Origin of the sequence: Pseudomonas sp. D8002, assembly GCF_013385695.1 — a bacterium.
Taxonomy (GTDB): Bacteria; Pseudomonadota; Gammaproteobacteria; order Pseudomonadales; family Pseudomonadaceae; genus Aquipseudomonas.
Genome location: NZ_JACAPM010000063.1, coordinates 1 through 57671, shown reverse-complemented (window position 1 = coordinate 57671; position 57671 = coordinate 1). Strand labels below are relative to the sequence as shown.

The window sequence follows — 57671 nt, the reverse complement described above, 5'->3', positions numbered from 1 at the left end:
TCTGCGCGTATTGCTGATCGACAAGGCCAACGTCAAGCGCAGCGGCGCCATCAGCATGGGCATGGACGGCCTCAACAACGCGATCATTCCCGGCCACTCCACGCCGGAGCAGTACACCAAGGAAATCACGATTGCCAACGACGGCATCGTCAATCAGGCGGCGGTGTACGCCTACGCGACCCACAGTTTTGAAACCATCGAGCAGTTGGACCGCTGGGGCGTGAAGTTCGAGAAGGACGAAACCGGCGATTACGCGGTGAAAAAAGTCCATCACATGGGCGCCTACGTGTTGCCGATGCCTGAAGGGCACGACATCAAGAAGGTGCTGTATCGCCAGCTCAAGCGCGCCAGGGTCAGCATCACCAACCGCCTGGTGTGCACCCGCTTGCTGACCGACAGCGAAGGCGCGGTGAATGGCGTGATGGGTTTTGACTGCCGCACTGCGGACTTCCAGGTGATCAAGGCCAAGGCGGTGATCCTCTGCTGCGGCGCGGCCGGCCGCCTGGGCTTGCCGTCCTCGGGTTACCTGATGGGCACCTATGAAAACCCGACCAATGCCGGCGACGGCTACGCCATGGCCTACCACGCCGGAGCCGAACTGGCGAACCTGGAGTGCTTCCAGATCAACCCGCTGATCAAGGATTACAACGGCCCGGCGTGCGCCTATGTCACCGGCCCCTTGGGCGGCTACACCGCCAACAACAAGGGTGAACGCTTCATCGAGTGCGACTACTGGAGCGGGCAGATGATGTGGGAGTTCCACCAGGAACTGGAAAGCGGCAACGGCCCGGTGTTCCTCAAACTCGATCACCTGGCGGAGGAAACCATCCAGAACATCGAGCAGATCCTGCACAGCAACGAGCGCCCCAGCCGTGGGCAGTTCCACGCCAACCGGGGCACCGACTACCGCAGCCAGATGGTCGAGATGCATATCTCCGAGATCGGCTTTTGCAGCGGGCATTCGGCGTCGGGCGTGTGGGTCAACGAGCGCGCGGAAACCTCGGTCAAGGGCCTGTATTCAGCGGGCGACATGGCGGCGGTGCCACATAACTACATGCTCGGCGCGTTCACCTATGGCTGGTTTGCGGGCACCAACGCGGCAAGCTTTGTGGCCGGGCGCGAATTCAGCGCGGTGGATGCCCGGCAAGTGGCCGCCGAGCAGGCTCGGGTCTATGCGCCACTGGACCGCGAAACCGGTCTGCCGCCGGCCCAGGTCGAGTACAAGCTGCGGCGCTTCGTCAACGATTACCTGCAGCCGCCCAAGGTCACCCGCAAGATGGAAATCGGCTTGCAACGCTTCGCCGATATCGAGCGCGACCTGGACCAGATGAAGGCGCACAACCCCCATGAATTGATGCGCGCCATGGAAACCAGCGTGATCCGCGACTGCGCCGAAATGGCTGCCCGCGCCTCGCTGTACCGCGCCGAAAGCCGCTGGGGCCTGTACCACTACCGGGTCGATCACCCGCAACGCAACGACGCCGACTGGTTCTGCCATTGCCACCTGAAAAAGGGCGACGACGGGCAGATGGTCAGCTTCAAGAAACCCGTCGAGCCCTATGTGATCCCGCTGGATGCCGAAGAGATGCAGGCTTACGACCGCCTGCGCGTAGGGGCTGACGCCGCCTGAATGTGCCCCCCAAGCTCGCTCACCACAGGACACCGTGAAATGGCCTATCAGCCCCAGGAAATATTCTTTCGCTCCAACGCCCCGGTAACGGTGGACGAGGACAAGTGCATCGCCGAAAAAGGCTGCACGGTCTGCGTCGACGTGTGCCCGATGGACCTGTTGGCGATCAACCCGGCAACGCAGAAGGCGTACATGGCGTTCGATGAATGCTGGTACTGCATGCCCTGTGAAAAAGATTGCCCCACCGGCGCAGTCAAGGTCGAGATTCCGTACCTGTTGCGCTGAGACCTGCCGCAAACGCCATCCGCCAACCCCGGACGCAGCCCTAGCCACACCCCCTCGTTTCCCACCGCGCCAGACCGTGGCGGAGACGATTCCTTCAACCATGATTCGAGGGGAACTACCCAATGTTATTGCGCGCAACCCTGGCCGGCCTGGTGCTGGCTTGCTTGAGCCTGTCGGCCCAGGCACAAACGATCCGGGTGGCCATCGGCACCCAGGACACCACCATCAACTGTGCCGCGGGCGGCTTGCTGATCCGCGAGCTGGGGCTGCTGGACAAATACCTGCCGCACGACGGCAAGTACAAGGACGCGACCTACGACGTGCAGTGGAAAAACTTCACCAGTGGCGCGCCGCTGACCAATGAAATGGTCGCCGGCAAACTGGACTTTGGCGCAATGGCCGACTTCCCCGGTGCCTTCAACGGCGTAGCGTTCGAGGCGGCGGGCAAGCACAGCCTGTTCATCAGCGTGTTGTCGGGCAACATCAAGGGCAGCGGCAACGGCATTGTGGTGCCGGTCGCTTCCAGCGCCCAGTCCCTGGCGGACCTCAAAGGCAAGACGATTTCCGTGCCGTTCGCCTCCACGGCCCATGGCATGTTGCTGCGTGCTGTCGCGGCCCAGGGCTGGGACCCGCTCAAGGACGTCAACATTATTGCCCAGGCGCCCGAAGTGGCAGGCTCGGCGTTGCAGGCCAACAAGATCGACGCCCATGCCGACTTTGTGCCGTTCGGCGAACTGTTCCCCAACCGTGGTTTCGCCCGCAAGATCTACGACGGCTCGCAATCCAACACCCCGACGTTCCACGGCGCGCTGGTGGACGAAAGTTATGCCAAACAGTACCCGGAAGTGGTCGTCGCCTACCTGCGCGCGAGTATCGAGGCCAATCAGTTGCTGGCCGCAGAGCCGGAGAAGTACAGCGAGCTGATCGAAAAAGTCACCGGCGTCGAAGCCGAGGTCAACTACCTGTTCCATGGCCCGCTGGGCGTGCAGACCCGTGACTTGAGCTGGAAGCCCGAATACCGCCAGGCCGTGGGCACCGCGATCGACACCCTCAAGCTGCTGAAAAAGGCCGACCGTGGCCTAGACCTCAATACCTTTATCGATGACCAGTACATCCGTGCCGCGTTCAAGGCCTCGGGCCTGGACTATGCGGCGCAATTGGGCAACTACGCCCAGGCGCCGTTGAAGGCCAACGACGCCCTGAGCGGCGCGCCGATCACTGACTGGAAGCACGTCGCGCAAATCTGGGTCAAGGGTGAGCCCAAGGTGCGGGATTACGCGTCGGCCGAGGCGGCGTTCACCGCGCTGGACAGCCTGAACAAACAAGGCAAGGCGGTGCGCGCCGTGTATGCCCAGGCCGAAGACAGCGGCATCAAGCTGCTGGCGAGCCAGGCCTGGTTTGCGACCAACCAGCACGGCCAACTCAGTGCGTTCCTGCTCAAGGGCCAGGCGCAGCAATTTGCCCAGGCCCAGGGCGGCAAGGTGTTCAATTTCACCGACGCCGGCGCGCAGGCCGTTGCCGGTCGCTGAGGGAGCGTGTTCATGACAAGCACCCCATGGCGCTGGCTGCCCAAGGCCGCTTCCTTGCTGTTGTGCCTGCTGTTCTGGCAGTTGGCGGCCAGCCAGCACTGGAACCTGTGGCTGGTGACGTTTGCCAATGTGCCCACGCCGGGCTCCGTGGTGCAGGCTGCCCTGGGGCTGGCGGACTCGGGCAAGCTTGTGCGGCACTTGAGTGCAAGCCTGACCCGGGTGTTCGAGGGCTACCTGGCGGCCGCGCTGGTGGGGATCGGCTTGGGCATCGCGATTGGCCGCTGGAAGTGGGCGGAAGACCTGCTGTTGCCGCCGCTGGAGGTGATCCGGCCGATCCCGGCGGTGGCCTGGATCCCGCTGGCGATCCTGATGTTCCCGTCGTCGGAGCTGTCGATGATCTTCATCACCTTCACCGGCGCGCTGTTTCCGGTGCTGCTCAATACGGTGCATGGCGTGGAAGGCGTCGATCCTCGGCTGATCGCCTCGGCGCGCAGCCTGGGGGCAGGGCGCCGGGCGATCCTGCTGGAGGTGATTTTGCCGGGCGCCGCGCCGAGCATCATCACCGGCCTGGCGATTGGCATGGGCACTTCGTGGTTCTGCCTGGTGACGGCGGAAATGATCTCCGGCCAGTACGGTATCGGCTATTACACCTGGGAGTCCTACACCATCCAGAACTATGCCGACATTGTCGTTGGCATGCTGTTGATCGGCGTGCTGGGCATGGGCAGCAGCCTGTTGGTCAAGCGTCTCGGCGCACTGTTCACTCCCTGGCATCGACCACGAGGTAAAGCCTGATGAGTCATCTTGAGGGCCGTGTCGACATACGCGGCTTATCCATTGTATTGGGCGAACAGCAGCAGGCATTCGAGGCGGTGAAAGCCCTGGATTGCAGGATCGAGCCGGGGCAGTTCGTGTGCATCCTCGGCCCGTCCGGGTGTGGCAAATCGACCTTGCTCGGCGCGCTGGCCGGGCATCTCACGCCAAGCCAGGGCACGCTGGAAATGGATGGCCGGCCGGTTGCCGGCCCGTCCCAGCAACGGGGCATGGTGTTTCAGCAGCACACGCTGTTCCCCTGGCGTTCGGTGCGCGAAAACGTTGCCTTCGGCCTGAAGATGCGCGGCGTAGGCAAGGCCGAGCGCCTGGCCGCCGCCGATGAGATCCTTCACCTGGTGGGCCTGGAAGGTTTTGCCGAGCGCTGGCCCAACCAGCTGTCGGGTGGCATGCAGCAGCGGGTGGAAATTGCCCGGGTGTTGATCAATCGTCCCGGCCTGCTGTTGATGGATGAGCCGTTCGGCGCGCTGGATGCCCTGACCCGCATGAAGATGCAGGCCTTGCTGCTGGACATCTGGACGCGCATCCGCACCACCGTGGTGTTTGTCACCCATGACATCGACGAAGCGCTGTTCCTGGCCGACCGCATCCTGGTGATGAGCCCGCGCCCCGGGCGCATCATCGAGGATTTCCAGCTGACTTTCCCAAGGCCGCGCAGCACCGAACTGATGACCTCGCCGGAATTTACCCACCTCAAGCGCCATTGCCTGGAGCTGCTGCACCACGAAGATGGTCGCCAGTTACCACGGCTGAACCCGCTCGGGCTACCCAACGATCACCCAAGACCGCGATTTGCCATATGACCTATGAAACCGAAAACCCCGACATCCAAGCCCTGCGCCCGCGGCTGCAAGCGCCGGATGCCGGCATGCGCCGGATCGCCCTGATTGACCTGGCTGACCTGGAAGACCCCGACGGCCTGGTGTGGCTGGTGGACAGCCTGCGCCACGACCCGGCCACCGACGTGCGCGCCCAGGCTGCCAGCCTGCTGGAGGCGTGGGAAGAAGACGCAGTGGTCGAGGCGCTGTGCCAGGCGCTGACCGACACTGAAGCGTCGGTACGTGATGCCGCCGCCCAGAGCTTGAGCGTACTCAAGTCGACGCAGGCGGGCCGGCTGTTATTGCCATGGGCCACCCACGCCGACGTCAGCGTGCGCACGGCAATCTTCCGTGCCCTGCGCGAGTTGCGCCTTGAAGCGGCGGCGCCGTCGGCAATGCTGGCGCTGAGCGATACCGATGCGGGGGTGCGCCGCGAAGCGGTCGGTGTGCTCGGCTGGCTCAAGCACCTGCCGGCATTGGACGCCCTGGCGAGGTTGGCCAGCAGCGATCCGGACACCGAAGTCCGGCGTGCCGCCACCGGCGCCCTCGGTTTGGCCAGTGATGAGCGGGTACTGCCGGCGCTGTATGAAGCGTTGCAGGACGCCACCTGGCAAGTACGGGAAGAGGCCGCGACCACCTTGGGCAAAGTCGGTAGCACCCGCGCGGGCGAAGCCTTGATCACGGCGCTGGCCGATGACTACTGGCAAGTCCGCCTGCGCGCCACCCGCAGCCTTGGGCGCCTGCGGTATGCACCGGCGTTGCCGGCGCTGCTCCTGACGTTGGGCCACAGCATCAGCAACCTGCGCAAGGAAGCCGCCCTGGCGCTGGGCGAGTTGGGCGACCGACAGGCCCTTGGCCCGCTGCGTGATGCGGCCGACGATGGCGACCCGGAAGTACGCAAGGCGGTGCGCATTGCCCTGGCACAACTGCAATGAACAGTGCACCGAACGGCATTGGCCGAGATGATGATGGGCGCTTGAGGCTGGAATGGCGCGACGGCGTGCAATGGATCGACCACGCTCGCCTGCGCCGTGAATGCCCGTGCTCGCAGTGCCGGGCCTTTCGGTTGAGAGGCACGCCGCCGCTGGTGTCGGACCGTGTCCGGGTGCTGGAGGTCCATCCCCAGGGGTATGGCGTGCAGTTGATTTTCAGCGATGGGCACCAGCGGGGGATTTACCCGTGGGCTTATTTGGCGGCAATGGGGCTCCAGACCGGGGCGCCAATCTCCGCTGGTCAGCTGCGCGACTGAGGTTGCAGGTGTGCCGGCAGGCGGCGCAGCGTCCACCACACCGTCAGCATCGCTGCCACGGCGCTGAGGGCGATGCCGATCAACATCGGCGCCGGTGTGTGGTCTGCGAACAGGCCGGCCAGGGACATGGCTACGGCGGCGGTGATCATCTGGATCGCGCCCAACAGCGCCGAGGCCGAACCGGCCACGGCACCGTGATCTTCCAGGGACAACACGCCGGCCGCCGGCAACAGCAAGCCGAGAAAGCCAAAGCCAATAAACAGCAGTGCCATCATTAACGGCAGGCTGTTGCCCCACAGTGTGGTAAGTGCCAGCAAGGCCATGACCGTTGCCACGCCCGCCACCGACCAGCGAATCAACGGTGCGAGGCCGAAGCGTGCACTCAAGCGCGCGGTCAACTGGCTCAGGGCAAAAAACGACGCCGCGTTGAGGGCAAAGCACAGGCTGAATTGCGTTGGCGTGAGCCCGTAGTACTCGATGTAAACGAATGGCGCGCTGCCGATGAACACGAAGAACGTCGCAAGGCCAAAACCGCCCACTACCGACAACCCGGTAAACACCGGATCACGCAGCAACGCGCCGTAGCTGCCGAACGCATTGCCCAGGGTCTTGCCCAGGCGGCGTTCGGCGGGGTGGGTTTCCGGCAATTGCACGGCGGTCATGATCAGGCACAGCACTGCGGCCACACCCAGCACCAGAAACACTTCGCGCCAGCTCCACACCGCGATGATCAGGCTGCCCGCCAGTGGCGCGAGGATCGGTGAAATACTCACCACCAGCATCAGCAACGCCATCAGGCGCGCGGCTTCATGGCCGGTGTACAAGTCACGCACAATCGCCCGCGGAATCACCATCCCGGCGCAGGCGCCAAAGGCCTGCAACGCCCGGAAGCCGATCAGCACCTCGATGGAGGGGGCGAGGGCGCAACCAATGCTGGCCACGATGAAAATCGCCAGGCCGGCATAGATCGGCGGCTTGCGCCCGAACACATCGCTGATCGGGCCGTAGAACAGCTGGCACACACCGATGATCATGAAGAACACTGTCAGGCTCATCTGCACCGCGGCAGGCGAGGCATGCAGGCTGGCGCCGAGTGTCGGCAACGCCGGCAGGTAGCTGTCGATGGCAAACGGGCCGACGGCGGTGATCAACCCCAGCAGCAGGGCGAGGTGGGCGATACTTCGAGACATGGTGGTTCCGGGCGGCGGTAAAAAAGAGGGGCCAGCTTAGTGATCGCCCTCGGCGCATACAAGCCGGTGTTTACAGACTCGCTACAGAGTCACCAGCGGCAGGGTGTCGTGAATAGGCAATGGATACGGGAGATAGACGTAACGTACTGATTTAACTCAACTAAATATCCATTTAGTCGAGTTGGATATTTTGCGAATTTAAGGCTGGGCGAGGGCGGTCGTTCGGCGCTCACTGATGCGTTCAACCGCCAGCATATGGTCGGTGCCCCATTGGCAAAGCGGCCCCAATGCCTGGGCCAGCGAGCGTCCGAAGGGAGTCAGGGAGTATTCGACCTTTGGCGGTATCTCCTTGTAGTCGATGCGCGCGATGATCTCATCGCGTTCCAGCTCCTTCAATTGCTGGATCAGCACCTTGTCCGTCACGCCGCCAACGGCGCGCCGCAGTTCGCCATAACGGTGAACTTCATGGGCCAGGTGATACAGGACCAACGGTTTCCATTTCCCGCCAATCACCGCCAGGGCGGCGTCGAGCCCGCAGCTAAAGGTGCTGTTTGACATGTTTTTGCCCTCAGGCTGGGTACTTACCAAAAGGTGCATACTATTCAAAACAATAGCGCATATCTACGCTTGGGCCTCAACATTTGAGGGAAACACTCATGAGCAGGCTCAACGGGAAAATCGCCATCGTCACCGGTGGCAACAGCGGGATCGGCTTGGCCAGCGCCATACGCTTTGCGGCCGAAGGTGCACAGGTCGTTATCGTGGGACGCCGCCAGGATGAACTGGACAAAGCCTTGGTCCTTATCGGGCATGACGCGATCGCGATCCAGGGCGACATTTCAAACCTGCGTGATCTTGAGCGGGTATTCGCGCAGATCAAGGCTGACAAAGGTCGTGTTGATGTGTTGTTCGCCAATGCAGGCCTTGGGGATCTGGAGCCCATTGGGGCGATCACGGAGGAATCGTTTGATCGCACCTTTGGCGTGAACGTGAAAGGCACGTTGTTCACCGTACAGAACGCGTTGCCATTGATGAGCGCCGGTGGCTCGATTGTGCTGACAGGTTCGACGACGGCCTCGATGGGCACCGCAGCGTTCAGCGTCTACAGCGCGTCGAAAGGCGCACTGCGAAACTTCGCGAGAAGCTGGGCGCTGGATCTGCAAGGCACAGGTATTCGCGTGAACGTGCTTTCACCTGGGCCGACAACGACACCGGGTTTGGACAGAGCGCTATCAGGTACCGGCCAGAAGGATGCGATTGTCGATTCGATGGTTACGCGTGTACCGCTGGGTCGTATGGGGCAGCCAGATGAAGTGGCGAATGCGGCATTGTTCCTGGCATCGGATGAGAGCAGCTTCATGACGGGCAGCGAGATGTTCGTGGATGGCGGTTTCGCTCAGGTGTGATCCAGGCTCATCGACCAAATCGAGACAGGCTGGGTTTGGTCGATGAGGAGCGTGGTGCATTGGTTGAAATCTGGCTGGCACTGACCCTGATAACGGACCATATGATTACGCATAATGTATATTATGTTAAATGACGTATAGCGCCCGGGATTTGCTTGAGCAGGAAATGCGCTCGAGTGGCTAACGCACCTTGCCCTTTCAGATCAAACCGACCGGCCATGTACTTGGGGACAGTCAGTGCCAGCGCGACGACAGCCAACACCAGCGGTAAAAGCGAAACCCACAGCACTGTATTCCAGCCATAAGCCGACAGCAGCCCACCCGACGAAAAAGACCCGACCGCCATTACGCCGAACACTCGGAGCTGGCCTACTACGTCATTTATCGGCCTGAGTGCGCCAGCCTGCCCAAACTGACGACGTTCCGGGACTGGTTGTTGGCAGAAGCACAGCAGACGGTAAAGCGTGAGATCAGCGCCCACTAGGCTGTACTACTCGCGATTCCTCAACGACGACGCTACCAGCAAATCCCGCGTATAGGCATGCTCCGGTGCGTCGAACAATTGCTCGGTACTCCCCGCCTCCACGACCACGCCATCCTTCACCACGATCAAGTCGTGAGCCAACGCCCTTACCACCGCCAGGTCGTGGCTGATAAACAAGTAGGTCAGCCCATGTTCCTCCTGCAACCTGCGCAGCAAGCTCACCACCTGCTTTTGCACGGTGCGGTCGAGGGCTGAGGTGGGCTCGTCGAGCAATATCAAATCCGGCTTGATCACCAGTGCGCGGGCGATTGCGATGCGTTGGCGCTGGCCGCCGGAGAATTCGTGGGGGAAGCGATGGCGCGTATCGGGGTCGAGTCCGACGTCGCGCAACACGGCAATCACTTGAGCTTCGCGCGCGCAAGCATTGAGGTCCGTGTGTACGCGCAGGCCTTCTTCGATGATTTGCTGCACGCTCATGCGCGGACTGAGGCTGCCGAACGGGTCTTGAAACACCACCTGTAGTTTGCGCCGCCACGGACGCAGGGCCTTGCCTTTGAGTGCGTCGAGGGCCTGGCCCTCGAAGCGAATGCTGCCTTGGGCGTCGATCAACCGCAGGATCGCCTGGCCAAGGGTGGATTTGCCCGAGCCGGATTCGCCAACAATGCCCAAGGTTTTGCCACGTTGCAGGCGTAGGTCGATGCCGTCCACCGCCTTGATCGGCGGTTTGCGCCGCAGCAGGCCGCCTTGCGGGAACCAGACCTTGAGGTTGTCCACTTCCAGCAGGTTGTCCGCCGTCTCACGCACCACCGCCCTGCCCTCGGGCTCGGCCTCGAGCAACTGCCGGCTGTAGGCGTGCTGCGGCGCGGCAAACAGTGCCTGGCAGTCGGCCTGTTCGACGATCTGGCCGGCGCGCATCACCGCCACGCGCTGGGCGATGCTGCGCACCACGTTGAGGTCGTGGCTGATCAACAGCAGCGCCATGTCCAGGCGTTGCTGCAGGTCTTTGAGCAGCGCAAGAATGCGTCGCTGCACGGTCACGTCCAGGGCCGTGGTGGGCTCGTCGGCGATCAACAGCAGCGGTTCGCAAGCCAGGGCCATGGCGATCATCACCCGCTGGCGCTGCCCGCCGGAGAGCTGATGCGGGTACGCCGCAAGGCGCTGGCGCGGGTGCTGGATGCCCACCAGTTCGAGCAACTCCAACACGCGCTCACGCGCCGCCGCACCGCCCAGGCCTTTGTGCAGCAGCAGGGTTTCGGACAGCTGCCGTTCCACGCTGTACAGCGGGTTGAGCGAGGTCATCGGCTCCTGAAAGATCATCGCGATGCGATCGCCGCGAATCTGCCTTAAACGCTCCGGCCGCGCGCCGAGCAGCTCTTCGCCCTGGTAGCGAATACTGCCCTGGGTACGCGTGGTGTGGGGCGGCAGCAATTGCAGGATCGAGTGGGCGGTCACCGATTTGCCGGAGCCCGACTCGCCCACCAGCGCCAGGCACTCGCCCGGGTGAATATCCAGGTCGATGCCACGCACCGCTTTGTGCCCGTCGAACGCCACTTTCAGGTTACGAATTTCAATCAACGCGTCAGTCACGGCACAGCTCGCTTATCAGGATCGGGGGTCGAAGGCGTCGCGGCAGGCTTCGCCGATAAACACCAACAGGGACAGGATCAACGCCAACGCAAAAAACGCGGTCAGCGCCAGCCACGGGGCTTGCAGGTTGTTTTTCCCCTGGCCGATCAATTCACCCAGGGACGCACTGCCCGTGGGCATGCCGAAGCCAAGAAAATCCAGGGCGGTGAGGGTCGAAATGGCCCCGGTCAAAATGAACGGCAAGTAGGTCAAGGTGGCAGTCAGCGCGTTGGGCAGAATGTGCCGCAACATCACCTGAACATCGCCCACACCCAGGGCTCGCGCGGCCTTCACGTACTCCAGGTTGCGCCCGCGCAGGAACTCGGCGCGCACCACATCCACCAGGGTCAGCCAGGAAAACAGCGCCATGATCCCCAGCAGCCACCAGAAACCCGGTTCGACAAACCCGGACAAGATGATCAGCAAGTACAGGACCGGTAGCCCCGACCAGATCTCGATCAGGCGCTGCCCCAACAGGTCGACCCAACCGGCGTAATAGCCTTGCAGCGCGCCGGCGGCGACCCCGATCAAAGTGCTCACCACGGTCAGCGCCAAGGCAAATAACAGCGATACCCGGGTGCCGAAAATCACCCGCGCCAATACATCCCGGGCTTGATCATCGGTGCCCAGCCAGTTGCTCGCGCTGGGCGGCGCCGGCGAAGGGGTCGTGAGGTCGTAGTTGACCGTGTCGTAGCTGAACGGAATAGGCGCAAACAGCATCCAGCCGCCCTGCCCTTCAATCAGTTCATGCACGTAAGGGTCACGGTAATCCGGCTGAAACGGCAACGTGCCGCCGAAATCCTGCTCGGTGTAGCGCTCGAAGGCCGGGAAATACAGTGAGCCCTGGTACGCCATCACCAGTGGCTTGTCGTTGGCCAGCAGTTCGGCACCCAGACATACGGCGAACAGCGCCAGGAACATCCACAGCGACCACCAGCCGCGGCGATTGCGCTTGAAGTGCAGCCAGCGGCGACGAGTAATCGGAGTAAAAACCGGCATCAATGCGACCTCGCGGAAAAATCCAGCCGGGGGTCCAGCAGGCGGTAGCACAGGTCGCCCAGCAACTTGATGACCAACCCGACCAGGGTAAAGATAAACAGCGTGCCGAAGACCACGGGATAGTCCCGTGCCACTGCCGCTTCGTAGCTCAGGCGACCGAGGCCGTCGAGGGAGAAAATCACTTCAATCAGCAACGAGCCGCCGAACAACATCGCGGTGAGCGCCTGGGGCAGGCCAACCACGATCAGCAGCATGGCGTTGCGAAACACGTGTTTGTACAGCACCTGTTTTTCGCTGAAGCCCTTGGCCCGCGCGGTCACTACGTACTGGCGGCTGATCTCGTCGAGGAAGCTGTTTTTGGTGAGAATGGTCAGTGTGGCAAAGCCGCCAATCACCAGCGCCGATACCGGCAAGACAAGGTGCCAGAAGTAGTCCACGACCTTGCCCGCCCATGACAGGCTGGCAAAGTTCTCCGAGACCAGGCCGCGCACCGGAAACCAGTTCAACAGGCTACCGCCGCCGAATACCACGATCAGCAGCAAGGCGAACAGGAACGCCGGCATGGCGTGGCCGATAATGACCGCCGCACTGCTCCACACATCGAAGCGGCTGCCATGGCGCACGGCCTTGCGGATGCCCAGCGGGATCGACACCAGGTAACTGATCAGCGTGGCCCAGAAGCCCAGGGACAAAGTCACCGGCAGTTTTTGCAGGATCAGGTCGGTGACCTTGGCGCCGCGAAAGAAGCTATCGCCAAAATCCAGCCGCGCGTAGCTGCTGAGCATCAACCACAGCCGCGCGCCAAGGGGCTTGTCGAAGCCGTATTGGCGCTCGATATCGGCCACCAGCGCGGGGTCCAGGCCACGAGTTGTGCGCGATTCATTGCTGCCGGTTTCCACCCGTGTGCCGGCCACCGACGCTTGGCTGCCGATGCCTTGCAAGCGCGCGATGGCTTGCTCAACCGGGCCACCCGGGGCGGCTTGCACGATAAAAAAGTTGACCAGCAGGATGCACACCAGCGTCGGCACGATCAGCAATAAACGGCGCGCGCTATAGGCCAGCATGTTGGGAAGCCTCAGTCAGTTGACGCATCTGTGCGGTGGTCAGCGGTGTCGGGCTCACTTCCCACCAGGTGTCGATGCCCACGTCATTGAGCGGCGCTGTGCGGGGCCGACCAAAACGGTTCCACCACAGCGAGGACGAGCCCGGCGGGTAATAGTTGGGAATCCAGTAGAAGCCCCACTGCAACACGCGGTCGAGGGCATGGGCGTAGCGCACCATGGTCGGGCGGTCGTTGGCGCGGACAAGGCCATCGATCAAGGCGTCCACCGCCGGGTTGCGCAGTGCCATGTAATTGTTGGAGCCAGGGTCATCGGCACTCTCGGAACCGAAGTAGTTGGTCAGCTCGCGGCCCGGCGATGGGCTGACCGGGTAGCCGTTGACGATCATGTCGTAGTCCCGTGCGCGCACGCGGTTGGCGTATTGGGCCGAGTCGATCATGCGGATCGTGAAGCCGATGCCGATCTGCGCCAGGTTGCGTTTGTAGGGCAGCAGCAAACGCTCGAAGCCTTTCTGGGCATTCAGGAAGGTGAACTGCAACGGCGTGCCCTCGGCGTTAACCAACTGGTCGCCGCGCGGCGTCCAGCCCGCCTCGGCCAGTAACTTCAGCGCTTGCGCCTGCTGCGGCCGAATGCGCCCGCTGCCATCGGTGCGCGGCGGCTGGTAGACCTGGGTGAACACCTCCTCCGGCACTTGCCCGCGCCAGGGTTCCAGAATGGCCAGCTCCTGGGCATCCGGCAGCTGGGTGGCCGCCAATGCGCTGCGGGAAAAGAAGCTGCGCTGGCGCAGGTACAGGCTGTGCATCATCTGCCGGTTGCTCCAGTCGAAATCCCACAACAGGCTCAGCGCCTCGCGCACGCGGCGGTCCTGGAACTGCGGTTTTTGCAGGTTGAACACAAAACCCTGGGTGCCCTGCACGGCATTCGGTGCCAGTTGTTCACGTTGCAGACGACCGTCGCGCAAAGCCTCGCCGTCGTAGCCCACCGAATAACTGGTGGCGGAAAATTCGCGATTGAAGTCGTAACCCTGGGCTTGCAGGATCTGGCGCGACACGTCGCCGTCGGCAAAAAACTCAAGCCGCAGGGTGTCGAAGTTGTACTGCCCCTGCGTCACCGGCAGGTCTCGCCCCCACCAGTCCTTGACCCGTTCGAAGGTGACACTGCGGCCGTTGTCCACGCTGCTGATACGGTACGGGCCGCTGCCCACCGGCGGTTCAAAGCCGCCGCCGTTGGCGAAATTGCGCCCCTGCCACCAATGTTCCGGCAGCACCGGCAGTGAAGCGAGGTCCAGAGGCAAGGTGCGATTGTCGGCGCTTTTGAAGGTGAACCGCACTTGGGTCGGCGATTCCACCAGCACCTGGTCCACATCGGCAAAGCTTTGGCGATACGCCAGGCTGCCTTCGGTGGTGAACAGCTTGAAGGTGTAGGCCACGTCCTGCGCGGTGATGGGCGTGCCATCGGCAAACCGCGCCTTGGGATTAAGGTAGAAACGCAACCATGAATGGTCATCTGCCAGCTCCATGCCTTGCGCGACCAACCCGTACACGGTGTACGGCTCATCCTGCGAACGGTACGCCAACGGGCTGTAGAGCCAACCCTGGATCTGGGTGATGCCGGTGCCTTTGTCGACATACGGGATCAGGTGATCAAACGCCCCGCCTTCCATGGACGAACGACGAAAACTGCCGCCCTTGGGCGCGTTCGGGTTGACGTAATCCAGGTGTTTGAAGTTGGCCGGGTACTTGGGCGCTTCGCCGTATACCGTCAAAGCGTGCGTCGGTTGAGCGAGCAGTGACGGCGCCCAAAGCCCCGTCAGCAGTGCCCACACCATGAAGCGAAACAGGCTCACAAACTCAACTCCTTTTCCAAAAACACTGAAGACTCACTTATGCAGGGTTGTGCGTCGACGCCAGGGTTTTTATAGAGCACCGGTTAGACCGTTAGCGCATGTGCTTATGCGCTACTTACCGAAGTGGTAACTCACGTCCAGCCAGACCTGGCGGCCATAGGGGTCGTAGTTGCCGCTGGGGTAATACGGCCAGCCGGCGGAGTCATCGTGCTTGACCTGATTGAGCAGGTTGTTGACGGTCAGGCCGACACTCGCCTGCTCGTTCACCTGGTAACGGGCGCTGGCGTTGAAGGTGGTCCACGGCGACAGGCGCCCATCTCCGGCGCCATTGGTCACGCTGCCGTAGCGAATGCCGGTCAGCGTGGTGGTGAGGTGCTGGTAGTCCCAGGTCAGGCTCGCGTTGACCTTGCTGCGCCAGTCGTGGTTGTCGGTGCTGGAGCGCAGGTTCTGGGTTTGCGCATCGTCCGATTCCTTGAGGTAGTGGGACAGCACCAGGCTGTAGCCAATCGCCGAACTGAACGCGCCGTACTGGCCTGCGCCCCAGCGAATATTACTCTTGAGGTCCAGGCCGCTGACCCGCTCGCTGGCGGCGTTGATCGCATTGACCTGCACCCGTTGCAGCACGTTCGGGTCCACTGCCGCCGTGCTGGCATTGCGCTGGATGCGTGCCAGGACGTCGGCGCAAGTGGTCGCATCAAGCTGGCCGTTGCGGCACTGGTTTTCCTGTTGCAGCAAGCGGTTGATGTCGACGGTGGTCAACAGGTCCTTGATTTCGACGCGCCAGAAGTCGGCGGAGAAATCAAACTGATGCGAAGGCGACCAGACAAAGCCGTACGTCCAGGACTTGCCACGCTCGGAGGCGAGGTCCGAATTACCGGTCTGGGTGTAATCCACGCGGCCTCGGTCACACGCTCCTTCTACGCCCTTGCTGCAACCGTAATAGTCGATCTGGTCAGGCGTGTAGCCATTGGTCGCGGCCTGGTAGAGGTAGTTGAGGTCGGGTGCGCGAAAGCTGGTGCCGTAGCTGCCACGAAACAGCAGGCTGGTCACCGGGCGCCATTCCAGGCCCAGGTTGTAGGTTTTTTGTTGCTCGGTGCGGCCACTGAATTTGTATTGGTCCCAGCGCCCGGCCGCCGAGGCGAGCAAGGTGTCGGTCACGGGAATGCTCAGCTCGCCACCCGCGGCGTAGCGGTCACGCGAACCGCCTGAATTGGAGGCCGGCGTGGTGTTGTAAAACGTGCCGTCATTGAGTTGGTCGTCGACATCGACGCTGTAGGATTGCCGCCCCACTTCGGTCACACCGGCAAAGCCCACCGGCCCGGCGGGCAGCTCGAACAGGTCGCCGTTAATGTTGGCGCTGAAGGTTTGGGAAACCGATTTACTCTTCTGCACCAGGTTGCCGCGAAACTGATCCCACTGCTCCGGAGTCAGCGGCTGGTCCAGCCGCGAAGGGTCTGGCGCGAAGACCGGGTGCCCGTCCTGCGTGCCCAGTTGCGGCCCGAGGTAGTAATCGCGGATGCCGCTCAAAGGCGTGTAGCGGGTGGTGCGGTCGCTGGTGTACTCGGAGCGGTTCGCCGCAATCTGATAACCCCAATCACTGTTGGTGAACTTGTCTTCCAGGCCCAGGGTGCCGGTCCAGGACACTTCGCGCCATTTGCTGTTGTTGCTGGTCTTGCCACCGATTTCCTCGCTGGAAAAGTTGCGTGACCAGCGCTCCAGGTTGCCGGTGTTGCGGTTGATAAAGTCCGGCGAGGTGAAGCTTGGGCCGCGGGTGTTGTTCTGCGTGTGATCAAAGCCAAACATCAAGTCGGCAAACACTTTGCCGGTGTCGCTGAAATGCCAGGTGCCGCGCGTGTAGCCGTCATAGTTTTCCTTTTGCGCCTGCAAGGTCCAGTAGTCGTTGTAGTACTGGTTGGTGGTGCAGCGGGTGCTGCTGCCACCGAGCTTGCCGTTGTAGATACCGCCGTAGGCACCGCAGCCGGGGCCGAGGTAGGCGCCGCTGTCGAGGTTACGGCGGTAGCCCACGTCCTTGGCCGGGCCGTCGCTCATAAAGCCGCGCTGGTTGGCCCAGATCGGTTGGCGCTGGGTCAGCTCCAGGCCGAATACCCCGTCAAAATCGCCCCAGGTCTCGCCGCCGCTGATCTGTAGGCGCTGGTTGTCGCCGCCGCCACGCTCGGCGGCGCCACCACGCAGATTGACGTCCACGCCGCTGATCTTGTCTTTGAGGATGATGTTCACCACCCCGGCAATCGCGTCGGAGCCATACACCGCCGAGGCGCCGCTGCTGAGGATCTCGATACGCTCGATCATCACCGCCGGGATGTTCGCCAGGTTGGTGAAGTTGACCGCGCCGTCGTACGCCGTGGGGTAGTCGGCCACGCGCCTGCCGTTGATCAGCACCAGTGTGTGGTTCGGCCCCAGCCCTCGCAGGTTGAGGGCACTGGCGGCCGGTTGGAAGGTGTTGCCGTAGTCTTCGCCCTGGGTCATGCCGGTGTTCTGGGTTTGCGAAGCGATGGCGTCGTAGACGTTTTTGTAGCCCCTGCGGGTGACTTCGTCAGCGGTGATGACCGTGACCGGCGACGGCCCTTCAACCTGGGCACGGGCAATGCGTGACCCCGTGACCACGACCTTTTCCAACGCCACATCACCCGGGACTTTCGCCGCCGTGGGCGCCGCCTTGACCGCCGCTGCAGGTGGCTTGGCCGCCCGGCGCAGGGTCCAACCGCCGTCGCCACTGGGTACGGCGTCGAGGGCTGCACCGCGCAGTGCCTGTCGCAGCGCTTGCTCGGTGGTGAAGGTGCCCCGCACCGGCGCGCTGGTCAGGCCTTGCACAAGGTCTTGCTGGAAGGAAATGATCTGCCCGCTGCTGCGCGACAGGGTCAACAGCGCTTGGTCGAGGGGGCCGCTGGCGATATCAAAATCAAAAGTCTGGGCGGTCGATATCGCAGACAGCGGCTGTGCCAGCACCGCCGTGCCATGTCCCGCCAAAGTCAGGCCAATCGTCAGAGACAGTGCCGCCAGAGATGCGCGACTGAGAGGTTTGAGTTGCATGGTTGAGGTTCCCATCATTGATATGCCGTTGATGGGTTGAACAACAGGTCGGGGTTTTTTATAGGCGGCCGTTAGGCTAAAAAAGCATGGGTTTATAACGGCCCGAAACAACACTCCCAGGCAGATACACCCTGGCCTGTATTGGGTTGTGCAACAGTGGCGGGGGTTTTATAGGGCTGGGAAAATTATTTTTATCGGCGCTCGATACTGACCCAATAAGGGCTGTGATAATCGATCTGCACCGGCAAGGATTTGGCCAGCAATTGCAGGGCGCCCTGGCTGTCGTCCAGCGGGAAAATCCCGCTCAGCCTCAGGCTCGCCGCCTCGGGGCTGACGCGGATGATGCCGCGCCGGTAGTCACGCAGGGCTTGCACCACTTCACCCAATGAGCGGTCACGCACTTCCAGCAAGCCTTGGGTCCACGAGGCCTCGCCGCCGCTGGCGGTTTCCAGGTCGAGGATGCCGTGGGCATTGAACGTGGCTTTCTGGCCGGCACTGATCACCTGCACAGCGCCGTCGCGCGTGGTGATTTCCACTTGGGAATGCAGCATCGTGATTTGGGTTCGATCCTCGCCCTGCTGTACCAGAAACCGCGTACCCAACGCGCGCATGCGGCCGTGTTCGGTCTCGACGATAAACGGTCTGAGACTGTCCTTGAAAACGTCGACCAGCAGCTTGCCGTCGAGCAACTGCAACAGCCGTTGCCGAGCATCGAAATGCGTCAGCACCTTGCTGCGCGCATCCAGGGTCAATGCACTGCCATCCTCCAGCGTGAGGTTCAGGCGCTCGCCCGTACCGGTGCGCAAGGCGCCCAACGGCAACCAGCTGTCGGACAGCCGCGTGATCAGACTTCCAAACGACACAACGCCAACCAGCGCCAGGGTATTGCGCAAGAAGCGCCGGCGGCCCGACGGTGCGTTGAGGGTGTGCAACAGGCTGTCGCGGGGCATGCGGCGCAGTTCGTCATTGTTCAGCACGGCCGGAACGCCGCCCATCATGTTGAAGATTTCGGCACGCCGTGGGTCGCCCTCACTCCAGCGACGGAACGCCTGGTGCTCCTGAGCACTGGCGTGCCCGGATTGCAGCAACGCCATCCACTGTGCTGCCTCGTCGATGATCGCCTCATCCGGCGCGCTGTGGCTCATGGCTGTGTCATCGCCAGGTAGCAGCGCTTGAACGCATCGGCCATGTATTGCTGAACCCGGCTGACCGAGACCTGCAGGCGCTCGGCGATCTGCGCATAGGTCAAACCGTCCAGCTGGTGATACAAAAACGCCGCCTTGGCCTTGGCCGACAAACCGTCGAGCAAGCGGTCGACTTCCAGCAGCGTCTCGATCAACAGCAAACGCTCCTCGGGCGACGGGTGCACCATCATCGGCGCCTGGGCCAATGCTTCCAGGTAGGCACGTTCCAGGTCCTGGCGACGCCAGCCCTCATACATCAGGCGCCGCGCGATGGTGGTCAGCAACGCCCGCGGCTCGCGGATTTGCGAAGGGTCGGGCAATGCCAGTACCCGCAGGAAGGTCTCCGATGCAATGTCCTGAGCCCCATGGGCGCACCCCATGGCCCGGCTTACCCGCGTGCAAAGCCAACTGTAGTCACTTTTGAACATCTGCCCAATCAGACCGAAATGTGGGTTCTGATTCACACCCATTGCATGCTCCATGCGAATAAAGGCCATTCAGCCTGGCGGTTGATGAGCAATGGAAAGCCATCGCTGGAGGCGGACTTTGCATGAGGGGAGCATAGGTTAGGAAAGAATAAAAAATAACAGCAGCCTGTCAAATTGGCATATGCAGAAAAATCAGATACGGGGCAGCGCCCTGGCTGTCAGGTCAGTGCGAAGACACATAGACAGAAGGCTGCACCGGCGCTGGCAGCGAATAGGTTGCTTTCATCCATTCGACTTCAGCATGGGGTGTGCGGCCGAAGTAGCGCTTGAACTCTCGGCTGAACTGCGATGCGCTTTCATAGCCCACGTTAAAAGCCGCAGATGAGGCCGACATGTCGTCGCGGAGCATCAACAACCTTGCCTGGTGCAGACGAGTCGATTTCAGGTACTGCATGGGTGAGGAGTCGGTGACTGTTCGAAAGTGCAGATGAAAGCTGGGTACGCTCATACTTGCCTCCTGGGCCAGGCACTCGACGTCCAGCCGCTCCTGGTAACAGCTGTGTATCTTGCGAATGGCGCGGGTCACCTTTGCGAAATGGCCTTGCTTGCCAAGGGCCGCCCGCATGGACCCTCCTTGTTCACCTGCGATGATCCGGTAGTAAATCTCGCGCACCAGCGAGGGGCCGAGGATCGGGCCATCGACCGGATGGCTCATCGCTTCGAGAAAGCGCAGTGTGGACTCGCGCAACATCTCGTCCATCGGCGAGGAATACATGCCTTTGGGACGTTCGTGGGTCGGACCGGATTTTTCGTCAATTTCCAGGATCAGTTCGCCAGCGAGTTTGAAATCCAGGCGCATGTATACCGCCAGCATCGGCTCCTCTTCGCTGGCGTCGGTTTCCATGGTGAAAGGCACTGGCACAGACACCACCAGGTAGTGCTGGGCGTCGTAAAGGTAGACCTCGTCGCCCAGATAGCCGAGCTTGCGCCCCTGGCACAGGATGACGATGCCGGGCTCGTAGAGCACTGGCGTGCGGGTCAGCGGGCGATTGGAGCGCAGAAAGCGTATGTCTTCCAGTGCGCTCAGGTTGTAGCCCTCCAGGGGGGCCAACTGCTCCATCAGTTGGACCATGCGCCGGGTTCGCGCTGCAAAATGATTCATAGGCCCCTCTTGCGGTTTCACGAAGCGTGACCATCCGTAGAGCGTGTCAGTGCTTCCCATTGGTCGATGTCACGCAGGGATTGCGTCAGCTTTTCGCGCACAAAGCCTATCGCATCGCTGCCGAGCAGCAGGTGGGCCGGTGGGTTGTCGCTGGCGATCAACTGCAGCATGGCTTGCGCAGCTTTTTGCGGGTCCCCCAACTGGTGGCCGCTTTTCGCTTCGCGCGCCTGGCGTACCGGATCAAAGCTGGCATCGTAGTCGGCGATGCTGCGGGGCGTACGCTGCATCGAGCGGCCGGCCCAATCGGTGCGAAATGAGCCTGGCGCCACAGCGGTGACAAAAATGTTGAATGGCTTGAGTTCTTTGCTCAGGGTGTCGGAGATGCCTTCCAGCGCGAACTTGCTGGCGCAGTAGTAGGCGATACCCGGCATCGTGATGGTGCCGCCCATGGACGTGATGTTGATGATGTGTCCGCTGCGGCGCTGGCGGAAGTACGGCACGAACGCCTTGGTCACGGCAACGGCGCCGAACACGTTGACGTCGAACTGACGACGCATTTCTTCCAGCGGCGACTCTTCGAAAATGCCCTCATGGCCGTAACCTGCGTTGTTCACCAGGACATCCACCGGGCCGTAGCGGGTCTCGATCTCGGCAACGACGCTGTCGATCCGCTCAAAGTCGGTGACATCCAGGATCACGCCATGAGCACGCTCCGCTGATAATGCCTCGAACGTTTGCAGCGCGGCTTCGTTGCGAACGGTACCAATGACACGGTGGCCTGCAGCCAGTGCCACGGTCGCGAGGGCCTTGCCAAAGCCGCTGCTGATGCCGGTGATGAACAGGGTTTTGCGAGTGCTCATGGAAATTCCTCTCGGTTACTGAGTGCTAATGGTAGCCAAGCAACCGCTCGCGACCTATGCCGGATCATCTATGAGGCTTGCCTATTCCTATTCGCTTCTGCTCATACGCTCAATTGTCCCGATGTGGCTCGATTGACGCAGGCTGATGCGTGGTCCGGCCCGCCACAGTGGGTGTCACTGAGGCGGTCGGCACCACTCCACGTTACGTCAGCCAGACATCCACCTGCCGCTCCGCGCCCTCTATAAACACCAAGGCCTCGACCTGCCCCGCCTCTATCAGGTCTTGGCTGACGCCTTTTATCAATTCAAGCTGCGCGGCGCTATCGACCAGCTCAACACGTGCTACCGGAGCCTTCATGGATTGGCTGGCGTCAGACTTTGCTTTGCGAATCGCAGACAGCACGCTGCTCAGGCTCATCAATAACTGTTCAACAGCCGCGTCAGGGCAAGCGCCCCCTTGCGGCCAGGGCGCCTTGTGCACTGAGCCGCAATTCCAGGATTGCCAGACCTCCTCACACACAAAGGGCAGAAATGGCGCAAACAGTCGCTGCTGCACGCTCAGCGCATGTGCCAATGCATTACGCGCCGAGTAGCCGTCGGGTCGATAGGCACGACGCTTGACCAATTCGACGTAGTCATCGCAAAACCACCAGAAGAATCCTTCGATACGCGACAACGCCCCGCTGTAGTCATAGGCCTCCAGCGCGACGGTAGCGTCCTGGACTACGCCACCCAAGCGTTCAAGCATGGCTTGATCCAGCGGTTGGTCGATATCCCCGGTGTCATCCTTCGCAAAGCCTTGAACCAACCTCGAAAGATTGAACAGCTTGACGGCCAGGCGGCGGCCGATTTTCATCTGCTGCTCTTCAAAGGCTGTGTCACTGCCGAGCCGCGCCGAGGCAGCCCAATAGCGCACGCCGTCACTTCCATACTGGTCGAGCAAGGCTTGAGGGGTGACCACATTCCCCTTGGACTTGGACATTTTCTTGCGATCGGGATCAAGGATCCACCCGGAAAGCGCGACGTTGCGCCATGGCGCGCAACCGTGTTCAAAATGGCTGCGTACCAGTGTCGAGAACAGCCAGGTTCGGATTATGTCGTGACCTTGGGGCCTGAGGTCCATCGGGTATATTTTGGCAAACAACCCATCGTCCTCTCCCCAGCCGCCGGCAATCTGAGGCGTCAGGGAACTGGTGGCCCAGGTGTCCATGATGTCTTGTTCACCGATAAACCCGTTGGGTTGACCACGCTGCTCGGGTCGATACCCAGGCGGTGTATCCAGGCCCGGATCAACAGGCAGGCTTGCCTCACTGGCGATAATCGGAGCGCCATGCTCGGCTTCGCCTTGCGCGTCCAGGCGATACCAGAACGGAATCGGCACGCCGAACGTACGTTGGCGACTGATTAGCCAGTCACCATTCAACCCCCCTACCCAATGCTCGTAACGCCTGAGCATGTGCGGCGGATGCCAGTCCAACGCCTGGCCAGCGTCGAGCAACACGTCCCTCAGGTTCGCGTCGCGTCCGCCATTGCGCAAGTACCATTGCCGCGTCGCGAGAATTTCCAAAGGCCGGTCGCCTTTCTCGAAGAACTTTACCGCGTGGGTAATCGGTCGTGGTTCATCTCGCATGGCGCCGCAGTCACGCAACATCGAAACGAGCTGCGTACGAACCTGGGACAGGGTACGGCCGGCCAGGCCTGCGTAGGCCTGTTGGCTGCGCGGAGTCGTCAACCAGGAGGGCGTCTCAAGTAACAGGCGCCCGTCCTTTCCCAGGACTGACCGTGTGGGCAGTTGCAACTCCCGCCACCAAATCACATCGGTTAGATCGCCAAAGGTGCAGACCATCGCCAACCCGGTGCCCTTGCCGGGGTCACCCAAAGGGTGGGCCAGCAGCGGAACGTCCAGGTCAAAAATCGGCGCACGCACGGTCTGCCCGAACCTCGCCTGATAACGAGCGTCGTCCGGGTGAGCCACCAGCGCCACGCATGCCATCAGCAACTCAGGTCGAGTCGTAGCAATCTTCAGTTCGGCACCATCAGCCGCGTCGAAGCCGAGTTCGTGATACGCACCCGCAACCTCGCGCTCCTCAAGCTCTGCCTGGGCTACGGCCGTCTGGAACGTCACATCCCAGAGGCACGGAGCCTCCTGGCTATACAGTTCGCCACGCTGGTAGTTACGCAGTAACGCGCGCTGACTGGCTCGTTGGGAGCGTTCATCAATGGTGGCGTATGAAAGACTCCAATCAACGGACAAGCCCAGTTGCACGAACAGTGCACGGAACGCTTGCTCATCGATGGCCGTCAGCTCATGGCACAACTCGATAAAGTTGCGCCGACTGATGACGGCAAAGTCAGCCCGTTTTAATGGAATTGACTCGGAGGGTTTGAAGCCAGGCTGGTAAGCGGCCAACGAGTCGCAACGTACGCCGTAGAAATTCTCGACCCTGCGTTCGGTCGGCAAGCCATTGTCGTCCCAACCCATGGGGTAGAACACAGCCTTGCCGCGCATCCGCTGGAACCGGGCGATGATATCGGTGTGGGTGTAGCTGAAGACATGGCCAACGTGCAACGAACCTGAGGCTGTCGGTGGCGGCGTGTCGATGGAGAATACAGCGTCGCGTTGGGCGCTGTGGTCAAAGGCATACGTGCCTTCGAGCTGCCAATGCTGAGACCAGCGTGTTTCGAGGTTTTCAAGCGAGGGGGTGACGGTTTGATCGTTTAGAACTTCATCACGTTTAACGGTGACATAGCTTCCTCCTGTCAACATCATGGGGCGCAACAACGGTTGTGCGCCGAAGCAAACTTTATATTCAATCGCCTGCGGAAAGTAAAGCCCTTGAACCAGGCCATTTTTTCCACAAAATAGCGTAAAAACAGTCCGGAAGATTTCTCACATTCAACAGGTACCCTATGCACACCCCCGTCACAATCATCGGTGCTGGCCTGGCCGGTCTCACCCTGGCCCGCGTGCTGTACGTCCACGGTATTGCCGCCACCGTCTATGAAGCAGAGCCGTCGGCAACCGCACGCGCCCAAGGCGGGATGCTCGATATCCACGACTACAACGGCCAACTGGCCCTGCAGGCAGCGGGCCTGACGGACGAGTTCCGCGCGCTTATCCTGAAAGGTCGCGAGGCGACTCGGGTGCTTGATTGGCAGGGTGCCACTCTGTTGGACCAAACCGACGACGGCACAGGCGGCCGTCCCGAGGTCATGCGTGGCGAACTGCGCAAGATGCTCCTCGATTCACTGCCCGCCGGTACTGTGCGCTGGGGCCACAAGGTCAAGGGCGTGCGCGCCCTCGGCGAGGGTCGCCACGAAGTGACCTTCGCCGACGGTACTTGCGTTGCCACCCACCTGCTGGTTGGCGCGGACGGAGCCTGGTCAAAGGTCCGGCCGCTGGTCAGCGACGCTGCCCCCGAGTACATGGGCCGCTCGTTGATCGAAACCTACCTGTATGACAGCGACGCCCGGCACCCGGCCACCTCCAGGGCGGTAGGTGGCGGTGCGATGTTCGCACTTCAACCGGGAAAAGGGATCCAGGCGCACCGTGAGACGGGCGCCACGCTGCACACCTACGTAGTGCTCACCGAATCCCAAAGCTGGTTTGCCGCCATCGATTTCACCGACACGCCAACGGCGGCGGCACGGATCGCGCAGGAATTCGCAGGCTGGTCCCCTGCCCTCACGGCATTGATCACCGACAGCGACACCGAACTGGTATGGCGCCCGCTCTTTATGCTGCCGGTTGAGCACCGCTGGGAGCGGGTGCCGGGCGTAACGCTGATCGGTGATGCCGCACACCTTGCGGCCCCGAATGGCGAAGGTGCCAACCTGGCCATGTACGATGGTGCCGAACTCGGCAAGGCCATCGCCTCATACCCTGATGACGTCGAAGCCGCCCTGGGCGAATACGAACAGGCCATGTTCCCGCGCAGCGCGCAAATGGCTGCCGAAGGGAATGAACTGCATGAGTTGCTGTTTGGTGACGAAGCACCCTATAGCCTGGTCAGCATGTTCAACGGGGCAAGTGCCTGAACAGGGCTCGGGTCAATCACACTGGAAGGACTCAAGGACGTTATAAATTTCGGCAACCACCTGCCGTGTTGCGCCCTCAATGGTTCCTTCATTCCGGCATAACACCCAGCCGTGATCCGCAACCGCTCGCTCGAACGCCCGGGTACAGGCGACATGTTCTGCCAGCGTGTGGATCACGGTACTGCTCAGCCCACGCCGGCGTGCCGCGGCCCGTGCCCATGAAATATCAGGGTCAGTGACGACCCCGACATGCAGGTCCGGCACTTGCACGTTTCGATCAATGTTCAACTGCAGGATTTCTGCCAGCGGGACTTCCCGGCGAAACGCGGCATCAGACGGGTACCAGCGGTCGATCAGGACGATGCTGCCTGGTGGCTGTCTAGCCAGCACGTGCCGGGAAATCCACGCGCGGCTATCAGCGAAGCGTTCACAAACCTCCCACTCCAGATCCAGGCCGGGATGCCTGGCGAGTCTGTTAACGAGGGTCATTGTTTCACTTCTGAAGGGATCGCTTTTTCTCTCGCAAAGCCGGATCACCATTCTGTTGTCAGCCCTAAGCGCTTTTGTTACGGCCTCCAGCAATGTGGTTTTGCCAGTACCCTTGGGGCCATCCATGGAAACAAACAACGGACGGCCAGCCGCCTGGCTCAACACGGCTTGTCGATCCGGCTGCGCATGGTTTCGGCGATCACCCTGGCCAGTGCAGATTGATCAAATGGCTTGGGTAAGCGCGTCAATGTGGTCTTGAGGTCCAGGGAGATTTCCGCAAAGCCCGAGGAAAGAATGATGGGAAGGTTGGGATACAACGACTCGATGTTGCCGGCAAGCTCGATCCCGGTCATGTCCGGCATTGCCATGTCTGTCACGACCAGGTCAAAGCACGCGCCTTGCGCCAGGAACGCCAACGCAGCATGGCCGTCTCCTGCCGACACAACATGATGGCCCAGGTCTTCAAGCATCGCCCCGGTGCTGATCAGCACCAGCGGGTCATCATCTACCAGCAGAATCTCGAGGCTTTGCTGATGGGCTGCATCGAGTGTATCTGCAGTTGATGCCAGCGCCGCAGACTGTATGGTGTCGGTCACCGCCACCGGTAACCAGAGCTCTGCGGTTGTGCTCTCTCCTACCTGGCTCTTCAGCACAAAGTGGCCCTGTGACTGTGCCGCCAGGCCATGCACCATCGAAAGCCCAAGCCCGGTGCCTTTTCCCGCTCCCTTGGTGGTGAAGAACGGCTCCATGGCCCGTTGCAAGGTCGCGTCATTCATCCCGGGGCCGGTGTCGATGACAGAGATGCAAATCAGCCTTTGCGAGTCATTCGCCCCGTCGGGAAACGCATCCTCCCGCGCTGAAATCAGGATCCTGCCCCGACCTTCCATTGCGTCCCGAGCGTTGATCACCAGGTTCATCACAGCCATTTCCAGTTGGCTCATGTCGACCAATACCGGCCGCAGGATCAAGGGGAACTGTGTGTCGACGTTGATGCCTGCGCCCAACATGCGGGACAGCAGGTCTGACATGTTGCGGATCAGATCGCCCACATCCACAGGCTGAGGGTCAAGCTCCTGGCGACGGGCAAAGGCCAGCATGCGCTGAGTCAGCGTTGCGCCCCGCTGGGCGCCCGCGATGGCATTATTCAGTAAGGCGCAGGTTCTCGAGTCCTGCGGGACACGCTTCTTGGCGAGTTCAAGACTCCCCAGAATCACCATCAGGAGGTTGTTGAAATCATGGGCGATGCCGCCGGTGAGCTGGCCCAGGGACTCCATTTTCTGGGATTGGAATAACGCCTCTCGGGTTTCCTTGATCTCCTGTTGAGCCTGGACGCTTTCGGTAACGTCCCGGGTGACCTTCGCAAACCCCACCAGCTCACCCAGTTCATTCTTGATCGGGTCGATAACCACATGGGCGAGGAATCCCGTGCCGTCCTTGCGCAGGCGCCAGCCCTGCCCTTCGTAACGACCTTCCCTGAGCACCGTTTCAAGGGCGCGCTGCGGGACGTTGTGGTCTACGTCCTCACGCTGGAAGAACATGGAGTAATGCCTGCCGATGACTTCTGCCGGCTGATAACCCTTGATGCGCTGGGCGCCGGCGTTCCAGGTGGTGATCACGCCGTTGGGGGCCAGCATATACAGCGCGTAGTCGGTGACGCCTTGCACCAGCAGGCTGAATTGCTGCTCGCTCTGGCGCAGCGCCTGCTCCGCGGCCTTACGCTCGGTCAGGTCCCGTGTGACCTTGGCGAAGCCAATCAACGTGCCGTCGTCGGCGCGTATCGGGTCGATGATCACCAGTGCCCAGAGACGAGTCCCATCCTTGCGGATGCGCCAACCTTCGCCCTCGAAGCGCCCTGACTGCTCGGCGCTCTTGAGTGCCCGGCCCGGCAAGTCCGAGGCCAGGTCTTCCGGGGTGTAGAACAGCGAAAAATGCCTGCCCAGCACTTCACTCTGTTCGTACTGCTTGATCTTTCTCGCCCCGGAGTTCCAACTGCGAATCAAGCCGTTCGTATCAAGCATATAGATGGCATAGTCGACCACTGCGTCGACGAGCAGTCGATACCGGTCGTCCTGATTGAAAGGCCCTTGCGCGGGTTGGGATGGCATCAGGAACGTCTCGGGACAATTGAGTGGCTTGAGCCCTCAGTATGTCTAAAAAAATCCCCGGCCCACCAATTTATTCATCTGGACGGTTTTTTTGAGTCAACCGCCGCCGTTGCGCGCAAACCGTGGAATCTTCAATCCCAGGCTTTCCCGCAAGGTCGTACCTTCATAAGCCGTGCGATACACGCCGCGCTCCTGCAACAACGGGATGACCTCGTGCGTGAAGCGCTTGAACTGCTCCGGATGGCCGATGTAGATGTTGAAACCATCCACCGCGCGGGCTTCAAGCCAGTCAGCCATTTTCCGAGCGACGGTATCCGCCGATCCGACAAACGCTCCCGGGCGCAGTTGCCGCCCAAACTCCACCGCCTGACGCAATGTAAAACCTTTCTCCCGTGCCTGATCGGCAATGCGTTTGGCCGCGGTAAAAAAGCTGCTGCGTGCCGCCTCCAGGCTCTCCTGCGGGAACGGCGCATCAAGGTCGTACTGGCTGAAATCATGCCAGCCGAAATTGCGTCCAAACTCCTTCAGCGCCAGTTCGAAACTGTGGTCGGCCTGATGGTAGTGCAGCTCGATTTCACGCGCCTGTTCATCGGTATCGCCCACATAAATCTCGGCGCCGGGCATCACCAGCAATTGCTCCGGGTCACGGCCATGTTGCAGCGCCCTGCCCTTGATATCCCGATAAAAAGCCTGGCCCTGCTCGATGCTGGCCGCATGGGTAAAGATCACATCGGCCGTGGCCGCGCCGAGGTCGCGGCCTTGTTCCGAATCGCCAGCCTGGAAGATCACCGGTTGGCCCTGGGGTGAGCGCTGGATATTCAGCGGCCCGACCACGGAAAAGTGCTCGCCCTTGTGATTCAGGCTGTGGAGTTTGGCGGGGTCGAGAAACCGGCCGGTGGCGCGGTCACGCACGAAGGCATCTTCCTCATAGGAGTTCCACAGGCCCTGCACGACCTGGACGTGTTCGGCCGCCCGGCCATAGCGGGTGTCGTAGTCATAATGTTCGTCGCGGCTGTAGTTGCCGGCGGTACCGGCGTCGCCGCTGGTGACCACGTTCCAGCCGGCGCGGCCTTTGCTGATCAGGTCGAGTGAGGCCAGGCGCCGCGCGACGTTATAGGGCGAGTTGTAAGAGGTCGTCAGCGTACCGACCAGGCCCAGGTGCCGGGTGCTTACGGCAAGTGCCGATAACAGCGTCAGCGGCTCCAGCCGGTTCAGGTAGTGGGATGGCGAACCCGGTGTGATGAATTGGCTGTCGACGATGAACATCAAGTCGAACAATGCCGCCTCGGCCTGGCGTGCAATGTCGATGTACCAGTCGACGTTGACGCTGGCATCGGCCGGCAATTGCGGGTCGAGCCACAGATTGTGGCGGCCGGGCCCGCCGCAGCCCATGGTCAGGGCGCCGAGTTTGAGCTGTCTTTTAGTCATGTCCAACGTATTCCTGGAAACGTTCAGGGCTGGGTTCTGGCGACGGCTGGTTGCAAGGACGCCGCGAAGGAGTCGTCGAACAGCTTGGCTGCCGGGTAAGACTTGACCAGTCCCTGGCTTGCGAAAAAGTCCACGGTCTTTTGTGCTTCTACAGGCGACTGGGCTGTCACCGGTTCGACCGTCGTGCGTGCCCGGGCAAACCAGGCGCGGGCAATGTCGGCATCTGCGCGGGTGCGCTTGGCCCAGGCATCTGCATACGCGTCGGCGTTGGCCGGGCTTTGGCGCGTCCAGTCACGGGCTTTCTTCAGGCGTTGGAGAAAATCGCTGATTTGCGCACGCTTGTTATCGACGGCCCTGGTGCTGGCGGCGACGAAACTCTGGGCCGGGATCAGCCCGTCTGCGGTCGCCAGTACTCGCGCACCTTGGCGTTCCTGTTGGGTGACGTAGGGTTCCCAGGTGGCGATGACGTCAACGGAACCGCCTTCCAGTGCGTGGGAAGCATCCAGTGCACTGAGGTAGCGCAACTCCAGGGCCTCTTTCGGCACGCCCGCCTTATCCAGTGCGGTCAGCAGCAATTGCTGGCTCCAGGAGCCTTTCCAGATGGCGGCGCGCTTGCCTTTGAGGTCCGCAAGGCTGTGGATCGAGGAATCCTTTTTCACCAGGATGGCCACGCCCTCGAGGTTTTGCCGGCTGATGGCAATCACCTTGATCGGTGCGCCGAGTGCCCCGAGGAACAGCACGGGCGCATCGCCGAGCAGGCCGATGTCGAGGCTGTTGGTATTGAGGGCTTCCGCCACCGGAGACCCGGCGGTGAATTGCTTCCATTCAAGGGTGTAGGGCAGATCATCCAGCACCCCCGCCGCTTCCATCACGGCCTGGGCGTTGTAGCTTTGGTCTCCGACCACCAGCGTTTGCGCGTTCGCGGTCAGGCACAGCAGCGTGGCGGCCAACCCGGCCGCCAGTTTTGTCAGGTAACGCACGTTCGTCTCCAGATGCCTTCTCAAGCATTGAAAGTCGATCCGCGCGTGCGGTCTCGGCAGTGTTCGTAGGGAGGGCTACGATGAGGGGCTGACGGCCGCATGTAAAATACTTATAACGCATAACCTAATTCGATATTAATGCGTTAAATGCATTTTTGTGGGTGGTCGGCGCGCACGGACATTGCGTACCCGCCTGCACCACCTACACTGATTTGAATTCGGCGACTCTCGCGCCATTTTTTCAGCCGTATGGCCCGATGCCCGCGCACTCATTGCTCAACAAATAAAGCAGTTAACCAACTGATTAATCAGAGTAAATATGAAAGAGCAGCCTCGGCAGCTTGTATCGGCACCGCAACCAGTGGCGCACAGCCGCGCCCTTTTTCGACCACCCCACCTTCTGGCTCCCTTGAGCCTGCTGTGCATCGCCATCGCAGGATGCACCGTCGGGCCCGATTTCGCGCGCCCTGAGGTGCCGGCGAACGCCGATTATTCACGAGAAAAACTCACCTCCACCACCAAGGCCGATATCGACACCGGCGGTGCGGCGCAGCGGTTGATCGCCGGGATGGATATTCCCGGGCAATGGTGGACGCTGTTCCGCTCACCGGAACTGAACGCGCTGGTGGAGGAAGCCTTTCGCGCCAACCCGGATGTCACCGCCGCGCAGGCGGCATTGCGCCAGGCCAACGAGCTGGTCTATGCCGACCAGGCGTCGCTGTTTCCCTCGGTGAGCGGCAACGTGCAGAAGGCCCGCGAGAAAGTATCGGGCGTCACCTCGGGCCTGCCGGAGTCGCCGATTCTCACGGTGAGTTCGGCGTCGCTGAGCGTGTCCTACGCCCCGGATGTGTTCGGCGGCACGCGCCGGCAAATTGAATCCACCTCGGCCCAGGCCGAGTACGAACGCTTCCAGTTGGAGGCGACCTACCTCACCTTGACCTCCAATGTGGTGAACACCGCAGTCAGCCTGGCCTCTATACGCGACCAGATCGCCGCCACCGAAACCATCATTCGGCTACAGAGTGATCAGCTCGACGTCCTGCAGGCGCAGCGCCGGCTGGGTGCGATCGGTGACACCGACGTGCTCACACAGCAGACCGCGCTGGCGCAAACCCGTGCCACCTTGCCGCCCCTGCAAAAGCAGTTCGCCCAGACCCGCAACCAGTTGATGGCCTACCTCGGCCGGTTTCCCAACCAGGACCGGGACGAGCGCTTCAACCTCGCCTCCCTGCACCTGCCCGAAGAACTGCCGCTCAGCCTGCCTTCGGCCATCGTTGGCCAGCGGCCCGATGTGCGTTCCGCACAGGCGCAACTGCATCAGGCCAGTGCCAATATCGGCGTGGCCGTCGCCAATCAGTTGCCCCAGTTCAGCATTACCGGGTCGGTGGGCTCCACGGTGGCCAGCGGGACCAAGTTGTTTTCGGCGGGCAGTGGGGTCTGGAGCCTAGCCGGGTCGATCACCCAACCGATCTTTGATGCCGGCGCACTCGAACATCGCAAACGCGCTGCCGTGGCCGCCTATGACGAGTCGGCAGCCCGCTACCGTGGCACGGTGATCGGCGCGTTCCAGGACGTGGCCAACGCACTGCGGGCGCTGGAGGCGGATGCCGATGCGCTCAACCAGCAGGTGGTGGCCGAGCGCTCTGCCCAAGCCAACCTGGACCTGGTGCAGGCGCAGTTCAAACTCGGTGCCGTGGCGTACATCAACCTGCTCACGGCCCAGCAAACCTACCAGAACACCGTGCTGGCCCGGGTCAGGGCGCAGGCCTCCCGCTACAGCGACACCACCGCGCTCTTCCAGGCATTGGGTGGCGGATGGTGGAACCGTACCGATGTGGACCCTGCCACCAAGGGCCGGCCTGATCGGTTCGGCCTGCCTTCGTGGAACGAGATCATGCCGGCCAGGAACGAGGCAGCGCCTGCCGATTCGGCACGGTTCAACTGAACTGAACTCTTGAAACAGCGAGAACATCCATGGCTGACGTCATAACCGCCTCTCCCCTGCCCACCGAGCCCGGCGCACCGCGCAAGCGCCGACTGTGGCGGCCGATGATCATCATGATCGTGGTGGTGCTGGTGATTGTGGCGATCATTGCCGGGGTGAAGTTCGTGCAGATTTCGGCGCTGATCGCCCAGTCGAAAATGCCCCTGCCCGCCTCCGTGGTCACGGCCATGAAGGTGCCGTTCAGCGACTGGCAACCGAATGTCAGCGCCGTGGGCTCAATGAAAGCGGTCAGGGGGGTGGATGTGACCACTGAAGTGGGCGGCATCGTGCGCACCATCGGCTTCACGCCCGGGCAAGAAGTGGCGGCCCAGGCGCTGCTCGTCCAACTGAATGCCGACTCGGACATCGCGCAACTGCATTCCCTTGAGGCCACGGCTGACCTGGCGGTGATCGTGCTCAAGCGTGACAAGGCGCAACTGGCGGTTAACGCCATCTCCCAGGCACAAGTGGACACTGACACCGCCGACCTCAAAGCCAAGCTCGCCGCCGCCGAACAACAGCGCGCGCTGGTGGCGAAAAAAACCATCCGCGCACCGTTTGCCGGGCGCATCGGCATCACCAGCGTCAACCCTGGCCAATACCTCAACCCCGGCGACAAGATCGCCACGCTGCAAACCTTCGATCCGATCTACATCGACTTCACGGTGCCCCAGACTCAAATGGAGGCCATCGCCATCGGCCAAGGGGTTTCGGTAACGGCCGACGGACTGTCGAATCAAACCTTCACCGGCAAGATCAGCACCATCGACACCCAGTTCGACGCCACCACGCGCAATGTCACCGTGGAAGCCACCGTCGACAACCCCAAACAGAACCTGGTGCCCGGGATGTTTGCCCGCGCCGTGGTCAACTCCGGTGCGACGCAGCGCTACCTCACCGTCCCGCAGACATCGGTGACCTACAACCCTTACGGCACCACGGTATTCATTGCCACATCGAGCAAGAACGACAAGGGTGAGGAAGTCCTCACCGCGCAACAGACTTTCATCAAGACCGGGCCGACCCGGGGCGATCAGGTGGCGATCCTGTCGGGTGTGAAGGAAGGCGATCTGCTGATCACCAGCGGCCAGATGAAGCTCAAGAATGGCTCGCCGGTGAAGGTCGATAACAGCGCCGCGCCGCTGAACGATCCTGCGCCGACTCCCCAAGAACACTAAAGGTGTCCCATGAAGCTTACCGATACCTTTATCCAGCGGCCGGTCTGGGCGATTGTCGTCTCGCTGTTCATCCTGATCCTGGGGCTGCGCTCGATCTTCGAATTGCCGGTGAACCAATGGCCACGCACCGAAAATACCGTGGTCACCATCACCACCGCCTACTACGGCGCGGACGCCTCCACCGTTGCCGGCTTTATCACCCAGCCGCTTGAATCGGCCATCGCCCAGGCCCAGGGCATTGACTACCTGTCTTCAACCAGCATCACCGGTGTCTCGACGATTACCGCCACGCTGCGGCTGAATTACGACGCGAGCAAGGCCCTCACCGAGATCAACACCCAGGTCAACTCGGTCAAGAACCAACTGCCGGCGCAGTCCCAGGAACCGGTGCTGACGGTGGCGGTCGGGCAGACCACAGACGCCATGTACCTGGGTTTCTACAGCGACACCCTGCCCACCAACAACATCACCGACTACCTGGTGCGGGTGGTCAAGCCCAAGCTGGACTCAATCCAGGGCGTGCAAACCGCAGAAATCCTCGGCGGGCGCCAGTTCGCCCTGCGTGCCTGGATGGACCCGAACAAACTGGCGGCGCATAACGTGACCGCCCAGGACGTGTCCACCGCCCTGGCCAACAACAACTACCTGTCTGCCGTCGGTTCCACCCGTGGGCAAACGGTGACGGTCGACCTGACGGCCGGGACCGACTTGCACACGGTGGATGAATTCAAGCGGCTGGTGGTCAAGCAGAAAGGCGATGCCCTGGTGTACCTGGAGGACGTGGCCACCGTCACCCTCGGCGCCGAAAGCTACGACAGCAGCGTGGCGTTTTCCGGCAAGCGTTCGGTGTTCATCGGCATCAAGACGGCGCCGACTGCAAATATCCTGACGGTGGCCGACAGCGTGCGCGAGGCCTTCCCCGAGCTGCAATCCCAGTTGCCCACCGGGGTACGCGGCGAGATCGTGTATGACTCCACGGAGTTCATCAACACCTCGATCTATGAGGTGGTGAAGACCCTGGTCGAGGCGATGATCATTGTGTCGGTGGTGATCTACCTGTTCCTCGGCTCGTTCCGCGCGGTGATCGTGCCGCTGGTGGCGATCCCGCTGTCGCTGGTCGGGACCTTCTTCATCATGTACCTGCTGGGGTACTCGATAAACCTGCTGACCCTGCTTGCCCTGGTATTGGCGATCGGCCTGGTGGTGGACGACGCGATTATCGTGGTGGAAAACGTCGACCGGCATATCAAGGAGGAAGGCAAAGGCGTGCTGGAAGCTGCGCTGGTTGCCGCGCGGGAACTGGGTGGGCCGATCATCGCGATGACCGTGGTGCTGATCGCGGCCTACGTGCCCATCGGGCTGCGCAGCGGCCTTACCGGTGCGCTGTTCAAGGAGTTCTGTTTCTCGCTGGCGGGTGCCGTGACTGTGTCGGCCGTGGTGGCGTTGACGCTTTCGCCGATGATGACGTCCCGGCTGTTCAAGACCGGGCAGGAAGAAGGTCGTTTCGCCCGCAAGCTCGATCAGTACTTTGACTGGTTGCGGGGCCGTTACCACCGCGTACTCTCGGGCGGCCTGAACGTATGGCCGGTGCTGGTGACGTTTGGTTTTGTGCTGTTCCTGCTGGTGGCCGCCAGCGGCATGACCGCCAAAAGCGAACTGTCGCCCACCGAGGACCAGGGGCTGGTGTTCATGCAGATCAAGGGCCCGCCCACCGCTTCGCCGCAGCAGATGGAGCGCATCGCCGACCAGGCCTTCCAGATCGCCAACAAAGAGCCGGAATACGCGCAGATGTTCCAACTGACCGGGTTGCCTATCCTCAACCAGGGCCTGGGCGGTGTACTGCTGAAAAACTGGGGCGACCGCTCGCGCTCCCAAGCCCAACTGATATTGGAACTCCAGCAGAAATGGAACCAGGTGCCGGGCGCCACCATTGCGGCCTTCCCGCTGCCATCGCTGCCGGGCGCCCAGGGCTTGCCGGTGCAGTTCGTGATCACCACCACCGACTCGGTGGAAAACCTCAACGAAGTCGCCCAGGCCGTGGTGGCCGAGGCCCAGAAACAACAGCTGTTCTATTTCTCCGACATGGACCTGAAACTCGACAAGCCACAAGCCAAGCTGGTGGTGGACCGGGAAAAAATCGCCGCACTGGGCATGACCCAGGCCGACGTCGGTGCGGCGCTGTCCGCGGCACTGGGCGGCAACTACGTGAACTACTTCTCCACTGCCGGGCGCTCGTACAAAGTGATTCCCCAGGTGTTGCAGGTTGATCGCCTCAACCCGGACCAGATTCTCGATTATTACATTCGCACGCCATCCGGCAGCATGATCCAGGCGAGGACCGTGGCGCATATCGAAACCTCGACCCAGCCGGAATCCATCAACCACTTCCAGCAACTCAACTCGGCGACCCTGTCGGGCGTCAGCGGCGTGGCCCAGGGCGAACTGCTGGCGAAACTGAACACCATTCTGACCAATATTGCGCCGTCGGGTTACACCTCGGACTTCTCCGGCGAATCACGCCAGTTCATGCAGGAATCCGGCGGGTTCTTCGGCCTGCTGATGTTCTCGATCCTGATCGTGTACCTGGCCCTGGCGTTTCAGTTCGAGAGTTTCCGCGACCCGGTGGTGATCCTGTTCTCGGTGCCCCCTGCACTCTTCGGCGCGTTGGCGTTTATCACCATGGGCTTTGCCTCGATCAACGTGTACACCCAGGTGGGGCTGGTGACGTTGCTGGGGTTGATCACCAAGCACGGGATCCTGATCGTGCAGTTTGCCAACGAGTTGCAGCGCGCCGGTCACAGCAAGCGTGAGGCCATAGAAGAAGCCGCCGGCGTGCGTTTGCGGCCGATCCTGATGACCACCGCCGCCATGGTGCTGGGCGTGGTGCCGCTGGTGTGGGCCTCCGGTGCCGGGGCTGCGGGACGGCATGACATGGGCCTGGTGATCTTCGCCGGGTTGTCGATCGGTACCGTGCTGACGCTGTTCATGGTGCCGGCGATGTATATGTTCATTGGCTCCACGCACCATCAGGAGGCGGAACAGCCGGTCCCCGTGTAGGAGCGAGCTTGCTCGCTCCTGCAGTGGATCAGTGGGTCAGATCACTACCCGCAGCGCCAAGCCTTCATACGCATCCAGGGTGATGGTGAAATCACCCTCGGGTGTCAGATCGCCCTCCACCCGCTCATTGATGATGTCCACCACCGGCCCGGGCGCAATATCGGGCAGGTGCAGGGTTTCAGTAATCGGCGTCGAGCCGAAGTTCAGCGCCGTGATCTGGGTACCTTTGCCCGCCGGCAGCTCGTGCACCATGATCAACAGCCCCGGGTGCTGCACATCCGGCACCAGGATCTGGCGGCTGGCGGCGATGTCGTAGGCTCGGCGCACCGCGAGGATTCTTTGCAGTTGCGAGGCAAAGGAATCCGGGTCGGCCAACTGGCTGATCAGGCTGCCATACAAGGTTTTCGGACGCGGCATCTGCCCGGCGGATTGCTCCGCATCCGGATTCAGGTCCACCAGGTCATAGGCGCCGCGATGGATCCAGCGTGTGTCGCCATCCAGCATCAAGTGGGCCACCTCCTGCGCCGGTAACGGCAATGCGCCCACCAGGTCCCAGCCGGACAGTGCAAACACCCCCGGTTGCATCGCGTTGTACATCACCAGCAGCAGGTGAATCTGGCGGATCTGCTGGATATCCGCCGGGGTAATCGCCTCAAGGTCGCGAATGCCCAGCGCCGCCGTGATGATGCTGGCGGTGGTGCAGGACACGCCGTTGGTCACGAACTTCAGGTTATACGGCGCGTGTTCGCCAGCCAGGCGTTCGTACATCTGCTCACGGATATGCTCGCGCAGGATGCCGCCGGGAAAGGTCTGCCCCTGATAGAGGTAGGTGTCATGGGCGTGCAACGTCCAGAAGTGCACCAGTTCCAGGGTCAGCTCGTCATGGTTCTGCAAGGCGTGGATCAGCGAGCCGGGGTCGATGCCCAGGGTGTGCATCTCCCGCAGCATCAGGCGCAGGAATTCGGTGTCGCCCATCAATAACGCGTGCTGGTAAGCCGGGCGCGTGATGAAGTCGTAGGACAGGTCTGCGCCGCCGTGGGACATGGCGGCGATGTCGTCCACCGTCAGGTTCAGTTCCTGGAAGCTGAAACCGCCCGCCTTGCGAATCGCGCCGCCCAGGATCTGGTTGCCGGTGATGGACAGCGGATGGCTTTCAGACCAGGCGTTACCTTCCAGTTTTCGTTCCACACCGAGGAAACCGTTGGCATCCAGGCGCAGGATTTTCGCCCCCATCACGTCGATGGCGTGCAGGGCGTCGCCGATGATCATCTGCTGCGCGGCGAAGGTCGGGTCCAGCCAGTTCAGCGACGGCTGCCCTTCCTTGAAGTAATGCAGGTACACCCAGCGGCGGGGCTTGCCGTCCACGCCGATGACCACATCGGTCGCGCTCCAGTCGGTTTCCTTGACCCCGGGTTCGAAGAAGATCACCCGTTGCAACTGGCCGACGATGTAGTGCTTGTCCCTGAGCACGTCGACCTGCTGCGGGCTGAGGTTCTGCGCATCGCGGCCCTCGCTGATATCGGGCAGCAGCGGCCAGTCTTCTTCGCGGATCTCCACCATGTGGTAGAGCCCGGGATAGTCTTCGTAGGCCATCTCGGCCAGGCGGAAGTCCGCGCCCTTGCCGGTGTGGGACGGAATCACATCGTCGATGATCACCGCGTTGTGCGCGGCGGCCATGCGGGCCAGCGCCTGAAGCTGGGCTTCGGTGCCCAGTTGCGGGTCGATGTCGAAGCTGATGCGGTCAAAATTGCCGTCAATGGTGGGGGTATGCTCGGTGCCGGATAGACCGCCCGAGCGTTTCAGCGGGCCGTTATGGATGCCCTGTATGCCGATTTTCGACAGCGCGTGCCACAAGGTTTCATCGCCCAGGGCCTCCAGTACGCTGCCGTTCTCGCGGGTGACGATGGACGCCGGATAGGCCGTGAACCACACCGATGCCAGGGCTGAAGCATCACGGGGCCGGGTATGGGCATACGGCTGTTGCCACAACCGGCCTTGCCCCGAGTAGAGCCTCGCGCGCTGCTTGGCGGCATGCAGCATCGATTGTTCCACCAGCCAGGCCACATGTTTCTTATCGGCGTCCGTCATAAATCAATCACCTGCACCCATGAAGTAGTCGGTTGCGGTGGCTGCATATGAACCACCGTTCGTTACTGTATGAGGCCCCGGGCGGCGATTCGTTGCATCCGGGATGGCGACCCTTCCCCGGCCTAGACCCATCCACCGTCCACAATGAAGTTCTGTGCGGTACACATCGCCGATACATCAGAGGCCAGGAACAGCGCCATATTGGCGATATGTTCCGGCTCCACACTGCCCGGCAGGCACTGGCTGCGGGCGATCAACTCCCGGGCCGCGTCATCCACCCACATCGCCAGTTGTTTCTCGGTCATCACCCAGCCCGGCACCAGCGTATTGACCCTGATACGGCTGGGCCCAAGCTCCCGCGCCAGGGCCCGGGTCATGCCGTGGGCGGCGGCTTTGCTGGCGGCATATACCGGGTAGCCGCTGGAAGCCATCATCCAGCCGATGGAACCCAGGTTGATGATCGACCCGCCGCCTGCGGCCTTCATCATCGGTACCACGGCCCGGGCCGCGAAAAACCCGTGCTTCAGGTTGACCGAAATCAGTTGGTCGAACCGCTCCGAGTCGATTTCATCCAGGGTGTGCCGAACGTCATTGGCGGCATTGTTCACCAGCACGTCGATCGGCCCAAGACTCTGCGCCAGGCACGCTATCGCGGCCTTGTACGCGATCTCGTCGGTGATATCGCAATGGGCGAATTCGACGGCATGGCCCTCGGCCGACAATATCGCCGCCAATCGGTCGCCCTGCCCTTGCGCCCGGTCCACGAAGGCTACCTTGGCCCCCTGGCGTGCGAAGGCACGCACCATGGCCTCGCCTATCCCGGAAGCACCGCCGGAGATCAGCACGGTTTTATCCCGCAGGTCCGGGTACATCGCCTGCGCGCCGGGCTGTTTTTCAGTGTTCATGGGGCAGTCACTCCGCTGTATTTAGTCTTATTTTATATTGCATGTTTTGCGATATTGGCTATAAATCAGCCCTGCAGCCGAATAAATAGTAGAACTATTTAATTAACAACAATAAAGGTAGCTCAGTCATGCGGCAATCCCGATTCCTGCTTACCGGCCTTGGCCTCTCCCTGGCGGTGGCCAGCCTGGGCGCTCAGGCGGCTGGCTTGTCCAGCGAACACAAACCCTTCGGCAAAACCAATGACGGCACCGCCGTCGAGCAGTATGTATTGCGTAACAGTCATGGCGTACAAGCCACGGTCATCACCTATGGCGCGGTCTTGCAGTCGCTGAAAGTACCCGACAAACACGGCCAGTTCGCCGACGTGGTGCTGGGCTTCGATGACGTCCAGGGCTACCAGGCCGGTACTGCGTTCTTCGGCGCGACCATCGGCCGTTTTGGCAACCGCCTGGACAAGGGCAGCTTTGAACTTGACGGCAAACGCTATCAAGTGCCCCTCAACGACGGGCCGAACTCGCTGCACGGCGGCCCGCAAGGTTTCGACAAGCATGTGTGGAAAGCCCAGCCGGTCAAGCAGGACGATTCGGTGGGCGTGACCCTGAGCTACCTGTCCAAGGACGGCGAGATGGGTTTTCCCGGCAACCTGAAAGTCGATGTCACCTATAGCCTCAACGACAAGAACGAACTGCACATCGACTACAAGGCCACCACCGACAAACCCACGGTGCTCAACCTCACCAACCACAGTTACTTCAACCTCGCCGGCGCCGGCAGCGGTGATGTGCTCAAGCAGGTCGCCACCCTGCATGCCAGCCATTACACCCCGGTCAACAGCACCCTGATTCCCACCGGCGAACTGGCCCCGGTCGCCGGCACGCCGATGGACTTTCTCAAGCCCACTGCCATCGGCCAGCACATCAAGGACGATCATCCCCAGCTGAAATTCGCCGAACCTAAACAAGGTGGCTTTGACTTCAACTGGGTGCTGGATGCCAAGGGTGATATCGGCAAACTGGCCGCCGACGTTCGTGACCCGCAGTCCGGCCGCCGCTTGCAGCTGTATACCAGCGAGCCTGGCGTGCAGTTCTATACCGGCAACTTCCTCGACGGGACGATCAAGGGCAAGGGTGGCAAGCCTTACGCCCACTGGAGTGCGTTCACCCTGGAAACCCAGCATTTTCCCGACGGCCCCAACCAGCCGAGCTTCCCCTCTACCCGTCTCGATCCTGGCCAGACCTACACGCAGAATACCGTGCTGAAATTCTCTGCTGACTAAACTTGTGGGAGCTGTCGAGCTTTGGCGAGGCTGCGATGACGTCGGCACTATCAATATCCAAGGCACTATCAATATCCAAGGTGCCTGACCCACCGCTATCGCAGCCTCGCCAAAGCTCGACAGCTCCCACAGTACCGGCGTTAGCAGGGCTGCCGGGAAACGTCAGCGGCCATCAGTTCCACAAACCGATCTTTTCCAGCTCCTGCTTGAAGTTCTCGCGGGTGATCAGCGTCACCTCATCCATGGCCGTGTACTTCGGCGGCTCCTTACCCGTAGTGACCCACTCGAACATCATGCTCGCGGTGTTGTAGCCCTCGATGTGCGGGCTGGGCAGCATCGAGCCGAAGAAGCCGCTGTTGGCTTTCTTCAATTCGCCAATGGCATCGGTGCCGTTGATGCCGATGCCGATGACATTCGCCGCCGCAAACCCGGCGCTTTCGGTGGCGCGCACGCCGCCAAGCACGGTGTTGTCATTCATGCCGCCGATGATCAGGTTTTTCGCGCCGCCGGGCAGCTTGACCAGCGCCGAGTTGGTGGCGTCCATGCTGCCGGGGACGTCGAGGGTCTTGAGGGCTGCGTACAGGATGTGATCATCCGGAATGCCCGCGGCCTTCAGGGATTTGACCGAGCCATCAGTGCGCTTTTTACCGGTATCGAGTTCGTTGTAGGTGTTGATCACCGCATAGGTGTCCTTCCAATCCCAGCCACGTTTTTTCGCTTCAGTGGCCATGGCACTGCCCTGCTTCTCGCCCACTTCAAACGCGGCCATGCCCAGGTAAGGCACGTCTTCCATGAAGTTGCCCTTGGCGTCCACAAAACGGTCATCCACGGCGATCACTTTCAAGCCGTTGGCTTTGGCCTTGGCCATGATCGCCGGGCCGAGGGACACGTCCGGCGGGCAAATCACAAAACCCTTGGCACCGTTGGCCGCCAGGCTGTCGATGGCCGAGAGGGTTTTCTCGCCGTCGGGCACGGCGATCTTGATCACCTCGAAGCCCTTGTCCTTGCCGGCCTTTTCGGCGAAGGCCCATTCGGTCTGGAACCAGGGCTCTTCCGCCTGCTTGACCAGAAAGCCGATCTTCACCGGCTCGGCCGCCAGCAACAGGCTGCTCAGGCCGACGGCGGACACCGCCACAGCGGCGCAGCACAGGGAACGGATACCACGACGACGATTCATAGGGTGACTCCTTGTTGTTGTTTTTGAGTGCGTTAAACAGCCTGTTGGTTATCCTGCAAAGCGGTGGCAGATTTTCCCCGGCACATCGACCTCAATGGCCAGCACCGCACCGTCCAGCGGGTGATCCAGCGGGCTGGCGGCACTGGTGATGTACAAGGTCTTGAGGTCGGGGCCTGCGAACACGCAACTGGTGGGACGGCTGACCGGCAGCTCGATCACCCGGTCGACTGCACCGCCCGGCGTCAACCGCAGCAGGCAGCTGCCGTCCCAGCGGGCGTTCCAGATATAGCCTTCGGCGTCCATGGCCGAGCCGTCCGGGCCACCCCGGGAGTGAGGCCCGAACCAGACCTGCGCGGGTGCGAGCTGGCCCTGTTCATTAATCGGATATTGATAGAGCGTGCCGTCCAGGCTGTCGCCGAAATGCACGTGGGTGGCGGCGTCGTTCCACAGCAAGGTGTTGGGAATGCCCAAGCCTTGCAGCAACGGCGTGACCTGCCCGTCGGTATCGACCCGGAACAGGCCGCCGGAACGTCGCAGCACCGGCAAGTCTTCACCGTGCTCGCCGATGTTGTTCTGCATGGTGCCCAGCCACAGCCGGCCCTGGGCATCGCAGCGGGCTTCGTTGGCACGGTTGCCCGGTTGCGGATCGGCGACGCAAAGCAAGGTCAGGCGTGGATCGCTCGGCGTCGAATCGAGGTCGAGGCGATACACGCCGCTGCTCAGGGTCACCAGTGCATCGCCGCTGGCGCACGGGATAAACGCCGAGACCGGCTCAGGCAATTGCCAGGTGTGCAATTGCCCGCCCTGCAGGCGCAAGGCCTGCTGGCCGATGATGTCCACCCAATACAAGGCCTGGCCCGGTACATCCCAGAACGGCCCTTCGCCCAGCCGAGCCCGGTGCGGTGTGACTGCGGTCCACGACATGAAACCTCCTGCTTTCTTGTTGTTTTCAGGTGGTACCGGTTACAGCGCGTCGCGCGACGGCTGCCCATCTACCAGACGCTGAATGCGCAACGGGTTGGCATTCTTCAGCGCGTCGGGAAGCAGGCTATCAGGGTAATTCTGAAAGCACACAGGTCGCAGGAAACGCTCGATCGCCAGGGTGCCCACGGAAGTGCCACGGGCATCCGAAGTTGCCGGATACGGCCCGCCGTGGACCATCGCGTCACACACCTCGACGCCCGTGGGGTAGCCGTTGAGCAGGATGCGGCCAACCTTTTGCTCCAGCAGCGGCGTCAACTCGCCGAACTGGGTGAAATCCGCCGGCTCGCCGATGATCGTCGCGGTCAATTGGCCGTGCAGGCCGTGCAACGCCGCAGCGAGTTGGGCCTGGTCGGCGACTTCCACAAACACCGTGGTGGGGCCGAACACTTCCTCCTGCAACACTTCATCGCCGTTGATCAGCAGGCTGGCGTCCGCTTTGAACAGCTGTGGCTGCGCCTGATTGCCGGTTTGCGTCTGGCCCGCCAGGTGCTCGATGCCAGGATGGGCCAGCAGCGTGTGCAGGCCTTTGCCGTAGCTGTTCAAGGTGCCGGCATTGAGCATGGTTTGCGCGGGCTGGCCGCCGATCAGTTGGGCGACCTGTTGGGTGAAGCCTGTGAACGCTGGCGAGGCAATCCCGATCACCAGCCCCGGGTTCGTGCAGAACTGGCCGCACCCCTGCACCACCGAGGCGACCAGGTCGCGGGCGATGGTGTCTGCCCGGGTTTGCAGGGCCTGGGGCAAGACGATCACCGGGTTGATGCTGGACATCTCAGCGAACACCGGGATCGGTTGCGGGCGTGCCGCCGCCATATCGCACAACGCCCGGCCGCCCTTGAGCGAGCCGGTGAAACCCACGGCCTGGATCGCTGGGTGCTTGACCAGCGCTTCCCCCACACCGCCGCCGAAGATCATGTTGAACACGCCGCCGGGCATACCTGTGCGCTCGGCCGCCCGCATGATCGCATCGGCGACCCGCTCGGCGGTGGCCATGTGGCCGCTGTGGGCCTTGAACACCACCGGGCAACCGGCCGCCAGCGCGGCGGCGGTGTCGCCACCGGCAGTGGAAAAGGCCAGGGGGAAATTGCTCGCCCCAAACACCGCGACCGGCCCCAGGCCGATGCGGTATTGGCGCAGATCCGGGCGCGGCAAGGGCTGACGATCCGGCAGCGCCTGGTCGATCCGCGCGCCGTAGAAATCACCGCGCCGCAGTACCTTGGCGAACAACCGCATCTGGCCGCTGGTACGACCGCGCTCACCCTGGATACGCCCGGCGGGCAATGCCGTTTCGCGGCAGACCAGGGCGACAAAGTCATCGCCCAGGGCGTCCAGTTCATCGGCTATCGCCTCCAGGAACGACGCACGATGCTGCGCGCTCAGGCTGCGATAAGCCGGGTAAGCCTGAGCGGCGGCGTTGGCCGCGGCGTCGACCTCCTGCGCGGTGGCCTGGTAGAAATCAAAGGGCAATGCCTCGCCACTGGTGGCGTCGATGCTCTGCAGGGTGATGCTGCCGGCAGCGCTGCGCTGGTCGCCGATGTAGTTGTGGCCACAAATCCGGGTCATGCCTGTCTCCTTCAAAGGGTGCCTATGCCGCCAGGTGCCACGCCGCTGTTGGCCACGGCAATGCCGTTGATCAATGGCGCGCCGAATTCGGCTTGGCTGATTTCAAACACATCGCCTGGCTGGGTACGAATGCCGTCGGCAAACGACAAGGTGGCGGTGCCGAAGAAATGGATATGCACGTCACCCGGGCGCAGGAACTGGGTGTATTTGAAATGGTGGTATTCAAGGTTTTCGAGGCTGTGGCACATGTTGGCTTCGCCACTGAGGAATTCGTGCTGCCACAACACCTCGCCATTGCGCACGATACGGCTGGTGCCCGCCAGGTGCCGGGGCAGTTCACCCAGGCGCAACTCGGGACCGTAGCTGCAACTGCGCAGCTTGGAGTGGGCCAGGTACAGGTAATTCTTGCGCTCCATCACGTGGTCGGAAAACTCGTTGCCCACCGCGTAGCCCAGGCGATACGGCTTGCCGTCGTGACCAATCACATACAGCCCGGCGATTTCCGGCTCTTCGCCGGCGTCTTCGGCAAACGCTGGCCACGGGAATGGCTGGCCCGGACGCACCACGATGCTGCCGTCGCCCTTGTAGAACCATTCCGGCTGCACACCGGCCTGGCCAGAAGCCGGTTTGCCGCCCTCCACGCCCCATTTGAAGATGCGCATGCTGTCGGTCATCGCGCTTTCGTCACTGGCGTTCTGATGCATCTTGTCCCGCGCCGACGCACTGCCCAGGTGGGTCAGGCCGGTACCGCTGACCAGCGTGTGGGCCGGGTCCGGGTGATCCAGCGGTGGCAAGATCTTCTGCGCGGCCAGCAGTTTGGCGTAGTCGTGGCTCTCGGCCAGGCCGAGGTGGTCTATGTGCTGTTGCAAGGTGACGCCAGCCTCGATGGCGGCGAGTGCCAGGTCGCGTACCGTGCGGGCGGCCCGCACCTCGCGTACCTGATCGCCGTCGACCACGCCCACTCGGCGTTCGCCGTTGTTCAATTCAAACTGCACTAACCCCATGAGTGTTCTCCTGATTGCCAATTAAGTACGCGTGGCGCCACGGGCGCTGGCGGCGAACTGGTCGGGCGGCAGCACGTGCCTGCGCTCCAGCAACCGATAGACCACCCCGGTCAACACCACCCCGAACAGCATCACGCACGCCAGGAAGTACAAGCCCGACGCAAGGTTGCCGGTGTACTCCTTGAGGGCGCCGATCACGAACGGCCCAATGTAGCCGCCGAGGTTGCCCACCGAGTTGATCAAGGCGATGCCCGCCGCTGCACTCGCGCCGGCAAAGAAACGTCCCGGCAAGGTCCAGAACACCGCCGTGCAAGAAAACAGCGCAAACGCCACCAGGCACAGCGCTGCCAGTTGCCACAGCGGCACTGTCAGCCAGGCGCTGAGGAACAGGCCGATGGCGCCCAACACGTAGAGCACGGCAAGATGACCGTAGCGATCATTCAGGCGATCGGAACTGCGCGGGACGATCAGCAAACCGATGATCCCGAAGATGTAGGGCACTGCCGACACGAACCCGGTGGTCAGGTCGCTGCCGCCAAACTGCTTGATCAAGGTCGGCAGCCACAGGCCCAGCCCATAAATGCTCAAGGTCACCGGCAGGTAGAACAGCGCCAGCAGCAACACGCGTTTGTCCTTCAGCGCATGCAGCGGGTTGCCGTGCCGGGTCTGTCCGTAGGCTTGCAGGTCTTTGGCCAGCTCGCCGGTGAGCCAGGCCTTCTCCGCCTGGTCCATCCATTTCACCTGTTGCGGCCCATCCGGCAGGTAGCGCAGCACCGGCCAGGTCAGCAGGATCGCCGGGGTGCCAATGACGATGAACAACCACTGCCAGCCGTGCAGGCCGAGTATCCCGTCCATGCCGAGCAAGCCGCCCGCCACGGGGCCGGTGATCATCATGGCGATGGGTTGGGACAGGATGAACAGCCCGAGGATCTTGCCGCGGTGCCTCACCGGGAACCATTGGGTGATGTAGTAGAGGACACCCGGGAAGAACCCGGCTTCGGCGGCGCCCAGCAGAAAGCGCATCACATAGAAACTGTGGGGGCCCTGGACGAATGCCATGCCGATGGTGATGGCGCCCCAGGTCACCATGATTCGTGCGAACCAGCGCCGCGCGCCGAAACGGTCGAGCATCAGGTTGCTGGGGATTTCCAGCAGGAAGTAGCCAATAAAGAACAGCCCTGCTCCCAGCCCATACGCCGCATCGCCGATGCCGACATCCGCGCCCATGTGCAATTTGGCGAAGCCCACGGCCGAGCGATCCACGTAGGCAATCAGGTACAGCAAGATCAGGAAGGGAATCAGTTTCAGCGTGATGCGACGTATCAGCCGCTGTTCCTGGCTCATGTGAGCGGTCTCCGATTGTTATTTTTATAGAGCGTTTCGGGTCGCCTCTCGCGGAAAACCGCCAGGGCCAGGCCTCGTTGAATCGGACTATATAGTAATACTATTTAATCAACAACACTTCCAAACACCCGAATTTACGCCTATGTTAAGCCGAGAATGGATCAATATAGTCTTACAATAAGAGAGTCAGCCATGTCCGAGAAAAAGCCCGTCCTGCGCTCCGCCAGCTGGTTTGGTACCGCCGATAAAAACGGCTTCATGTACCGCAGCTGGATGAAAAACCAGGGGATTGCCGATCATCAGTTCCACGGCAAACCGATCATCGGGATCTGCAATACCTGGTCGGAGCTGACGCCCTGCAACGCGCACTTCCGCCAGATTGCCGAGCATGTGAAACGCGGCGTGATCGAAGCCGGTGGCTTTCCAGTGGAATTTCCGGTGTTCTCCAACGGCGAATCGAACCTGCGCCCCACCGCGATGCTCACCCGTAACCTGGCCAGCATGGACGTGGAGGAAGCCATTCGCGGCAACCCCATCGACGGCGTGGTGCTGCTGACCGGCTGTGACAAGACCACCCCGGCGCTGCTGATGGGCGCCGCCAGTTGCGACGTGCCGGCGATCGTCGTCACCGGCGGGCCGATGCTCAACGGCAAGCACAAGGGCCAGGACATCGGCTCGGGCACCGTGGTGTGGCAGCTCAGCGAACAGGTCAAGGCGGGCACCATTACCCTCGACGATTTCCTCGCGGCCGAAGGCGGCATGTCCCGCTCGGCGGGCACCTGCAACACCATGGGCACCGCCTCGACCATGGCCTGCATGGCCGAAGCACTCGGCACTTCCCTGCCCCACAACGCGGCGATTCCGGCGGTGGATGCGCGGCGTTATGTACTGGCGCACATGTCCGGCATGCGTGCGGTGGAGATGGTGCGCGAAGACCTGAAGCTGTCGAAGATCCTGACCAAGGAGGCTTTCGAAAACGCGATTCGCGTGAACGCAGCCATCGGCGGCTCGACCAACGCGGTGATTCACCTGAAAGCCATCGCCGGGCGCATCGGCGTCGAGCTCGACCTGGACGACTGGACCCGCATGGGCCGTGGCATGCCGACCATCGTCGACCTGCAGCCGTCCGGGCGCTTCCTGATGGAGGAGTTCTACTACGCTGGCGGCCTGCCGGCGGTGCTGCGCCGCCTCGGTGAGGCCAACCTGATACCGCACCCGAATGCCTTGACCGTCAACGGCAAGTCCCTCGGCGAAAACACCCGGGAAGCGCCGATCTACGGCCAGGACGAAGTGATCCGCACCCTCGACAACCCGATCCGCGCCGACGGCGGCATTTGTGTGTTGCGGGGCAACCTCGCGCCACTGGGTGCAGTCCTCAAGCCTTCGGCTGCCAGTGCCGAACTGATGCAGCATCGCGGGCGTGCCGTGGTGTTCGAGAACTTCGACATGTACAAGGCACGGATCAACGACCCGGAACTGGACGTGGATGCCAACTCGATCCTGGTGATGAAAAACTGCGGGCCCAAGGGTTATCCGGGCATGGCGGAAGTCGGCAACATGGGCTTGCCGGCCAAACTGCTGGCCCAGGGCGTGACCGACATGGTGCGGATTTCCGATGCGCGCATGAGCGGCACGGCCTACGGCACCGTGGTGTTGCACGTGGCGCCGGAAGCGGCGGCCGGCGGCCCGTTGGCGACGGTCAAGGAAGGCGACTGGATCGAACTCGATTGCGCCAATGGCCGCCTGCACCTGGACATTCCGGACGCCGAACTGGCGGCCCGCATGGCCGACCTTGCGCCGCCCGAGCAGCTGATTGTCGGGGGTTACCGGCAGCTGTACATCGACCACGTATTACAGGCAGACCAGGGCTGCGACTTCGACTTCCTCGTGGGCTGCCGTGGCGCCGAAGTGCCGCGTCATTCCCACTAATTGGGACGGGAGCAATGCTATGATGCCGCGTATTTCGCCAGAGTAGCCTCCCTGTTATGGATCAGCAGCCGACCAAGCCGCGCAAGAGCATGCACGCCCAAATCGTTCAGGACTTGGGCATGCACATCGTTTCCGGGCGCTTCAAGCCGGAAGAACGGTTGCCCATGGAGGCCACCTTGTGCGAGGAGTACAAGGTCAGCCGCTCGGTATTGCGTGAGGCGACCCGGGTGCTCAGCGCCAAAGGCCTGGTGATTTCCAAGCCCAAGGTCGGCGCCGTGGTGCGCCCACGGGTGCAGTGGCACTTGCTGGACCCGGACGTGCTGACCTGGCTGATGCAGTCGACACCCCACAGCGAGTTTTTCAACACCCTGGCCGGTGTACGCCGGATCCTCGAGCCGGAAATCGCCGCGATGGCCGCGACCACCGCCACCGACGCCGACATCGCCACCATCGAAAAAGCCTACCTCGGCATGGAAACCGCCAATACCCACGAAACGTTGCTGCAGGCCGACCTGGACTTCCACCGGGCGATTGCCGATGCGACCCGCAACGACTTGCTGGCCTACATGTGCAACATGCTGTCGCTGCCACTTCGCGAGTCCATCAACATCACCAACCGCCGCCCCGACATCCAGGGCCTCAGCCTGCCCCGGCACAAGGCGATTCTCACGGCGATCAAGAACCGTGACGCCCTCGGCGCGCGGCATGCCTCCCTGGTGCAACTGGACGATACCCGGGTGGCGCTGGACACCGTGATGAACGTGCTGACGCCGCTGTAGCGCCAGGCAACCCACCATCAAGTCGAGGCCGCCCTTGGATTACTTCGCTGCGTTAACCGCCTTTGTCGAAGCCGCCGAGGGCAATAACTTCTCCCGTGCCGCCGACCGGCTTGGCATCAAGGCTTCCACGGTTTCACGCTACGTGAAGGACCTTGAACAGGACCTCGGCATCGCCTTGTTCAACCGCTCTACCCGTACGCTGCACCTGACCGAGGGTGGCCAGACGTTTCTGATGCACGCACGCCGGGTACTGGATGAACTCGAACAAGCCAAGGCCGCCACCTCCGCACTGAACGAACAGCCACGGGGCGTGCTCAAGCTCAACCTGCCGCCCGCCTTTGCCCGTCACCATATCCTTCCCACCTTGAATGCCTTCCTGGCCCGCTATCCGCAGATCAAGCTGGAACTGGTGCTGGACGACAGCCACGTCAACCTGATTCATTCCGGCGCGGACCTGGCGATCCGCATTGGCACCCTGGCGGATTCCACGTTGAAGGCACGCAAGATCTGCGATGAGCGCTACCGGCTGGTGGCCAGCCCGGCGTTTTGCCGGGAGTATCCGGCGCCGGTCAACCCTGCCGACCTGGCTGCCATGCCGGCGATTCTGGGGGCGGCTGACAGCGCATTTGCCAACGGGCGTGAGGTGTCACCGCTGGTGCATAAAGACAGCATCCGGATCAACGACCTGGACGCACAATTGATCGCCGCACAACAAGGGCTGGGATTTGCCTTGCTGCCCGACTGGCTGGTGGCCAAACCCATTGAAACCGGCGAGTTGCTGGTGTGGTTGCCTGAGTGGGATATCCGCATCGCAGGCCGTGAATCGGCGGTGTGGTTCGTCTATCCACCCAAGCGCATCGTGTCCTCCAAAGTGCGGTGCTTCATCGACTTTATCGTCGAGCAACTGGGCGAAACACCGCACTGGAAGCGTTTCAACTGAAGCGGATATCCAGCGACCGCAGATAGGTTTGCAGCCCCGCATCCTGGATCGGAATCAGGAAGGCTTCCGTGTCGGACTCATTGAAGTGGGCATGCCAGTAACCTGGCGGCGTCACGAACGCCAGGCCCGGCGACCAGTCGACCCGCACCGGGTTGCGGATCTGCCCATCGGCGTCCAGTTCGGTGCCCACCAGCGAATAGCAGCCCTTGGGGCAATCAATGATGAAATCCAGCGCAATCGACTGGTGTCGGTGGGGCTTCTGAATCGACCCCGGCGGCAGGATGCCGTACATCGCCCACAGCACATGGGTCACGGTGCGAGTCTGCGGGAAGTTGCGATTGCCCAGCAGGATGCTGATACGGCTACGGTCCTGTGCGCGGGGATCATCGGCCGCTTCGCGCAGTTTTGCGTTGGCCAGCTCCGCGGGATACAGCGTCGGCACGAAGCGATCGGCACTGCGGGTCACGCCCAGGTAACGCAACAGCGGCTCATCGTGGACGTAATACAGGCGCGCATCCTCTGATGCGCTGAACCGCGCTTGCTGCAGACCTGGCAGCGCAATGAAGCAGCCTTTGGTCCAGTCGATGCGGTGCGCGCCCTGAACCACACTGCCCTGCCCGGCGATGACATAAAACACCTGTGAGGTGGCGTTGGGGTGCAGTTCCAGCGTATCGCCGGCGTTCAGGCGAATGAAGTTCGCACACAGCCCCGGACCGGTGGCCGGACCTTCGCAACCCAAGGCATCGCTGAGGTCCAGCGGCACTACCCGAGAGGGCCCACTGTCGTAAAGCGAGGCCGGGAAGCTGTGATAGGGAATGCGCGTGATCAGGTTGGCGCTGATGGGATTGGCGGCCTTGCTGTATTCAAAGTATTCGGCATCGAGCAGGTGCTGCGGTTGGGTATCGGCCACGTCAGGCTTGAATTCGCTATTCATTATGATCACCTCAATCTACGACTGGATTTCGCATGCCCCGTGGGGCGCTGCGGCGGTGAAAGAACTATAGGCATTCAGCGGCGGTGGATTAATCCCTCATCTTGCACAGCAGTTGTGCGAAAGGGGGCAGGCACAAGCCTCTCTTGGTGTACTGATAGTTTGATTCAACCAACTATCAAAGTGCCACTTTATAAATAAGTTAAATATATATACATCAGCGCCCATAAAAAATCCGCCGCAGAGACTGCGGCGGCAAACCAAAGGATATTGTCGAAGCAGAGCGGCTAAGACAGGGTTAAAACTACAGCAGCGTGCGCATATGCACAGTGAATTTTAATTAATCGAGTTTAATCGGCAGTGCACCTGCGCACGCAACTATTGGCAATTAAACTATCCACGAAACAACAGGCTAGTTAAACAAACACGGTTGATCGTGGACTTTCGTTTTACCTTGCTGCTTCGCCGAAAAGGCCCGGGTTTGCCCCGGGCCTTTTTTTCGGGGACCATATCGGCCTTCTTTCTGACGTCACCCAAGGGAATCCCATGGCCAACCACGACCTCGCCTTCACCCCCGATCTCGACCCGGACTCCATCTCTTCCGACGTCATCGGCTTCAACGGCATTCTTGTCTCCACGCAAATCCCTACCCGCGCCGACGGCAGCCTGGAGCTTGGCGACATCACCCTGCAAAGCGAATGCACCCTGCAAGCCCTCAAGGTGGCCCTGGAACGTGCCGGCAGTTCGATTGACCGGGTCATGCACCTGACCATCTACCTGACCGACATGGCCGACCGCGCCGCGTTCAACGAAGTCTACAAGCGCTACTTCGCCAAGCCCTGGCCGGTGCGTGCGGCGGTTGGTGTTGCCGCCCTGGCCGTCGAAGGCATGCGGGTTGAAGTCACTGCGATGGCCGCCAAGGGCTGAGTCAAACGCTCTATATCAACCAACGATGATCAAATGTGGGAGCTGTCGAGCCCCAGCGAGGCTGCGATGGGATCGCCGCGGTGTCACTGATACACCGCGGTGTCTGCATCGCGGGCAAGCCCGGCTCCCACCGTTGAGTGCATTCCAATTTGGGAGCACACCTGGGGCTTGATAGATGTCGATAGCGCATTTCGCAGCTACAATGCCCGCCTCCGTGACAAGCCTGACTAAAAAAACTATGTCCTTGCCCAAGCATCACCTGGAATTGCTCAGCCCTGCCCGCGATGTTGCCATCGCCCGCGAGGCCATCCTGCATGGCGCCGACGCCGTGTACATCGGCGGCCCGAGTTTCGGCGCGCGCCATAACGCCTGCAACGACGTGAGCGATATCGCGCAGTTGGTGGAGTTCGCCCGGCGCTACCACGCGCGGGTGTTCACCACCATCAACACGATCCTGCACGACAACGAGCTGGAGCCGGCGCGCAAGCTGATCCACGAGCTTTACGATGCCGGCGTCGACGCGCTGATCGTCCAGGACCTGGGGGTGATGGAGCTGGATATCCCGCCCATCGAACTGCATGCCAGCACCCAGACCGACATCCGCACCCTGGGCCGGGCCAAGTTCCTCGACCAGGCCGGTTTTTCGCAGCTGGTGTTGGCCCGTGAGCTGAACCTGCAGGAAATCCGTGCGATTGCCGATGAAACCGATGCCGCCATCGAGTTCTTCATCCACGGTGCCTTGTGCGTGGCCTTCTCCGGCCAGTGCAACATCTCCCACGCCCAGAATGGCCGCAGCGCCAACCGTGGCGATTGCTCCCAGGCCTGCCGCCTGCCCTACACCCTCAAGGATGACCAAGGCCGTGTGGTTGCCTTTGAAAAGCACCTGTTGTCGATGAAAGACAACAACCAGAGCGCCAACCTGCGCGCCCTGGTGGATGCCGGCGTGCGTTCGTTCAAGATCGAAGGCCGCTACAAGGACATGGGCTATGTGAAGAACATCACCGCCTATTACCGCCAGCGCCTGGACGAGATTCTTGAAGACCGCCCGGACCTGGCCCGCGCTTCCAGCGGCCGCACCGCGCATTTCTTCCTGCCGGACCCGGAAAAGACCTTCCATCGTGGCAGCACCGACTACTTCGTCACCGACCGCAAGGTCGACATCGGCGCCTTCGACACCCCAACCTTTACCGGCCTGCCGGTGGGTGTGGTGGAAAAAGCCGGCAAGCGTGACTTGCAAGTGATCACCCATGAGCCGCTGTCCAACGGCGACGGCCTCAATGTGCTGATCAAGCGTGAAGTGGTAGGTTTCCGCGCCAACATCGCCGAGCCAAAAGGTGAGTTCGAAGAAGACGGCGAGAAGCGCTATCGCTACCGCGTCGAACCCAACGAGATGCCGGCCGGCTTGCACCAACTGCGCCCGAACCATCCGTTGAACCGCAACCTGGACCATAACTGGCAGCAGGCTTTGCTGAAGACTTCCGCCGAGCGCCGTATCGGCGTGTCGTGGGCGGCTCGCCTGCAGGAAGATCGCCTGGAACTGACCGTCACCAGCGAAGAAGGCATCAGCGCCAGCGTTGCCCTGCCCGGCCCGTTTGGCGTGGCCAACAAGCCGGAACAGGCCCTGGAAACCCTGCGCGACCTGCTGGGCCAACTGGGCACCACCCAGTACCACGCCACCGCGATCGAGCTGGATGCGCCGCACGCGTTCTTCATCCCGAATTCGCAGCTCAAGGCCCTGCGCCGTGAAGTGATCGAGGCGCTGACCGAGGCGCGTATCCAGGCTCATCCACGGGGCGGCCGCAAGGCGGAAACCACGCCGCCGCCGGTGTATCCGGAATCGCACCTGTCGTTCCTGGCCAACGTCTACAACCAGAAGGCTCGCGACTTCTATCACCGCCATGGTGTGCAACTGATCGACGCGGCGTACGAAGCCCACGAAGAAACCGGCGAAGTGCCGGTGATGATCACCAAGCACTGCCTGCGGTTCTCGTTCAACCTCTGCCCCAAACAGGCCAAGGGTGTGACGGGGGTGAAGACCAAGGTTGCGCCGATGCAGTTGATCCACGGCGACGAAGTACTGACGCTGAAGTTCGACTGCAAGCCTTGCGAGATGCACGTGATCGGCAAGATCAAGGGCCACATCCTCGGCCTGCCGCAACCCGGCAGCGTGGTGGGTTATATCAGCCCGGATGACCTGCTCAAGACCATCCCGCGCGGCGCACATTGAGTCGCCGGTGAGCGTCATGCTACGGCGTGACGTTCACCGCTGTTTTCGAGCGCCACCACCAACCCCGCTGCAACCCCGCCGCCGCGAGCAAAATCGCCGCCACGCCCAGCCATTGCAACCAGCCCAGGCGATGCCCAAAGGCAATCCAGTCGACGAAGATTGCTGCGATCGGGTAGACGAATGACAGCGCCCCGGTAATTGCCGTCGGCAGCTTCTGGATCGCGCCATACAGCAACACGTACATCAAGCCCGTATGCACCACGCCCAGGGTCAGCAATGCGGCCCAGGCATCCATCGACGCCGAAAGGCTGTGCCACTGCATCAGCGGTGCCAGCAGCAAGGCGCCCGTGGTCACCTGGATCAACGCCATCAGATGCGGTGGTACTTCCTTCAAGCGTTTGATGATCAGCGCCGCAATTGCGTACAGAAACGCTGCGCCCAGGGCCAATGCCACCCCCACCAGGTAGTCATCCCCAGTGTTTTGCTGACTGCCATGGGCGGTGACAATCGCCAGCATCCCGACGAAAGCCACGCTCAACCAGGCAAGTTTTTGCAAGGTGATTTTCTCCCCCAGGAACACCGCCGCCAGCATCACCAACATAAACGGCTGGACGTTATACACCGCCGTGCTGATGGAGATGGATGCCCTGGCGTAGGACTCGAACAGCAGCAACCAATTACCCACGATCGCCACGCCGCTGAGCATCGCCAGCCCGAGCTTGGTGTAGTCCAGCAAGTCCAGGCGCAGATAGCCGAGCAGCCAGCACACCACCAGCAACGTCAGCGCGCCGATCACGCAGCGCCAGAACACCACTTCCACCACCGGCACTCCCGACACCAGCACGAACCAGCCGATGGTGCCGGATATGAGCATGGCGGCGACCATTTCCCATGAACCGCGACGTATGGATTTGTCCATGATTGAGCTCCTCAAGTGAGGCTCAATTATGGCAATCTGGCCTGGAGCGACTCCATATTCTAAATAAGGCGAACCTTGAATTTCGCCTATTCTTATTAGGCAAACCTGAGCAATCGCTTTCGGAGCGACCATGATTGACAGCATTGACCAGCAACTGATCGCCGCGCTGATGGACGATTCGCGCCTGTCCCTCAAGGCCTTGGCGGGTATCACCGGCCTGTCCTCCCCCAGCGTCGGCGAGCGGCTGCGGCGCCTGGAAGAGCGTGGCGTGTTGAAGAACTACACCGTGGACATTGACCCCAAGCATTTTGGCTATCTGCTGCAAGCCATCGTGCGCATTCGCCCTTTGCCCGGGAAACTGCAGGAGGTGGAGCGCCAGATCCAGGCGATCCCCGAGTTCACCGAGTGCGACAAGGTGACCGGCGATGACTGCTTCATCGCACGCCTGCATGTGCGCACCATGGACCAACTCGACACACTGCTGGATAAGCTCAACGCTTACGCCGAAACCAACACCGCCATCGTCAAGAAAACCCCGGTAAAACGCCGATTGCCACCACTGAGTGATTCATGATTCTGAGTCACTGATGCAGTGACGGGATCGCTATTCTGTCAATCCAGGGCGGTGTTTATGCTTGATCCACACATTGGAACAACAGGCGTAAACACCATGTATGTCATCACCGGAATCACAGGCAAAGTCGGCGGCGCCCTCGCGCGCTTTCTCCTCAACGATCGTCAACCCGTGCGCGCAGTCATTCGCGATGCCGGCAAAGGCGCCGTATGGGCCGCCCTTGGTTGCGAGGTCGCCATCGCCAATATGGACGACGCTGCGGCCCTCACCGAAGCATTCAAGGGCGCCACCGGCGTGTTCATCCTGCCGCCTTCGGATTTCGACCCGGAGCCGGGTTTTCCCGAGGCGCGCAAGGTGATTGCCGCCGTCGCTCAGGCCATTGAAGCTGCGGCCCCGCAGAAAGTTGTTTGCCTGTCGACCATCGGCGCCCAGGCCGAGCACCTGAATCTGCTGACCCAACGCACCTTGATGGAACAGGCGCTGAGCGCGTTGAACGTGCCGGTGACCTTCCTGCGCCCGGGCTGGTTCATGGAAAACGCCGCCTACGACGTAGCCACCGCCCGCGAACACGGAGTGATCCACAGCTTCCTGCAACCGCTGGATAAGACCGTACCGATGATCGCCACCGCCGACGTCGGCCGCCTCGCTGCGCAATTGTTGCAGCAACACTGGAGCGGGCGTCGGGTAGTTGAGCTGGAAGGCCAATGGGTCAGCCCGAACGACATCGCTCGCACGTTGACCGAAGTGCTTGGTCGTGGTGTGACAGCACAGGTGGTGCCTCGCGATGCATGGGAGCCGATGTTTCGTGAGCAAGGCGCGCAGAATCCAATGCCGCGGATGCGCATGATTGATGGGTTTAACGAAGGTTGGATCTGCTTTGAGCAGGCGGACGTGGTTAAGGGTGAGACCACATTGCTCAAGGTGCTGCGGGAGTTGGCTGCAAAAACCTGATGCCATGGCCTGCAAGCCAGCTCAGTGATTGGGTACATATCCGTTATTTGGGTAACGGCGGCGTATGGTTTCGCTCTTACAGCGAGTCACTTTGCAAAAGCGGCAAAGTCCACCAAACGGCATTGCTCCGCGGGCCGCCGCTCCGCAATACCTGCGTTCGGCCTCGGGCTTATTGGGGCAGTCAGATCAAAATCAAATGCAAGAGCACAGCGGCCTCCCGGCGGGCTTGAGTGTTAAAAGCAAAGACCAGAGCGAAA

45 protein-coding genes (1 of these 45 running past the window's edge) are annotated in these 57671 nt (G+C 61.7%); 20 read left to right on the top strand and 25 right to left on the bottom strand.

The window, feature by feature from the left end:
* The 7 genes from HX807_RS30240 to HX807_RS30210 form a co-directional block, all read left to right on the top strand.
* A protein-coding gene (locus HX807_RS30240; RefSeq protein WP_008433417.1) for a fumarate reductase/succinate dehydrogenase flavoprotein subunit crosses the window boundary here: on the top strand, positions 1-1630 show its 3' portion. It extends 101 nt beyond the left edge of the window; 1630 of the gene's 1731 nt are visible here — the last part of the coding sequence; its start codon lies beyond the left edge, outside the window; it ends in the stop codon at positions 1628-1630.
* A 39-nt stretch (positions 1631-1669) separates the two neighbouring features.
* Positions 1670-1915 (top strand): ferredoxin family protein, encoded by a 246-nt coding sequence (locus HX807_RS30235; protein ID WP_003217650.1) that lies wholly within the window; start codon positions 1670-1672, stop codon positions 1913-1915.
* A gap of 122 nt (positions 1916-2037) precedes the next feature.
* Entirely contained in the window at positions 2038-3444 is a 1407-nt protein-coding gene (locus tag HX807_RS30230; protein WP_087692993.1) for an ABC transporter substrate-binding protein, read from the top strand.
* 12 nt (positions 3445-3456) lie between these two features.
* Positions 3457-4239, top strand: coding sequence for an ABC transporter permease (locus tag HX807_RS30225; RefSeq protein ID WP_003217654.1), 783 nt, complete (start codon positions 3457-3459; stop codon positions 4237-4239).
* Positions 4239-5078: an ABC transporter ATP-binding protein gene (locus HX807_RS30220; protein ID WP_177052033.1), complete on the top strand. Its 840-nt coding sequence runs from the start codon at positions 4239-4241 to the stop codon at positions 5076-5078. The genes HX807_RS30225 and HX807_RS30220 overlap by 1 nt, the downstream gene beginning before the upstream one ends.
* Complete coding sequence (locus HX807_RS30215; protein ID WP_177052032.1) at positions 5075-6028, top strand: HEAT repeat domain-containing protein; 954 nt, start codon at positions 5075-5077, stop codon at positions 6026-6028. The genes HX807_RS30220 and HX807_RS30215 overlap by 4 nt, the downstream gene beginning before the upstream one ends.
* Positions 6025-6342 (top strand): DUF971 domain-containing protein, encoded by a 318-nt coding sequence (locus HX807_RS30210; protein ID WP_177052031.1) that lies wholly within the window; start codon positions 6025-6027, stop codon positions 6340-6342. Before HX807_RS30215 ends, HX807_RS30210 begins: the two co-directional genes overlap by 4 nt.
* Here the strand turns inward: HX807_RS30210 and HX807_RS30205 are convergent.
* Positions 6327-7532, bottom strand: a complete 1206-nt coding sequence (locus HX807_RS30205) for a multidrug effflux MFS transporter (protein ID WP_177052030.1) — start codon at positions 7530-7532, stop codon at positions 6327-6329. The two genes, HX807_RS30210 and HX807_RS30205, sit on opposite strands and share 16 nt — an antisense overlap.
* A 198-nt stretch (positions 7533-7730) precedes the next feature.
* A complete protein-coding gene (locus tag HX807_RS30200; RefSeq protein WP_177052029.1) occupies positions 7731-8090 on the bottom strand; it encodes a helix-turn-helix domain-containing protein in 360 nt (119 codons plus the stop codon).
* A gap of 98 nt (positions 8091-8188) precedes the next feature.
* Here HX807_RS30200 and HX807_RS30195 point away from each other — a divergent pair, with 98 nt between their 5' ends.
* Positions 8189-8938, top strand: coding sequence for an SDR family NAD(P)-dependent oxidoreductase (locus HX807_RS30195; protein ID WP_003217670.1), 750 nt, complete (start codon positions 8189-8191; stop codon positions 8936-8938).
* Between the two features lie 490 nt (positions 8939-9428).
* On the opposite strand, the gene HX807_RS30190 is transcribed toward HX807_RS30195, so the two are convergent.
* The 10 genes from HX807_RS30190 to valS all read right to left on the bottom strand — a co-directional run bounded on the left by HX807_RS30190 (position 9429) and on the right by valS (position 24409).
* Positions 9429-11009 carry an ABC transporter ATP-binding protein gene (locus HX807_RS30190; RefSeq protein WP_177052028.1) on the bottom strand — a complete coding sequence of 527 codons (1581 nt, stop codon included), beginning with the start codon at positions 11007-11009 and terminating at the stop codon, positions 9429-9431.
* 15 nt (positions 11010-11024) lie between these two features.
* Complete coding sequence (locus HX807_RS30185; RefSeq protein WP_173883025.1) at positions 11025-12047, bottom strand: ABC transporter permease; 1023 nt, start codon at positions 12045-12047, stop codon at positions 11025-11027.
* Positions 12047-13111: a microcin C ABC transporter permease YejB gene (locus tag HX807_RS30180; protein WP_008433386.1), complete on the bottom strand. Its 1065-nt coding sequence runs from the start codon at positions 13109-13111 to the stop codon at positions 12047-12049. The genes HX807_RS30185 and HX807_RS30180 overlap by 1 nt, the downstream gene beginning before the upstream one ends.
* On the bottom strand, positions 13098-14936 hold the full coding sequence (locus tag HX807_RS30175; protein ID WP_177052054.1) for an extracellular solute-binding protein: 1839 nt from the start codon (positions 14934-14936) through the stop codon (positions 13098-13100). The genes HX807_RS30180 and HX807_RS30175 overlap by 14 nt, the downstream gene beginning before the upstream one ends.
* Positions 14937-15065: 129 nt before the next feature.
* On the bottom strand, positions 15066-18005 hold the full coding sequence (locus HX807_RS30170) for a TonB-dependent receptor (protein WP_177009530.1): 2940 nt from the start codon (positions 18003-18005) through the stop codon (positions 15066-15068).
* 191 nt (positions 18006-18196) lie between these two features.
* Positions 18197-19150, bottom strand: coding sequence for a FecR domain-containing protein (locus HX807_RS30165; protein WP_003217682.1), 954 nt, complete (start codon positions 19148-19150; stop codon positions 18197-18199).
* Positions 19147-19659 carry a sigma-70 family RNA polymerase sigma factor gene (locus HX807_RS30160; RefSeq protein WP_003217684.1) on the bottom strand — a complete coding sequence of 171 codons (513 nt, stop codon included), beginning with the start codon at positions 19657-19659 and terminating at the stop codon, positions 19147-19149. Before HX807_RS30160 ends, HX807_RS30165 begins: the two co-directional genes overlap by 4 nt.
* Before the next feature lie 181 nt (positions 19660-19840).
* Positions 19841-20779, bottom strand: coding sequence for an AraC family transcriptional regulator (locus tag HX807_RS30155; RefSeq protein WP_087693824.1), 939 nt, complete (start codon positions 20777-20779; stop codon positions 19841-19843).
* Between the two features lie 17 nt (positions 20780-20796).
* Positions 20797-21639: an oxidoreductase gene (locus HX807_RS30150; protein ID WP_177052027.1), complete on the bottom strand. Its 843-nt coding sequence runs from the start codon at positions 21637-21639 to the stop codon at positions 20797-20799.
* 202 nt (positions 21640-21841) lie between these two features.
* Complete coding sequence (valS, locus tag HX807_RS30145; protein WP_177052026.1) at positions 21842-24409, bottom strand: valine--tRNA ligase; 2568 nt, start codon at positions 24407-24409, stop codon at positions 21842-21844.
* A 140-nt stretch (positions 24410-24549) separates the two neighbouring features.
* Here valS and HX807_RS30140 point away from each other — a divergent pair, with 140 nt between their 5' ends.
* A complete protein-coding gene (locus HX807_RS30140; RefSeq protein ID WP_177052025.1) occupies positions 24550-25677 on the top strand; it encodes an NAD(P)/FAD-dependent oxidoreductase in 1128 nt (375 codons plus the stop codon).
* A 12-nt stretch (positions 25678-25689) separates the two neighbouring features.
* Here HX807_RS30140 and HX807_RS30135 read toward each other — a convergent pair whose 3' ends face one another.
* From HX807_RS30135 to HX807_RS30120, 4 genes are all read right to left on the bottom strand, one after another.
* Positions 25690-26292: a dTMP kinase gene (locus HX807_RS30135; protein WP_177052052.1), complete on the bottom strand. Its 603-nt coding sequence runs from the start codon at positions 26290-26292 to the stop codon at positions 25690-25692.
* Between the two features lie 32 nt (positions 26293-26324).
* Entirely contained in the window at positions 26325-28271 is a 1947-nt protein-coding gene (locus HX807_RS30130; protein WP_177052023.1) for a PAS domain-containing sensor histidine kinase, read from the bottom strand.
* Between the two features lie 96 nt (positions 28272-28367).
* Positions 28368-29699 carry an LLM class flavin-dependent oxidoreductase gene (locus HX807_RS30125; RefSeq protein WP_177052021.1) on the bottom strand — a complete coding sequence of 444 codons (1332 nt, stop codon included), beginning with the start codon at positions 29697-29699 and terminating at the stop codon, positions 28368-28370.
* A gap of 23 nt (positions 29700-29722) precedes the next feature.
* The gene (locus HX807_RS30120; protein ID WP_177029045.1) at positions 29723-30679 is read right to left on the bottom strand and encodes an ABC transporter substrate-binding protein; all 957 of its coding nucleotides are present in this window, start codon (positions 30677-30679) and stop codon (positions 29723-29725) included.
* A gap of 409 nt (positions 30680-31088) precedes the next feature.
* Here HX807_RS30120 and HX807_RS30115 point away from each other — a divergent pair, with 409 nt between their 5' ends.
* The 3 genes from HX807_RS30115 to HX807_RS30105 all read left to right on the top strand — a co-directional run bounded on the left by HX807_RS30115 (position 31089) and on the right by HX807_RS30105 (position 36898).
* On the top strand, positions 31089-32624 hold the full coding sequence (locus HX807_RS30115; protein WP_256349616.1) for an efflux transporter outer membrane subunit: 1536 nt from the start codon (positions 31089-31091) through the stop codon (positions 32622-32624).
* Between the two features lie 104 nt (positions 32625-32728).
* The gene (locus tag HX807_RS30110; RefSeq protein ID WP_008433355.1) at positions 32729-33841 is read left to right on the top strand and encodes an efflux RND transporter periplasmic adaptor subunit; all 1113 of its coding nucleotides are present in this window, start codon (positions 32729-32731) and stop codon (positions 33839-33841) included.
* A 9-nt stretch (positions 33842-33850) separates the two neighbouring features.
* Positions 33851-36898 carry an efflux RND transporter permease subunit gene (locus HX807_RS30105; protein WP_177021088.1) on the top strand — a complete coding sequence of 1016 codons (3048 nt, stop codon included), beginning with the start codon at positions 33851-33853 and terminating at the stop codon, positions 36896-36898.
* Between the two features lie 36 nt (positions 36899-36934).
* Here the strand turns inward: HX807_RS30105 and treS are convergent, their stop codons facing one another.
* Positions 36935-38986 (bottom strand): maltose alpha-D-glucosyltransferase, encoded by a 2052-nt coding sequence (treS, locus tag HX807_RS30100; protein ID WP_008433350.1) that lies wholly within the window; start codon positions 38984-38986, stop codon positions 36935-36937.
* Between the two features lie 122 nt (positions 38987-39108).
* Positions 39109-39891, bottom strand: coding sequence for an SDR family NAD(P)-dependent oxidoreductase (locus HX807_RS30095; RefSeq protein ID WP_003217767.1), 783 nt, complete (start codon positions 39889-39891; stop codon positions 39109-39111).
* Positions 39892-40019: 128 nt separating this feature from the next.
* Between HX807_RS30095 and HX807_RS30090 the strand changes: the two genes are divergently transcribed.
* Positions 40020-41168: an aldose epimerase family protein gene (locus tag HX807_RS30090; protein ID WP_102369085.1), complete on the top strand. Its 1149-nt coding sequence runs from the start codon at positions 40020-40022 to the stop codon at positions 41166-41168.
* A gap of 172 nt (positions 41169-41340) precedes the next feature.
* Here the strand turns inward: HX807_RS30090 and HX807_RS30085 are convergent, their stop codons facing one another.
* From HX807_RS30085 to HX807_RS30065, 5 genes are read right to left on the bottom strand one after another with little or no spacing between them, the layout of a single operon-like run.
* Complete coding sequence (locus HX807_RS30085; protein ID WP_003217769.1) at positions 41341-42345, bottom strand: substrate-binding domain-containing protein; 1005 nt, start codon at positions 42343-42345, stop codon at positions 41341-41343.
* A gap of 48 nt (positions 42346-42393) precedes the next feature.
* Complete coding sequence (locus HX807_RS30080; protein ID WP_177052018.1) at positions 42394-43269, bottom strand: SMP-30/gluconolactonase/LRE family protein; 876 nt, start codon at positions 43267-43269, stop codon at positions 42394-42396.
* A gap of 39 nt (positions 43270-43308) precedes the next feature.
* Positions 43309-44889, bottom strand: coding sequence for an aldehyde dehydrogenase (NADP(+)) (locus tag HX807_RS30075; RefSeq protein ID WP_177052016.1), 1581 nt, complete (start codon positions 44887-44889; stop codon positions 43309-43311).
* A gap of 11 nt (positions 44890-44900) precedes the next feature.
* The gene (gene araD1 / locus HX807_RS30070) at positions 44901-45893 is read right to left on the bottom strand and encodes an AraD1 family protein (protein ID WP_177052014.1); all 993 of its coding nucleotides are present in this window, start codon (positions 45891-45893) and stop codon (positions 44901-44903) included.
* 21 nt (positions 45894-45914) lie between these two features.
* Positions 45915-47237, bottom strand: coding sequence for an MFS transporter (locus HX807_RS30065; protein ID WP_087693837.1), 1323 nt, complete (start codon positions 47235-47237; stop codon positions 45915-45917).
* Positions 47238-47429: 192 nt separating this feature from the next.
* Here HX807_RS30065 and HX807_RS30060 point away from each other — a divergent pair, with 192 nt between their 5' ends.
* The 3 genes from HX807_RS30060 to HX807_RS30050 are packed head-to-tail and all read left to right on the top strand — an operon-like array spanning position 47430 to position 50885.
* Positions 47430-49166, top strand: a complete 1737-nt coding sequence (locus HX807_RS30060) for an IlvD/Edd family dehydratase (RefSeq protein ID WP_008433338.1) — start codon at positions 47430-47432, stop codon at positions 49164-49166.
* A gap of 56 nt (positions 49167-49222) precedes the next feature.
* Complete coding sequence (locus HX807_RS30055; RefSeq protein ID WP_003217775.1) at positions 49223-49945, top strand: FadR/GntR family transcriptional regulator; 723 nt, start codon at positions 49223-49225, stop codon at positions 49943-49945.
* Between the two features lie 34 nt (positions 49946-49979).
* On the top strand, positions 49980-50885 hold the full coding sequence (locus HX807_RS30050) for a LysR family transcriptional regulator (RefSeq protein ID WP_177052012.1): 906 nt from the start codon (positions 49980-49982) through the stop codon (positions 50883-50885).
* On the opposite strand, the gene HX807_RS30045 is transcribed toward HX807_RS30050, so the two are convergent.
* The gene (locus tag HX807_RS30045; protein ID WP_177052010.1) at positions 50878-51819 is read right to left on the bottom strand and encodes a cupin; all 942 of its coding nucleotides are present in this window, start codon (positions 51817-51819) and stop codon (positions 50878-50880) included. The genes HX807_RS30050 and HX807_RS30045 overlap by 8 nt on opposite strands.
* Before the next feature lie 543 nt (positions 51820-52362).
* On the opposite strand from HX807_RS30045, the gene HX807_RS30040 reads away from it, so the two are divergent.
* Both HX807_RS30040 and HX807_RS30035 read left to right on the top strand, forming a co-directional pair.
* Positions 52363-52743 (top strand): RidA family protein, encoded by a 381-nt coding sequence (locus HX807_RS30040; protein ID WP_003217799.1) that lies wholly within the window; start codon positions 52363-52365, stop codon positions 52741-52743.
* Positions 52744-52981: 238 nt separating this feature from the next.
* Positions 52982-54970, top strand: a complete 1989-nt coding sequence (locus HX807_RS30035; protein WP_177052008.1) for a U32 family peptidase — start codon at positions 52982-52984, stop codon at positions 54968-54970.
* Between the two features lie 19 nt (positions 54971-54989).
* On the opposite strand, the gene HX807_RS30030 is transcribed toward HX807_RS30035, so the two are convergent.
* Positions 54990-55889 (bottom strand): DMT family transporter, encoded by a 900-nt coding sequence (locus tag HX807_RS30030; protein ID WP_177052006.1) that lies wholly within the window; start codon positions 55887-55889, stop codon positions 54990-54992.
* Positions 55890-56019: 130 nt separating this feature from the next.
* On the opposite strand from HX807_RS30030, the gene HX807_RS30025 reads away from it, so the two are divergent.
* Together HX807_RS30025 and HX807_RS30020 are read left to right on the top strand one after the other, a co-directional pair.
* Positions 56020-56463 carry an Lrp/AsnC family transcriptional regulator gene (locus tag HX807_RS30025; RefSeq protein WP_003217805.1) on the top strand — a complete coding sequence of 148 codons (444 nt, stop codon included), beginning with the start codon at positions 56020-56022 and terminating at the stop codon, positions 56461-56463.
* Positions 56464-56559: 96 nt separating this feature from the next.
* A complete protein-coding gene (locus HX807_RS30020; protein ID WP_177029054.1) occupies positions 56560-57414 on the top strand; it encodes an NmrA family NAD(P)-binding protein in 855 nt (284 codons plus the stop codon).
* Positions 57415-57671 lie beyond the last annotated feature (257 nt).

What these genes read in the sequence shown, in the direction of transcription:
- HX807_RS30235 (WP_003217650.1), top strand. Translation starts at nt 1,670, where the DNA reads ATGGCCTATCAGCCCCAGGAAATATTCTTTCGCTCCAACGCCCCGGTA.
- HX807_RS30230 (WP_087692993.1), top strand. Translation starts at nt 2,038, where the DNA reads ATGTTATTGCGCGCAACCCTGGCCGGCCTGGTGCTGGCTTGCTTGAGC.
- HX807_RS30225 (WP_003217654.1), top strand. Translation starts at nt 3,457, where the DNA reads ATGACAAGCACCCCATGGCGCTGGCTGCCCAAGGCCGCTTCCTTGCTG.
- HX807_RS30220 (WP_177052033.1), top strand. Translation starts at nt 4,239, where the DNA reads ATGAGTCATCTTGAGGGCCGTGTCGACATACGCGGCTTATCCATTGTA.
- HX807_RS30215 (WP_177052032.1), top strand. Translation starts at nt 5,075, where the DNA reads ATGACCTATGAAACCGAAAACCCCGACATCCAAGCCCTGCGCCCGCGG.
- HX807_RS30210 (WP_177052031.1), top strand. Translation starts at nt 6,025, where the DNA reads ATGAACAGTGCACCGAACGGCATTGGCCGAGATGATGATGGGCGCTTG.
- HX807_RS30205 (WP_177052030.1), bottom strand. Translation starts at nt 7,532, where the DNA reads ATGTCTCGAAGTATCGCCCACCTCGCCCTGCTGCTGGGGTTGATCACC.
- HX807_RS30200 (WP_177052029.1), bottom strand. Translation starts at nt 8,090, where the DNA reads ATGTCAAACAGCACCTTTAGCTGCGGGCTCGACGCCGCCCTGGCGGTG.
- HX807_RS30195 (WP_003217670.1), top strand. Translation starts at nt 8,189, where the DNA reads ATGAGCAGGCTCAACGGGAAAATCGCCATCGTCACCGGTGGCAACAGC.
- HX807_RS30185 (WP_173883025.1), bottom strand. Translation starts at nt 12,047, where the DNA reads ATGCCGGTTTTTACTCCGATTACTCGTCGCCGCTGGCTGCACTTCAAG.
- HX807_RS30180 (WP_008433386.1), bottom strand. Translation starts at nt 13,111, where the DNA reads ATGCTGGCCTATAGCGCGCGCCGTTTATTGCTGATCGTGCCGACGCTG.
- HX807_RS30175 (WP_177052054.1), bottom strand. Translation starts at nt 14,936, where the DNA reads ATGGTGTGGGCACTGCTGACGGGGCTTTGGGCGCCGTCACTGCTCGCT.
- HX807_RS30170 (WP_177009530.1), bottom strand. Translation starts at nt 18,005, where the DNA reads ATGCAACTCAAACCTCTCAGTCGCGCATCTCTGGCGGCACTGTCTCTG.
- HX807_RS30165 (WP_003217682.1), bottom strand. Translation starts at nt 19,150, where the DNA reads ATGAGCCACAGCGCGCCGGATGAGGCGATCATCGACGAGGCAGCACAG.
- HX807_RS30160 (WP_003217684.1), bottom strand. Translation starts at nt 19,659, where the DNA reads ATGGGTGTGAATCAGAACCCACATTTCGGTCTGATTGGGCAGATGTTC.
- HX807_RS30155 (WP_087693824.1), bottom strand. Translation starts at nt 20,779, where the DNA reads ATGAATCATTTTGCAGCGCGAACCCGGCGCATGGTCCAACTGATGGAG.
- HX807_RS30150 (WP_177052027.1), bottom strand. Translation starts at nt 21,639, where the DNA reads ATGAGCACTCGCAAAACCCTGTTCATCACCGGCATCAGCAGCGGCTTT.
- valS (WP_177052026.1), bottom strand. Translation starts at nt 24,409, where the DNA reads ATGATGTTGACAGGAGGAAGCTATGTCACCGTTAAACGTGATGAAGTT.
- HX807_RS30140 (WP_177052025.1), top strand. Translation starts at nt 24,550, where the DNA reads ATGCACACCCCCGTCACAATCATCGGTGCTGGCCTGGCCGGTCTCACC.
- HX807_RS30135 (WP_177052052.1), bottom strand. Translation starts at nt 26,292, where the DNA reads ATGGATGGCCCCAAGGGTACTGGCAAAACCACATTGCTGGAGGCCGTA.
- HX807_RS30130 (WP_177052023.1), bottom strand. Translation starts at nt 28,271, where the DNA reads ATGCCATCCCAACCCGCGCAAGGGCCTTTCAATCAGGACGACCGGTAT.
- HX807_RS30125 (WP_177052021.1), bottom strand. Translation starts at nt 29,699, where the DNA reads ATGACTAAAAGACAGCTCAAACTCGGCGCCCTGACCATGGGCTGCGGC.
- HX807_RS30110 (WP_008433355.1), top strand. Translation starts at nt 32,729, where the DNA reads ATGATCATCATGATCGTGGTGGTGCTGGTGATTGTGGCGATCATTGCC.
- HX807_RS30105 (WP_177021088.1), top strand. Translation starts at nt 33,851, where the DNA reads ATGAAGCTTACCGATACCTTTATCCAGCGGCCGGTCTGGGCGATTGTC.
- treS (WP_008433350.1), bottom strand. Translation starts at nt 38,986, where the DNA reads ATGACGGACGCCGATAAGAAACATGTGGCCTGGCTGGTGGAACAATCG.
- HX807_RS30095 (WP_003217767.1), bottom strand. Translation starts at nt 39,891, where the DNA reads ATGAACACTGAAAAACAGCCCGGCGCGCAGGCGATGTACCCGGACCTG.
- HX807_RS30090 (WP_102369085.1), top strand. Translation starts at nt 40,020, where the DNA reads ATGCGGCAATCCCGATTCCTGCTTACCGGCCTTGGCCTCTCCCTGGCG.
- HX807_RS30085 (WP_003217769.1), bottom strand. Translation starts at nt 42,345, where the DNA reads ATGAATCGTCGTCGTGGTATCCGTTCCCTGTGCTGCGCCGCTGTGGCG.
- HX807_RS30080 (WP_177052018.1), bottom strand. Translation starts at nt 43,269, where the DNA reads ATGTCGTGGACCGCAGTCACACCGCACCGGGCTCGGCTGGGCGAAGGG.
- HX807_RS30075 (WP_177052016.1), bottom strand. Translation starts at nt 44,889, where the DNA reads ATGACCCGGATTTGTGGCCACAACTACATCGGCGACCAGCGCAGCGCT.
- araD1 (WP_177052014.1), bottom strand. Translation starts at nt 45,893, where the DNA reads ATGGGGTTAGTGCAGTTTGAATTGAACAACGGCGAACGCCGAGTGGGC.
- HX807_RS30065 (WP_087693837.1), bottom strand. Translation starts at nt 47,237, where the DNA reads ATGAGCCAGGAACAGCGGCTGATACGTCGCATCACGCTGAAACTGATT.
- HX807_RS30060 (WP_008433338.1), top strand. Translation starts at nt 47,430, where the DNA reads ATGTCCGAGAAAAAGCCCGTCCTGCGCTCCGCCAGCTGGTTTGGTACC.
- HX807_RS30055 (WP_003217775.1), top strand. Translation starts at nt 49,223, where the DNA reads ATGGATCAGCAGCCGACCAAGCCGCGCAAGAGCATGCACGCCCAAATC.
- HX807_RS30045 (WP_177052010.1), bottom strand. Translation starts at nt 51,819, where the DNA reads ATGAATAGCGAATTCAAGCCTGACGTGGCCGATACCCAACCGCAGCAC.
- HX807_RS30040 (WP_003217799.1), top strand. Translation starts at nt 52,363, where the DNA reads ATGGCCAACCACGACCTCGCCTTCACCCCCGATCTCGACCCGGACTCC.
- HX807_RS30035 (WP_177052008.1), top strand. Translation starts at nt 52,982, where the DNA reads ATGTCCTTGCCCAAGCATCACCTGGAATTGCTCAGCCCTGCCCGCGAT.
- HX807_RS30030 (WP_177052006.1), bottom strand. Translation starts at nt 55,889, where the DNA reads ATGGACAAATCCATACGTCGCGGTTCATGGGAAATGGTCGCCGCCATG.
- HX807_RS30025 (WP_003217805.1), top strand. Translation starts at nt 56,020, where the DNA reads ATGATTGACAGCATTGACCAGCAACTGATCGCCGCGCTGATGGACGAT.
- HX807_RS30020 (WP_177029054.1), top strand. Translation starts at nt 56,560, where the DNA reads ATGTATGTCATCACCGGAATCACAGGCAAAGTCGGCGGCGCCCTCGCG.